At 65.9% G+C, this 57,671-nt stretch carries 49 protein-coding genes and 1 pseudogene (2 of these 50 running past the window's edge); 29 read left to right on the top strand and 21 right to left on the bottom strand.

All coding sequences use genetic code 11. The annotated features are described in order from the left end of the window. Both pnuC and DIE15_RS04990 read left to right on the top strand, forming a co-directional pair. Positions 1-325: the 3' portion of a nicotinamide riboside transporter PnuC gene (gene pnuC, locus DIE15_RS04995; RefSeq protein ID WP_124832535.1), read on the top strand. It extends 287 nt beyond the left edge of the window; only the last 325 of its 612 coding nucleotides appear in the window; its start codon lies beyond the left edge, outside the window; its stop codon occupies positions 323-325. Between the two features lie 35 nt (positions 326-360). Then, positions 361-1,569 (top strand): phosphotransferase enzyme family protein, encoded by a 1,209-nt coding sequence (locus DIE15_RS04990; protein ID WP_124832534.1) that lies wholly within the window; start codon positions 361-363, stop codon positions 1,567-1,569. 61 nt (positions 1,570-1,630) lie between these two features. Here the strand turns inward: DIE15_RS04990 and DIE15_RS04985 are convergent, their stop codons facing one another. Together DIE15_RS04985 and DIE15_RS04980 are read right to left on the bottom strand one after the other, a co-directional pair. After that, on the bottom strand, positions 1,631-2,026 hold the full coding sequence (locus DIE15_RS04985; protein WP_124832533.1) for a hypothetical protein: 396 nt from the start codon (positions 2,024-2,026) through the stop codon (positions 1,631-1,633). A 92-nt stretch (positions 2,027-2,118) separates the two neighbouring features. Then, complete coding sequence (locus DIE15_RS04980) at positions 2,119-2,793, bottom strand: M35 family metallo-endopeptidase (RefSeq protein ID WP_124832532.1); 675 nt, start codon at positions 2,791-2,793, stop codon at positions 2,119-2,121. 256 nt (positions 2,794-3,049) lie between these two features. Here DIE15_RS04980 and DIE15_RS04975 point away from each other — a divergent pair, with 256 nt between their 5' ends. The 5 genes from DIE15_RS04975 (at position 3,050) to DIE15_RS04955 (ending at position 11,340) form a co-directional block, all read left to right on the top strand. Then, positions 3,050-4,375: a TolC family protein gene (locus tag DIE15_RS04975; RefSeq protein ID WP_124832531.1), complete on the top strand. Its 1,326-nt coding sequence runs from the start codon at positions 3,050-3,052 to the stop codon at positions 4,373-4,375. A gap of 26 nt (positions 4,376-4,401) precedes the next feature. Continuing rightward, positions 4,402-5,871 (top strand): efflux RND transporter periplasmic adaptor subunit, encoded by a 1,470-nt coding sequence (locus DIE15_RS04970; RefSeq protein WP_124832530.1) that lies wholly within the window; start codon positions 4,402-4,404, stop codon positions 5,869-5,871. Positions 5,872-6,020: 149 nt separating this feature from the next. Continuing rightward, positions 6,021-9,233: an efflux RND transporter permease subunit gene (locus tag DIE15_RS04965; protein ID WP_124832529.1), complete on the top strand. Its 3,213-nt coding sequence runs from the start codon at positions 6,021-6,023 to the stop codon at positions 9,231-9,233. Beyond that, the gene (gene irlR, locus DIE15_RS04960; protein WP_057925785.1) at positions 9,233-9,916 is read left to right on the top strand and encodes a heavy metal response regulator transcription factor IrlR; all 684 of its coding nucleotides are present in this window, start codon (positions 9,233-9,235) and stop codon (positions 9,914-9,916) included. The genes DIE15_RS04965 and irlR overlap by 1 nt, the downstream gene beginning before the upstream one ends. Then, positions 9,913-11,340 carry a heavy metal sensor histidine kinase gene (locus tag DIE15_RS04955; RefSeq protein WP_124832528.1) on the top strand — a complete coding sequence of 476 codons (1,428 nt, stop codon included), beginning with the start codon at positions 9,913-9,915 and terminating at the stop codon, positions 11,338-11,340. Before irlR ends, DIE15_RS04955 begins: the two co-directional genes overlap by 4 nt. A 97-nt stretch (positions 11,341-11,437) precedes the next feature. On the opposite strand, the gene DIE15_RS04950 is transcribed toward DIE15_RS04955, so the two are convergent. After that, positions 11,438-11,716, bottom strand: a complete 279-nt coding sequence (locus tag DIE15_RS04950; protein ID WP_124832527.1) for a DUF4148 domain-containing protein — start codon at positions 11,714-11,716, stop codon at positions 11,438-11,440. A gap of 301 nt (positions 11,717-12,017) precedes the next feature. On the opposite strand from DIE15_RS04950, the gene DIE15_RS04945 reads away from it, so the two are divergent. Beyond that, on the top strand, positions 12,018-12,263 hold the full coding sequence (locus DIE15_RS04945) for a hypothetical protein (protein ID WP_124832526.1): 246 nt from the start codon (positions 12,018-12,020) through the stop codon (positions 12,261-12,263). Between the two features lie 276 nt (positions 12,264-12,539). On the opposite strand, the gene DIE15_RS04940 is transcribed toward DIE15_RS04945, so the two are convergent. Next, on the bottom strand, positions 12,540-13,694 hold the full coding sequence (locus DIE15_RS04940; RefSeq protein WP_124832525.1) for a DUF1176 domain-containing protein: 1,155 nt from the start codon (positions 13,692-13,694) through the stop codon (positions 12,540-12,542). A gap of 232 nt (positions 13,695-13,926) precedes the next feature. Further along, complete coding sequence (locus DIE15_RS04935) at positions 13,927-15,150, bottom strand: RtcB family protein (protein ID WP_057925969.1); 1,224 nt, start codon at positions 15,148-15,150, stop codon at positions 13,927-13,929. Positions 15,151-15,408: 258 nt separating this feature from the next. Here DIE15_RS04935 and DIE15_RS37480 point away from each other — a divergent pair. Next, positions 15,409-15,636 (top strand): annotated as a pseudogene (locus DIE15_RS37480) (sigma 54-dependent transcriptional regulator); the annotation flags it as partial. Between the two features lie 38 nt (positions 15,637-15,674). Here DIE15_RS37480 and DIE15_RS04925 read toward each other — a convergent pair. The 3 genes from DIE15_RS04925 to DIE15_RS04915 form a co-directional block, all read right to left on the bottom strand. Further along, entirely contained in the window at positions 15,675-15,836 is a 162-nt protein-coding gene (locus DIE15_RS04925) for a hypothetical protein (protein WP_409364290.1), read from the bottom strand. A 14-nt stretch (positions 15,837-15,850) separates the two neighbouring features. Beyond that, positions 15,851-16,477 (bottom strand): LysE family translocator, encoded by a 627-nt coding sequence (locus DIE15_RS04920; protein ID WP_057925779.1) that lies wholly within the window; start codon positions 16,475-16,477, stop codon positions 15,851-15,853. 299 nt (positions 16,478-16,776) lie between these two features. Then, positions 16,777-17,685, bottom strand: coding sequence for a LysR substrate-binding domain-containing protein (locus tag DIE15_RS04915; RefSeq protein WP_124832524.1), 909 nt, complete (start codon positions 17,683-17,685; stop codon positions 16,777-16,779). A gap of 108 nt (positions 17,686-17,793) precedes the next feature. On the opposite strand from DIE15_RS04915, the gene DIE15_RS04910 reads away from it, so the two are divergent. After that, positions 17,794-18,876, top strand: coding sequence for a tartrate dehydrogenase (locus tag DIE15_RS04910; RefSeq protein ID WP_057925778.1), 1,083 nt, complete (start codon positions 17,794-17,796; stop codon positions 18,874-18,876). A 195-nt stretch (positions 18,877-19,071) separates the two neighbouring features. Beyond that, positions 19,072-20,382, top strand: coding sequence for an MFS transporter (locus tag DIE15_RS04905; RefSeq protein WP_057925777.1), 1,311 nt, complete (start codon positions 19,072-19,074; stop codon positions 20,380-20,382). Between the two features lie 27 nt (positions 20,383-20,409). Here DIE15_RS04905 and DIE15_RS04900 read toward each other — a convergent pair whose 3' ends face one another. The 4 genes from DIE15_RS04900 to DIE15_RS04885 all read right to left on the bottom strand — a co-directional run bounded on the left by DIE15_RS04900 (position 20,410) and on the right by DIE15_RS04885 (position 25,530). Further along, the gene (locus DIE15_RS04900) at positions 20,410-20,907 is read right to left on the bottom strand and encodes a shikimate kinase (protein ID WP_124832523.1); all 498 of its coding nucleotides are present in this window, start codon (positions 20,905-20,907) and stop codon (positions 20,410-20,412) included. Between the two features lie 212 nt (positions 20,908-21,119). Then, positions 21,120-22,457 (bottom strand): argininosuccinate synthase, encoded by a 1,338-nt coding sequence (argG, locus tag DIE15_RS04895; protein WP_124832522.1) that lies wholly within the window; start codon positions 22,455-22,457, stop codon positions 21,120-21,122. A gap of 331 nt (positions 22,458-22,788) precedes the next feature. Then, entirely contained in the window at positions 22,789-23,856 is a 1,068-nt protein-coding gene (locus DIE15_RS04890; RefSeq protein WP_057925774.1) for an FUSC family protein, read from the bottom strand. Between the two features lie 141 nt (positions 23,857-23,997). After that, the gene (locus DIE15_RS04885; RefSeq protein ID WP_057925773.1) at positions 23,998-25,530 is read right to left on the bottom strand and encodes a diguanylate cyclase; all 1,533 of its coding nucleotides are present in this window, start codon (positions 25,528-25,530) and stop codon (positions 23,998-24,000) included. Positions 25,531-26,113: 583 nt separating this feature from the next. On the opposite strand from DIE15_RS04885, the gene DIE15_RS04880 reads away from it, so the two are divergent. From DIE15_RS04880 to DIE15_RS04865, 4 genes are all read left to right on the top strand, one after another. Then, on the top strand, positions 26,114-27,655 hold the full coding sequence (locus tag DIE15_RS04880) for an amino acid permease (protein ID WP_124832521.1): 1,542 nt from the start codon (positions 26,114-26,116) through the stop codon (positions 27,653-27,655). Positions 27,656-27,919: 264 nt separating this feature from the next. Further along, positions 27,920-28,165, top strand: a complete 246-nt coding sequence (locus tag DIE15_RS04875; RefSeq protein WP_044848083.1) for a DUF3717 domain-containing protein — start codon at positions 27,920-27,922, stop codon at positions 28,163-28,165. A 256-nt stretch (positions 28,166-28,421) separates the two neighbouring features. Then, positions 28,422-29,339 (top strand): LysR family transcriptional regulator, encoded by a 918-nt coding sequence (locus tag DIE15_RS04870; RefSeq protein ID WP_012365478.1) that lies wholly within the window; start codon positions 28,422-28,424, stop codon positions 29,337-29,339. Positions 29,340-29,453: 114 nt separating this feature from the next. Next, positions 29,454-30,296: an alpha/beta fold hydrolase gene (locus tag DIE15_RS04865; protein WP_124832520.1), complete on the top strand. Its 843-nt coding sequence runs from the start codon at positions 29,454-29,456 to the stop codon at positions 30,294-30,296. A gap of 51 nt (positions 30,297-30,347) precedes the next feature. On the opposite strand, the gene DIE15_RS04860 is transcribed toward DIE15_RS04865, so the two are convergent. The 3 genes from DIE15_RS04860 to DIE15_RS04850 all read right to left on the bottom strand — a co-directional run bounded on the left by DIE15_RS04860 (position 30,348) and on the right by DIE15_RS04850 (position 31,963). After that, a complete protein-coding gene (locus tag DIE15_RS04860) occupies positions 30,348-30,701 on the bottom strand; it encodes a hypothetical protein (protein WP_057925770.1) in 354 nt (117 codons plus the stop codon). After that, positions 30,701-31,195, bottom strand: a complete 495-nt coding sequence (locus tag DIE15_RS36865; RefSeq protein ID WP_185734369.1) for a hypothetical protein — start codon at positions 31,193-31,195, stop codon at positions 30,701-30,703. Before DIE15_RS36865 ends, DIE15_RS04860 begins: the two co-directional genes overlap by 1 nt. A gap of 147 nt (positions 31,196-31,342) precedes the next feature. Then, positions 31,343-31,963, bottom strand: coding sequence for a TetR/AcrR family transcriptional regulator (locus DIE15_RS04850; protein WP_124832518.1), 621 nt, complete (start codon positions 31,961-31,963; stop codon positions 31,343-31,345). A 95-nt stretch (positions 31,964-32,058) separates the two neighbouring features. Between DIE15_RS04850 and DIE15_RS04845 the strand changes: the two genes are divergently transcribed. Continuing rightward, complete coding sequence (locus DIE15_RS04845; RefSeq protein WP_124832517.1) at positions 32,059-33,300, top strand: glycosyltransferase; 1,242 nt, start codon at positions 32,059-32,061, stop codon at positions 33,298-33,300. Between the two features lie 24 nt (positions 33,301-33,324). Here DIE15_RS04845 and hutC read toward each other — a convergent pair whose 3' ends face one another. Further along, positions 33,325-34,020, bottom strand: coding sequence for a histidine utilization repressor (hutC, locus tag DIE15_RS04840; protein ID WP_057925766.1), 696 nt, complete (start codon positions 34,018-34,020; stop codon positions 33,325-33,327). 493 nt (positions 34,021-34,513) lie between these two features. Between hutC and DIE15_RS04835 the strand changes: the two genes are divergently transcribed. The 4 genes from DIE15_RS04835 to DIE15_RS04820 all read left to right on the top strand — a co-directional run bounded on the left by DIE15_RS04835 (position 34,514) and on the right by DIE15_RS04820 (position 37,653). Beyond that, positions 34,514-35,287 carry an ABC transporter substrate-binding protein gene (locus DIE15_RS04835; RefSeq protein WP_057925765.1) on the top strand — a complete coding sequence of 258 codons (774 nt, stop codon included), beginning with the start codon at positions 34,514-34,516 and terminating at the stop codon, positions 35,285-35,287. A 174-nt stretch (positions 35,288-35,461) separates the two neighbouring features. Beyond that, the gene (locus DIE15_RS04830) at positions 35,462-36,151 is read left to right on the top strand and encodes an ABC transporter permease (protein ID WP_057925764.1); all 690 of its coding nucleotides are present in this window, start codon (positions 35,462-35,464) and stop codon (positions 36,149-36,151) included. Further along, positions 36,148-36,861 (top strand): ABC transporter permease, encoded by a 714-nt coding sequence (locus DIE15_RS04825; RefSeq protein ID WP_057925763.1) that lies wholly within the window; start codon positions 36,148-36,150, stop codon positions 36,859-36,861. The genes DIE15_RS04830 and DIE15_RS04825 overlap by 4 nt, the downstream gene beginning before the upstream one ends. Before the next feature lie 24 nt (positions 36,862-36,885). Beyond that, the gene (locus tag DIE15_RS04820; RefSeq protein ID WP_057925762.1) at positions 36,886-37,653 is read left to right on the top strand and encodes an ABC transporter ATP-binding protein; all 768 of its coding nucleotides are present in this window, start codon (positions 36,886-36,888) and stop codon (positions 37,651-37,653) included. A 284-nt stretch (positions 37,654-37,937) separates the two neighbouring features. On the opposite strand, the gene DIE15_RS04815 is transcribed toward DIE15_RS04820, so the two are convergent. The 3 genes from DIE15_RS04815 to DIE15_RS04805 all read right to left on the bottom strand — a co-directional run bounded on the left by DIE15_RS04815 (position 37,938) and on the right by DIE15_RS04805 (position 40,976). Continuing rightward, positions 37,938-38,912, bottom strand: coding sequence for a hypothetical protein (locus tag DIE15_RS04815; protein ID WP_124832516.1), 975 nt, complete (start codon positions 38,910-38,912; stop codon positions 37,938-37,940). Between the two features lie 105 nt (positions 38,913-39,017). Beyond that, on the bottom strand, positions 39,018-40,661 hold the full coding sequence (locus tag DIE15_RS04810) for a DUF2334 domain-containing protein (RefSeq protein ID WP_057925760.1): 1,644 nt from the start codon (positions 40,659-40,661) through the stop codon (positions 39,018-39,020). A 12-nt stretch (positions 40,662-40,673) separates the two neighbouring features. Further along, a complete protein-coding gene (locus DIE15_RS04805; RefSeq protein WP_242431790.1) occupies positions 40,674-40,976 on the bottom strand; it encodes a hypothetical protein in 303 nt (100 codons plus the stop codon). A gap of 958 nt (positions 40,977-41,934) precedes the next feature. Here DIE15_RS04805 and DIE15_RS04800 point away from each other — a divergent pair. Beyond that, positions 41,935-43,893 carry a glycosyl transferase family protein gene (locus tag DIE15_RS04800; RefSeq protein ID WP_124832515.1) on the top strand — a complete coding sequence of 653 codons (1,959 nt, stop codon included), beginning with the start codon at positions 41,935-41,937 and terminating at the stop codon, positions 43,891-43,893. Further along, positions 43,890-45,584 (top strand): bacteriophage N4 adsorption protein A, encoded by a 1,695-nt coding sequence (locus DIE15_RS04795; protein WP_124832514.1) that lies wholly within the window; start codon positions 43,890-43,892, stop codon positions 45,582-45,584. The genes DIE15_RS04800 and DIE15_RS04795 overlap by 4 nt, the downstream gene beginning before the upstream one ends. 42 nt (positions 45,585-45,626) lie before the next feature. Here DIE15_RS04795 and DIE15_RS04790 read toward each other — a convergent pair whose 3' ends face one another. Continuing rightward, complete coding sequence (locus DIE15_RS04790) at positions 45,627-46,529, bottom strand: hypothetical protein (RefSeq protein ID WP_057925757.1); 903 nt, start codon at positions 46,527-46,529, stop codon at positions 45,627-45,629. 535 nt (positions 46,530-47,064) lie between these two features. Here DIE15_RS04790 and DIE15_RS04785 point away from each other — a divergent pair. From DIE15_RS04785 to DIE15_RS04765, 5 genes are all read left to right on the top strand, one after another. After that, a complete protein-coding gene (locus DIE15_RS04785) occupies positions 47,065-48,303 on the top strand; it encodes a Crp/Fnr family transcriptional regulator (protein WP_124832513.1) in 1,239 nt (412 codons plus the stop codon). Between the two features lie 23 nt (positions 48,304-48,326). Beyond that, entirely contained in the window at positions 48,327-49,091 is a 765-nt protein-coding gene (locus DIE15_RS04780) for a flagellar motor protein (protein ID WP_057925756.1), read from the top strand. Between the two features lie 18 nt (positions 49,092-49,109). After that, positions 49,110-49,790 carry an OmpA family protein gene (locus DIE15_RS04775; RefSeq protein WP_124832512.1) on the top strand — a complete coding sequence of 227 codons (681 nt, stop codon included), beginning with the start codon at positions 49,110-49,112 and terminating at the stop codon, positions 49,788-49,790. Positions 49,791-49,939: 149 nt separating this feature from the next. Next, positions 49,940-51,802 (top strand): methyl-accepting chemotaxis protein, encoded by a 1,863-nt coding sequence (locus DIE15_RS04770; RefSeq protein ID WP_124832511.1) that lies wholly within the window; start codon positions 49,940-49,942, stop codon positions 51,800-51,802. 100 nt (positions 51,803-51,902) lie between these two features. Continuing rightward, entirely contained in the window at positions 51,903-52,691 is a 789-nt protein-coding gene (locus DIE15_RS04765; RefSeq protein ID WP_124832510.1) for a hypothetical protein, read from the top strand. A 137-nt stretch (positions 52,692-52,828) separates the two neighbouring features. On the opposite strand, the gene wecB is transcribed toward DIE15_RS04765, so the two are convergent. Then, the gene (gene wecB / locus DIE15_RS04760; protein ID WP_057925752.1) at positions 52,829-54,046 is read right to left on the bottom strand and encodes a non-hydrolyzing UDP-N-acetylglucosamine 2-epimerase; all 1,218 of its coding nucleotides are present in this window, start codon (positions 54,044-54,046) and stop codon (positions 52,829-52,831) included. A gap of 1,474 nt (positions 54,047-55,520) precedes the next feature. Here wecB and DIE15_RS04755 point away from each other — a divergent pair. After that, positions 55,521-56,609 carry a hypothetical protein gene (locus DIE15_RS04755; protein WP_124832509.1) on the top strand — a complete coding sequence of 363 codons (1,089 nt, stop codon included), beginning with the start codon at positions 55,521-55,523 and terminating at the stop codon, positions 56,607-56,609. A gap of 47 nt (positions 56,610-56,656) precedes the next feature. Beyond that, positions 56,657-57,671 carry the 5' portion of a glutamine--fructose-6-phosphate transaminase (isomerizing) gene (glmS, locus tag DIE15_RS04750; protein WP_124832508.1) on the top strand. The gene runs 803 nt beyond the window's last position, so only the first 1,015 of its 1,818 coding nucleotides appear in the window; it begins with the start codon at positions 56,657-56,659; its stop codon lies off the right edge, out of view.

Raw genomic sequence — 57,671 nt, 5'->3', positions numbered from 1 at the left:
GCTGCCCGACCTGATCGCGGCAGTTATCAGCAGCGCGCTGCTCGGCGGGATGATGGCGCGCTGGACCGATGCGGCGCTGCCGTTCGTCGATGCGTCGCTGACCGCGTTCAGCCTCGTCGCGCAATACTGGACCGCACGGCGCTACATCGCGTCGTGGGGGCTGTGGATCGTCGTGAACGTCGTGTACGTCGGGATGTTCGTGTTCAAGGAACTGTATCTGACGGCCGGACTCTATGCGCTGTTCATCGCGCTCGCCGTCGTCGGCTGGCGCGACTGGAGCCGGACCGCCGACGCGCTGCGCGCGAGCGCGAGCCCGGCGGGCTGATTCGCGGCCGATTCAACTACGGAGCTACGTCGTTCATGTCATTTCCACTCGAGCCGGATGCGCCGGCATCGCGTGACGCCGCGCAGGCGCGCGAGGTCGCGCCGCCGCAGTTCGGCGTCGACGGCGAACAGGCCGAACGCGACTGGCCGCTGATGACGCACGACGAGGTCGCGGCCGTGCTCGCGCGGATCGACGGCGCCGGCGCGCCCGCGCGCCTCACGTGGCACAGCCCGCGGCCGTTCTCGGCGGCCGTGCTGGCGCGCACGACCGACGAGCGCGCGCTGTTCGTCAAGCGTCATCACGTGAGCCTGCGCGACGTCGCCGGGCTCGAGGAAGAGCATCGCTTCATTGCGCATCTGCGCGCGCACGGCGTGCCGGTGGCGGACGTGCTCGCCGGTCGCGACGGCGCAACCGCGTTCGCATCCGGCGACTGGACGTATGAAGTGCACGTGGTCGCGCCGGGTGTCGACGTGTATCGCGGCGTGATGTCGTGGAAGCCGTTCACGCATCCTTCGCATGCGTATGCGGCCGGCCGCGCGCTGGCCGAGCAGCATCGCGCGTCGGCCGGCTACGATGCGCCGGCGCGGCCGGTGCGCCCGCTGCTGTCGAGTTTTCGCGTGCTGTCGTCGAGCGATCTAGCCGGTGCGCTCGAACGCTGGGTCACGGCGCAACCGTTGCTCGTCAAGGCGCTCGGTGCGCGCGACTGGCGCGGCGACGTCGCGAACGTCATCGGCCCGCATCACGCGCGCCTCGTGCCGCTGTTGCCAGCGTTGCCGCCGCTGTGGACGCATGGCGACTGGCATGCGTCGAACCTGCTGTGGACCGACGCCGGGCCCGGTGCGCAGGTGCGGACCGTGCTCGACTTCGGTTTGTCGGATCGTACCTGCGCGGTGATGGATCTCGCGCTCGCGATCGAGCGCAACACGGTCGACTGGATGGCGCCGGCCGATGCGCGCCGTGTCGAGTACGAACAGATCGCGGCGCTGCTCGACGGCTACGAGTCGCTCGAACCGCTGAGCGACGATGCGTATGCGGCGCTGGTCGCGATGCTGCCGATCGCGCATACGGAGTTCGCGCTGTCAGAGGTCGCGTATTTCGGTTGTATCGTCAACGCGCCCGATATCGTCGACGTGGCGTACGACGGTTATCTGATCGGGCATGCTCAATGGTTCGGCGAACGCGACGGGCGGCAACTGCTCGACTGGCTCGAGTTGCGCATGCGGACCAAGCGCGGGACCAGTTGAGCCGCGAATCGCTTCATTGTATGAATGACCCGTAGCGACGCGATGCCGCTACGGGGCAGCGTTATCGGATTGCGTTCGAAGTAGGCATAACGCGAGGATCGTTGCAGAGGTATCCGCATCCCCGTTCGCAAAGCGGGACTAGCTGGATTGCAATCTGGCGCAGGTCCAGATCGCCGTTACCATTGCGTGCCATGTCCTCAGTGAACGTCAGCTTGTTGATCCAGATGGCATTCTCGTCGATACCTAACTGCTTCAAATAGCTTTTAACATCGTTCGCACGTGCGTCTATGAGACGATCGCGATTTCGCTCTCCGATGTAGGCTCCGGCAACGACATCCGCTCCGATCGTCGCGCCAGGCCACTTTCTTGCTTCGATCATCATATCTGCGACACGCAGCCGGTCCTGGTTTGAAAGTTCAGTCGCGTTGAACGGAAGTGATGTTTCCATAAACTGCATGACGGTACACGCGACCGATAGCGGCGAAATCATCATAAGTATAAGCGGAACAGCAAATCGAGCGACTGTGCCCTGCGAATGAATTGTCGAATTCACCATAATTTTCTGTCGAAATGGGCTACGTAAGCAGCCAGACTGTCAGCGTTCCGGATAGCGAATTCCGGATGACTTCTGACCCAGTATTGCAGACCGGTTCCTTGTCCGTACATCAAATCGTCAGAGTCGAACACGTCGGTGTAATGCGTGCATTCGTGAATGATCGTCTTGAGCTTGCATGCTGTCCATAAGTCCGCATCAGGAAGCGTGCAGAAATGCGGATAGATGGTGATGATTCGTCTTGCGGAATCGGGCTTGCAGACAGCAGCATCGGTGTTGTCATCGTCAGGGAATACCGTGCAGGTTATATTTATGCCGGTCTGTTCGTCCCAGCGAATCACGTTTTCGGGTTTCAACTCGCGAGTGGCGGTCAAGAGTCTTGGAAGACCGGTTTCCAGCGTTCCACGGACATTTTGATCTGCTCGACCGAACCACGTTGCCACGCGTTCTCTTTCGTTTCTGTCCCACCGTGACAATCCCTCAATGCGGTCTAGAATCAATTGCGCCGCAGCGTCCCTCAACCGAACAAATAGCGCCCTGAATTCCTTGTTCGACATAATTGGGCAGATGCGGGCAAGGTCAAGTTCGACTTCGTGTATGGATCCCGGAATCGTGTTCGTTCGCCCGGTTGTTACAAGGATCCATTCGTCTTCGTCGATATGATCGTTCATTGAATGTTTGATATTTAAAAAGGAATGCATAACGATCATGTTTTTGTTGAGTGAAGTCTATTAGACATGTTCGAAAATTTAATCATGAACAATTCATGACCGACACTCGATCGTGAGAGGCGCCGTGCGGCGATGGGTGTCGTGAAGACGCATCATGTCGATGCGCCGGTAGATGACGGAATTGTCATATTCGCCTCATGTTCACACTGCGCCCGATCCGTAGCATCGGTCGCGATCCGTTATCGCAGAACCGAACATGCTCAAGCTCACCTTCGCCGTGGCCGTCGTCTTCGCGACGGCCGCGACGGCCGCGACGGCCGCGACGGCCCATGCGCAGTCGCCGCAGGTCGCGACGCCTGCTGCGTCCGGTGGCGCGGCGCCGCGCGTTGCACCGCCATCCGACGTCCCATCGTTCCCGTCGCTGACGCTGTCCGACGCACTCGCGGCCGCCGCCCGCAACAACCCGGCGCTGCGCGGTGCACGCGCTGACCTCGACGCATCGGCCGGCGCGCTGATGCAGGCCGGCGCGCGTCCCAATCCTGAAGTGTCGTTCCAGCAGGAAGGCTTCAGCCGCGCGGAGCGCACGTCGACCGCGCTGATCAACCAGACCATCGAACTCGGCGGCAAGCGCCGCGCGCGGCTCGACGTCGCGTCGTACGGCCGCGAGGCCGCGAACGCGTCGCTCGACGAGCAGGGCGCCGCCGTGCGCGCGGACGTGATCGCCGCGTTCTACGGACTGCTCGCCGCGCAACGCCAGCTCCAGGTCACCGAGGAATCGGCCGCGATCGCCGCGCGCTCCGCGGATCTCGCGGGTCGCCGCGCGCAGGCCGGCAAGGTGTCGCCGGTCGAGGCGACCAAGGCGCAGGTCGCGGCGGCCGGCGTGCAGATCGAGGTGGTGACTGCGCGCGGCCGGGCCGACGTCGCGCGCGAAAAGCTGAACGCAGCGATGGGCGAAGCGGGCAGCGACCGGCGCGTCGCGCTCGGCGATCTGGAGACGGTGCCCGCGGTCGAGCCGCTGTCCACGCTCGCCGCGCAGCTCGACGACGCACCGCTCGCCCGCGCCGCGCGTGCGGAGATGCTGCGCGCGAACGCGGCCGTGTCGCTCGAACGCGCGCGGCGCATCCCCGACGTGACGGTCGGCGCGGGCGTGAAGCGGGTGACGACCGGCGGCGTGCCGGACAACCAGGCGGTGGTCGGCGTGTCGATCCCGATCCCGCTGTTCGACACCAACAAGGGCGCGCTGCTCGAAGCGGCGCACAAGGCCGAGCGCGCGAACGCCGATCTCGAGCGCGAGCGTACGCGGTTGCGGCTCGCGCTCACGCAGGCGTATGCGGATTTCGACGCGGCCGCGCAGGAAGCGCGGCGGCTGAAGACCGACATCCTGCCCGGCGCGCGGCTCGCGCTCGACGCGATGTCGCGCGGCTACGAGCTCGGCAAGTTCAGTTTCCTCGATGTGCTCGATGCGCAGCGCACGCTGTTCCAGGGGCAATCGCAATACGTGCGCGCGCTCGCCGACGCGCATGCGGCACGCGCCGACATCGGCCGGCTCGTCGGCACGCCGCTCGCGGCCGTCGCGCAATAGCCGCGCTTCTCACCTGAAGGATCGTCATGTCACGCAGCAGAATCTTCATCATTGCGGCGGCCGTGCTCGGCGGCGCCGGGATCGTGCTCGGCGCGCTCGCCGTCACGCGAGGCGGCCCGTCCGTGCCCGCGGCCGGAGAAGCCGAACGATCGGCCGACGGCGGCGGCACCGGCTCGCATGGCGGCGTCGTGCTCACGCGCGGCAAGCTGTCCGTCGAAATCGTGATGACGGAAAAGCCCGGCGATGCGCGGCTCGTCGTCTATCCGTTCGTCGACGGCAAGCCGGCCGACAAGGGCGTCGCCGTGTCCGGCACGCTGGTGCGGTACGACCGCTCGCATGAACCCTTGCGTTTCGACGCGGCCGGTCAGAAGTTCGTGTCCGCGCAGTCGATCGCCAAACCCCACGTGTTCGATGCGACGATCGACGTGAAGGCGGCCAATGAAGCCGTGTCGTTCCCGTTCGCCCGCGCGGACGGTGCGATCGCGCTGACCGACGCGCAGTTGCAGACGTCGAAGATCACGCTCGCGAAGGCCGGCCCCGCGCAGATCGCGACGCCGTTCCAGCTGCCGGGCGAGATCAGGTTCAACGAGGATCGCACCGCGCACGTCGTGCCGCGCGTGGCCGGCATCGTCGAGCAGGTGTCGGTGTCGCTCGGGCAGAACGTCGCGAAGGGGCAGGTGCTGGCCGTGATCGCGAGCACCGATCTCGCGGACCGGCGCAGCGAACTGCTGACGGCCGAACGCCGGCTGTCGGGTGCGCGCGCAACTTACGAACGCGAACGCACGCTGTGGCAGGAGCGCATCTCGGCGGAACAGGACTACCAGCAGGCGCAGGTGCAGCTGCGCGAGGCCGAGATCGCCGTGCAGAACGCGCGGCAGAAGCTGGCTGCGCTGAACGCGCCGGCCGGCGCGGGCGCGCTGAACCGCTACGAGCTGCGCGCGCCGTTCGCCGGAACGATCGTCGAGAAGCATGCGACGCCTGGCGAAGCGATCGCCGCCGACGCGAGCCTGTTCGTGATCTCCGACCTGTCGACGGTGTGGGCCGAGATGGCCGTACCCGCGCAGCGGCTGAACGGCGTGCGCGTCGGCCGCGATGCGACCGTCAGCGCGACCGCGTTCGAATCGCGCTCGAGCGGCCCGATCGCGTATGTCGGCTCTCTGCTCGGCGAACAGACGCGCACCGCGCCCGCCCGCGTCGTGCTGCCGAACCCCGACGGCGTGTGGCGGCCCGGGATGTTCGTGAACGTGTCGGTCGACGCGGGCAGGCAGGCCGTGCCGCTGGCGGTCGCGAGCGACGCGTTGCAGGAGGTTGACGGCGCGCCGTCGGTGTTCGTGCGCTCGCCGAAGGGTTTCGTTGCGCAGGCCGTCGAGACGGGGCGGCGCGACGAGCGCGCGACCGAAGTGCTGAAGGGGCTCAGGCCGGGCCAGGAATACGCGGCATCGAACAGCTTCGTGTTGAAGGCCGAGCTCGGCAAGGGGAGTGCGGAACATGAATGAGCATGACGTGTGCGCCGTTGCGCGATTTGCAGCCCGGTTCCCGGTCCGACCCGCAACGCGCCCGGCCGCCCGGTTTCCGGCCCGCCGCATCGTCGGCCAGGCTGCCCGTCCGGTGCGGTCGACCGTTCCCCGCTTCAAGGAATCCCGCCATGTTTGAGCGCCTGATCCGCTTTGCGATTGCGCACCGCTGGCTCGTGATGCTGGCGATCGCGGCCGTGGCCGCGCTGGGCGTGTTCAGCTACCAGAGGCTACCGATCGACGCGGTGCCCGACATCACGAACGTGCAGGTCCAGATCAACACGGCCGCGCCCGGCTATTCGCCGCTGGAGGCCGAGCAGCGCATCACCTATCCGGTCGAGACCGTGATGGCCGGGTTGCCCGGCCTCGAGCAGACGCGCTCGATTTCGCGCTACGGGCTGTCGCAGGTCACGGTGATCTTCAAGGACGGCACCGACATCTACTTCGCGCGGCAGCTCGTCAACGAGCGCATCCAGGAAGCGAAGGACAAGCTGCCGGCCGGCATCGCGCCGGCGATGGGCCCGACGTCGACAGGCCTCGGCGAGATCTACCTGTGGACCGTCGAGGCCGACGCGGCCGCGCGCAAGCCCGACGGCACGCGCTATACGGCGGCCGACCTGCGCGAACTGCAGGACTGGGTCGTGCGGCCGCAACTGAGAAACGTGCGCGGCGTGACCGAGGTGAACTCGATCGGCGGCTACGTGAAGGAATACCGCGTCGCGCCGAATCCGGCGAAGCTGATGTCGTACGGCTTGACGCTCGCCGACGTCGTGCGTGCGCTCGAACGCAACAATGACAACGTTGGCGCGGGCTACATCGAGAAGCGCGGCGAGCAGTACCTGGTGCGCGTGCCGGGCCAGGCACGCACCGTCGACGACATCGCGAACATCGTGCTGACCAACGTCGGCGGCGTGCCGGTGCGGATGAAGGAGGTCGGGCAGGTCGACATCGGCCGCGAGCTGCGCACTGGCGCCGCGACGTCGAACGGCGAGGAGGTCGTGCTCGGCACGGTGTTCATGCTGATGGGCGAGAACAGCCGCTCGGTCGCGAAGGCCGTCGCCGCGAAGATGGCCGACGTGAACCGCACGCTGCCGGCCGGCGTGAAGGCGATTCCCGTCTACGACCGCACCGTGCTCGTCGAGAAGGCCGTCGCGACGGTGAAGAAGAACCTGCTCGAAGGCGCGATCCTCGTGATCGCCGTGCTGTTCCTGTTCCTCGGCAACATCCGCGCGGCGCTGATCACCGCGCTCGTGATCCCGCTGTCGATGCTGATGACGTTCACCGGCATGGTCAACGCGAAGGTCAGCGCGAACCTGATGAGCCTCGGCGCGCTCGACTTCGGGATCATCGTCGACGGTGCGGTCGTGATCGTCGAGAACTGCGTGCGGCGGCTCGCGCATGCGCAGGCCGTCGCCGGCCGGCCGCTGACGCGCGACGAGCGCTTTGCGGAAGTGTTCGGCGCGTCGCAGGAGGCGCGCCGCGCGCTGATCTTCGGGCAACTGATCATCATGGTCGTGTACCTGCCGATCTTCGCGCTCACCGGCGTCGAAGGGAAGATGTTCCATCCGATGGCCGTGACCGTCGTGATGGCGCTCGCGGCCGCGATGGTGTTGACAGTCACGTTCATCCCGGCCGCGGTCGCGCTGTTCATCGGCGAGCGCGTCGAGGAGAAGGAAAACCGGCTGATGGGCTGGGCGCGGCGCGCGTACGAGCCGGTGCTCGCCACGTTCATGACGCGCCCCGCGCGCGTGATGCTTGGCGCCGGCGCGATCGTGCTGGTCACGCTCGGCCTCGCGACGCGGCTCGGCAGCGAGTTCATCCCGAGCCTGAACGAGGGCGATCTCGCGGTCGCCGCGCTGCGGATTCCGGGCACGAGCCTGTCGCAGTCGGTCGAGATGCAGAAGTCGATCGAGAAGACGCTGAAGGCGCGCTTCCCGGAAATCGAGCGTGTGTTCGCGCGCACCGGCACGGCCGAGATCGCGGCCGACCCGATGCCGCCGAACCTGTCGGACGGCTACATCATGCTGAAGCCGTCCGACCAGTGGCCCGACCCGAACAAGCCGCGCGACGAGCTCGTGCGCGAGATCGAGGCGGCGCTCGCGGAACTGCCGGGCAACGCGTACGAGTTCTCGCAGCCGATCCAGCTGCGCTTCAACGAGTTGATCTCGGGCGTGCGCAGCGATGTCGCGGTGAAGATCTTCGGCGACGACATGGCCGTGCTGAACCAGACCGGCGAGCAGATCGCGGCCGCGCTGCAGAAGGTGCCGGGCGCATCCGAAGTGAAGGTCGAGCAGACCACCGGCCTGCCGGTGCTGGCCGTCAACCTCGACCGCGACAAGCTCGCGCGCTACGGCGTGACGGTCGCCGACCTGCAGGACACGGTGGCCGCGGCCGTCGGCGGTCAGAAGGCCGGCACGCTGTTCCAGGGCGACCGCCGCTTCGACATCGTCGTGCGGTTGCCGGACGAGCTGCGCTCGGACATCGAGGCGATCAAGCGGCTGCCGATCGCGCTGCCCGCGCCGGCCGCCGGCGCCAGCGCGCCGCTCGCGCAGGCGCCGTACGTGCCGCTCGCGGAGCTCGCGACGATCGACGTCGCGCCGGGTCCGAACCAGATCAGCCGCGAGGACGGCAAGCGGCGCGTCGTCGTCAGCGCGAACGTGCGCGGCCGCGACGTCGGCTCGTTCGTCGCCGACGCACGCGAGCAGCTGCAGCAGGACGTGCGCGTGCCGGCCGGCTACTGGGTGTCGTGGGGCGGCCAGTTCGAGCAGCTGCAGAGCGCGAGCGAGCGTCTGAAGCTTGTCGTGCCGCTCGCGCTGTTCATGGTGTTCGTGCTGTTGTTCGTGATGTTCAACAACGTGAAGGACGGCTTGCTGGTCTTCACCGGTATTCCGTTCGCGCTGAGCGGCGGCGTGGTGTCGCTGTGGCTGCGCGGGATTCCGCTGTCGATCACCACGGCGGTCGGCTTCATCGCGCTGTCCGGCGTGGCCGTGCTCAACGGGCTCGTGATGATCTCGTTCATCCGCAACCTGCGCGACGACGGGATGCCGCTCGACGCGGCGGTGCGCGAAGGCGCGCTCACGCGGCTGCGGCCCGTGCTGATGACCGCGCTCGTCGCGTCGCTGGGCTTCCTGCCGATGGCGTTCGCGACCGGCACCGGCGCCGAGGTGCAGCGCCCGCTCGCGACGGTCGTGATCGGCGGTATCCTGTCGTCCACGGCGCTGACGCTGCTGGTGCTGCCGGTGCTGTACCGCGTGAGCCACTCGGTGTCGTGGCGCGCGGTGTTGCGCGGCGGGGGCGGCGCGAGTGTGTTGCGCCGGCTGGGTTTCTTCAAGGGTAATGCGTGATGCGAATTCTGATTGTCGAGGATGAACCGAAAACGGGCGCGTATCTGCGCAAGGGCTTGACCGAGGCCGGCTATGTCGTCGACTGGGTGGAGGACGGCATCACGGGGCAGCACCAGGCCGAGACCGAGGAGTACGACCTGCTCGTGCTCGACGTGATGCTGCCGGGGCAGGACGGCTGGACGCTGTTGCAGAACCTGCGGCGCAGCAAGTCGACACCCGTGCTGTTTCTCACCGCGCGCGACGACGTCGGCGATCGCGTGAAGGGGCTGGAGCTCGGCGCCGACGACTATCTTGCGAAGCCGTTCGATTTCGTCGAGCTGACCGCGCGCATCAAGTCGATCCTGCGGCGCGGCCAGCCGCGCGATTCGAACACGCTGCGCGTGGCCGATCTCGAACTCGACCTCACGCGGCGCAAGGCCACGCGGCAGCGCGACACGATCCTGTTGACCGCGAAGGAGTTCGCGCTGCTGTGGCTGCTGATGCGTCGCGAGGGCGAGATCCTGCCGCGCGCGACGATCGCGTCGCAGGTGTGGGACATGAACTTCAACAGCGACACGAACGTCGTCGATTCAGCGATCCGGAGGCTGCGCTCGAAGATCGACGACGCGTACGAACCGAAGCTGATCCACACCGTGCGCGGGATGGGCTACGTACTCGAAGCGCGCGACGGCGCGGCGAAGTGATCGCGCACCTGCTGCCGCGCACGCTGCGCGGACGCCTGACCGCGCTGATCGTCCTGTCGACGTCGGTGATCCTCGCATCGAGCGGCGTCGCGCTGTACGAGGCGCTGAGCAATCGCATCGGGACGACGGCGGCCGAGCAGATGGCCGGCATTTCCGCCGCGCTGGGTACGCACCTGTCCGAAGCGCGTTCGACGGCCGACGTCGCCCGCAACACCGATATCTGGATCGACCAGTTGCATGGGCATCCGAACATGGATCTCGCGATCTACGATGCGACCGGCACGCGCATCGTCGGCACGCCGGGGTTTCGCACCTATGCGCCGCTGCTGTCGACGGACGCCGGCCGCATTCCGGTGTTTGTCGCGCCGCCACGTGCGCGGCATCAGTATCGGGTGATGACCGTGCCGCTTGCCGGCGCAGGTGCGCCCGTCGTGCGCGTCGCGGTGCAGTACGACCGCAGCGCCGATGTGCTGCTGCTGCGCACGCATGCGTACACGATCGTCGTGATCGAGGTGTTCGGCGTCGTGCTCGCGGCCGTGATCGCATACGGCATCGCGGCGCTCGGGCTGAGCCCGCTGCGGCGTTTCGCGGCGCGGGCCGAGCAGATGTCGACGAGCCGGCTTGCCCATCCGCTGCCGGAACTCGATACGTCCGGCGAGCTGAAGGAGCTGGAGCACGCGTTCAACGGGATGCTCGCACGCCTGAACGAATCGTTTACGCGGCTGAGCCAGTTCTCGTCGAATCTCGCACACGACATGCGCACGCCGCTCACGAACCTGCAGGCGGCTGCGCAGGTCGTGCTGTCGCAGCCGCGCAGCGCGGATGAATACCGGTACGTGATCGAGTCGAGCATCGACGAGTATCAGCGCTTGTCGCGGATGATCGAGGACATGCTGTTTCTCGCGCGCTCGGAGCAGGCCGGCACGTCGATCGACGTGCGGCGTCTCGATGCGGCCGAGCAAGCGTCGCGTGTCGCGGGCTACTACGAGCCCCTTGCCGAGGATGCGGGCGTGTCCGTGAAGGTCGACGGCTATGCGTGGGTCGATGCGGACCTCATGCTGTACCAGCGCGCGTTGAGCAACCTGCTGTCCAATGCGCTGGCTTACGCACCGCGCGGCAGCGTCGTGACGATCGACTGTTCGGAGCAGGGCGGCGTGACGACGATCGCCGTATCGGATACGGGGCCGGGCATTGATGCACAGCATGTCGAGCGGATTTTCGAGCGCTTCTATCGCGTCGATCCGTCGCGGCACAATTCGGCATCGGGGACGGGGCTCGGCCTCGCGATCGTCCGGTCGATCATGGACAACCACGGCGGCGAATGCGGCGTCGACAGCGACCCTGGCCGGCGCACGACATTCTGGCTGCGCTTTCCGTCGCGTCCGCCGGGCGCGCCGAAGGCCGTGCCGGCAGCCCATGCGTGAGATCGCAGCAATCAGACACGGCGGCACGTTCGCTGCGGCAAGGCGGCGCGCGGCATGCTGCCCGCGATCGCGGGGCAGCGCACGCGCGTGACCGGCATCAGCGGGCCGCGAGGCTGTCGTGATTGTCGGCCTGCGGCGCCTTCTCGCCGGCATGCACCGACATCCCGTGAAGCGCCTTGTTGCGCGCGACGATGTCGCCGGTCGGCGGATACTGCGTCTTGCTCGTCGGCACCACGCCGTCGTGCTGCGCCTGCTTCAGTTCGTTGATGACTTCGGTGCGGGTCTTGCCCGGCGTTTGCGCGAAGGCGGCTTGCGCGGCGATGCCGAACGACAGCGTGGCGGTGACGAACAGGGCTGCGAGTTTTGCGGTTTTCATGGTGCTCTCCTTGTTGAGGCCGCCGGGTGGCGATCCATGGACCCAGTATGCGAAAACAGCCCGGCGTGACCGTGATCGGCAGATGACAAGTGCGTCAGATTGCGCGGCGACGCGCGTGACGCAATCGTCATGTTCGGGTCATGCATGCGACGGAGCCAGAACGGAACATGCAGTCAACCCGCAGCGGATGTGTCGGCCGTCATGCCGCTGATATCCGAGCCGGCTGCTGGCTTGTGCATCGTTCGCCGCGAGCGTCTCGACAGCGGACCGTCCCATCACGACTCTTTCATTCGTTCTCCAAGTGAATCGCCTGTCTGTTCGCTCGTCGCTCGTCGTCATGCTGTTCGTCCCGCTCGTTGCAGGCTGCGCGTCCATGCCCCCGGGCTGCGGACCGGTCGCATGGACCGATGCGGCGAAAGCACAGCCCGTTGCCGCCGCATTGATTCCCGGCGAGCAAATCGACTACGCTGGGCATCGCTGCGGCAATCCGAACCTGTACGTGAAGGCACATCCGTGCCTGTTCCCGCGGCGCAACGTCGCGCGCTGAATGCCGTGGGCGCAAAAAAAGGCCCGGCACTTCACGTGTCCGGGCCTAACGCGTGTTCGTGCCGTGCGGCAACGAATCGCTTGCGTGGGTGGTAACGGGCATTGCCCGTCACGTTGTCGATCGTATCGAAGTGACCCGTCGCGCAGCTGATTGAAACATGAAACTTTTGTCATGCAGCGGCGGGCCGGTCGCGAACGGTGTTTTGGGCACTTCGCGCGCTTCGATGCCGCCGGTGAAGTGCCGGATGACGCTCGAGGCTTTCGGGCCCGGCGCGCGTCAGCGCGGGTTGTCGGTCGAACCGGCCGTGCGATACAGCCTCGGCCATTGATCCTGGAACAGCCCGTTGCAGGCGCCGTGCATCGCGACGTCGTTCAGCACGAAGCGCCGGCCGTCGAACACCCACGACGCGCTCGACCCGCAATCGCCGGCGCCGCGCACGCGGTCGAGGCTCGACAGCATCGCATGCGCGGGATCGTAGCTTGCCTCGGTCAGCTGGTTCGCGAACGATGCCGGATCGAGCCCCGCGCTCGCGTGCTCGCCGAAATTCAGCGGCGTCGGCGCGTACGGCGCGGTGCGATGCACGCGATACCAGAGATCCGTATGGTTGTATGCGCTGCTCGTCTGGCACGGGATCGACACGATCGCGTCGGTGGCCGAGATCGCGATGGCCGACGCCGTCTTGCGGCGATCGTGTGCCGACATTTCGTCACCGGCATCGGCCGCGCAACGCTTCACGTTTCCTTCGAATCTGTCGAACACCGCGCCGACGAGCGGACGTTGTTCGGCGGGCGTGAGGTCGGCCACACGCGGTGCGGGAACGGGCGCGGGCGGCAACGCCGGCGCGGCGGGCACCGACGACGCGGGCCGCGTGCCCTTGCGCAGCAGCGCGGTGACCGTGCCGATGCGGCCCTGCGTATCGTCGATCAGCAGCAGCGCGGCATTGAGGCCCGACAACGAGACGCGCGGTGTCTGCGCGGCGGCCGGGTCGCCGAAGCTGACCATCCGCGCGTTGTGCGACAGGGTCAGCCACGTATCGACGGTCGTCGGGTCGGTGGTGCGGATGCGGAATGGATAGACGTCGTCGTCTTCGTCGCCGGCCCCGGCGACGGCGTGCCACTCGGCCGGCACCGCGTCGAACGGCTGGCCGTCCGCGCGTGCGGTGCGCAGGTCGAGCGGTGCCGATGCGAAGATTTCCAGCGACGGCCGCGCATCGGGGCCCGCGTCGCGCGTGAGCCGCACGATCATGCTGGTGCGCGTGTCGTCGATGTCGTCGTTGCCGCCTTCGGCGACGCAGCGGTTCGCGTTGTCGCAAACGACCGACCAGTTCTTGAAGTCGCGCGCGACCGAATGCTGCGCGGGATCGCGTGCGGCGGCGGAGAGCGACGTGGTGAGCAGGGTGAGGGCAACAGCAAGCGGGAGATGACGAAACATGACGGTTCGTATCGGCAATGACGGGGCGAAGGGCGGATGTCCGGCTGCAAGCGCATCGTAAGCGCGCGATGCGGATCGGGCGCGGCCGGACGGCATCGAGTATACCGCCGCTGCGGTGACGATTCGTGTGACGATGGTCGAATGCAGGCCGATACGGAAACGGCGCGATGCATGAGGGCATCGCGCCGTTGGCGTGTCGGCGGGTATCGATGATTCGACTGCGTGATGCCCGCTATCCTTTCACGCACACCACCTGACGCAGCGTGTGGACCACTTCGACGAGGCTGCGCTGTGCTGCCATCACCGCATCGATGTCCTTGTAGGCCATCGGGATTTCATCGACGACGCCCGCGTCTTTCCGGCATTCGATGCCGCGCGTCGCGCTCACCTGGTCGTCGACCGTGAAGCGGCGCTTCGCCTCGGTCCGGCTCATCGAGCGGCCGGCGCCGTGGCTGCACGAGCAGAAGCTCTCCGGATTGCCGAGCCCGCGCACGATGAAGCTCTTCGCGCCCATCGAGCCCGGAATGATCCCGAGCTGCCCCTTCTGCGCGGACACCGCGCCCTTGCGAGTCACGAGCACGTCCTCGCCGAAGTGGCGTTCGCGCTGCACGTAGTTGTGGTGGCAGTTCACCGCGTGCTCGTCGACCGAAAACGGCTTCGCGATCACGCCGCGCGCCGCGCCGATCACCGCGTCCATCATGGCCTGCCGGTTGCGGCGCGCGTAGTCCTGCGCCCAGCCGACCGCTTCGACGTAATCGTCGAAGTGCCGGCTGCCCTCGGTGAAGTACGCCAGGTTGCGATCCGGCAGGTTCGCGATGTGCTGCCGCATGTCGGCCTGCGCGAGTTCGATGAACAGGCTGCCGATCGCGTTGCCGACGCCGCGCGAGCCGCTGTGCAGCATGAACCACACGTGGCCCGCTTCGTCGATGCACACCTCGATGAAGTGGTTGCCCGTGCCGAGCGTGCCCAGATGCGCGTAGTGGTTCGTCTTTTCCAGCTTCGGATACTTGTCGACGATTCGCTGAAAACCCGGCAGCAGCGACTTCCACGACTCGGTTACGGCGGCCGGCGCGCGATCGCCCCATGCGCCCGGATCGCGGCGGCCCGGCACGCGGCCGTGCGGCACCGCGCGTTCGATCGCGCCGCGCAGCCCGCCGAGCGAGTCCGGCAGGTCCGCTGCCGTGAGCGTCGTGCGCGCGGCCATCATCCCGCAGCCGATGTCGACGCCGACCGCGGCCGGGATGATCGCGCCCTTCGTCGGGATCACGCTGCCGATCGTCGAGCCCTTGCCGAGGTGGACGTCCGGCATCACCGCGACGTGCCTGAAGATGAACGGCATCTGCGCGGTGTTGCGCAACTGCGTGCGCGCGTCGTCCTCGACCGCGACGCCCTGGGTCCACATCTTCACCGGCTTGCCGTTCGCCAGTTCCATTACCTGAAAATCATCGTTGCTCATTTGCTTCACCATTCGTTCATTCGTCCGGCGCGGCACGCGTGCGCCGCGCCGGGTCATGTCATGCATGCATCAGGCGCCCTTGATGCTGACGAGTCCGTTCAGCACCGGGTCGAGGCCACCGAACACCGAGATGCGGTCGATCCGTTCCGCGACGCGCTCGAATCAGCCGCGCGTGTTCGTTCTTTTTCACCACATGACGCTTCCACATATTCTTGTCCTTTTCTTCAAGGACCGCCGGGCGGCGAGGGTACGTCGGGCGGATGCGTCGACGCGGTGTTCGGTACGCGGGCGGCGGACCTCGACCTGTTCGACCGCGCGCAGCTCGAGCGCGTGCTCGACGTGTGCCGCGTGTCGGCGAGTGTGTCGGAGGCCGGCCGCACGCTGTTCGAGGTATCGCGGCAGAACAAGAAGCAGCCGAACGATGCGGACCGGCTACGCAAGTATCTGGCGCGCTTCGGGCTCGATTGGGAGGGGGCGGCAGGCGCTGCGGCGCGAGGTAGTCGCGCGGCACGGCATTCAACCGCTCACGCGCGGCGGATCGCGATGATCTCGGCACTGAATGCGTCGTCGAACGGCGCGACTCGCCGGTCGACGTACCAGTCGACCGACGGGAAACCGGCCGCCGCCACGCGCGCGTGCGGGTCGGCATGGAGGATTTTTCCAGCTGGCGCGGCGCCGGACGTCATGCGAAACGCGCGCGTCAGCGCTGTTGCACCGCGACGCGCAGCCCGAGCGCGATGAAGATCGAGCCGATGATCTTCCCCTGCCAGCGCGTGAGCCATGCAAGCCGCTTCACGAGGCGGCCGAGCGGGCGGATCGAGCATGCGATCAGCGTCGTGTAGAGCGAGCTGAGCACGACGAAGATCAGCCCGAGCACCGCGAACTGCACGAATGTCGAGCCGCGTTCCGGATGCACGAACTGCGGCATGAACGCGAGGAAGAACAGCGCGGTCTTCGGGTTCAGCACTTCGGCGGGAATCGCCTGCAGGTACGCCTTCAGCGGCGTGACGGCCGACACCTTCGGCAGCGACGGATCGGACGGCCTGTCGAGCAGCGCGCGCACGCCAAGGTAGATCAGATAGGCGGCGCCGACCAGCTTCACGACGTTGAACGCGAGCGCCGACGTCATCAGCAGCGCCGACAGCCCGACTGCTGCGAACAGCGTATGCACGAAATCGCCGCTCGCGACGCCGAGCCCGGTCAGGATGCCGGTCTTGCGACCGCCCTGCACGGTGCGGCTCAGCACGAGGAGCACGGCGGGGCCGGGGATCAGGAACAGGCCCAGAACGACGGCCGTGAAGGTGGTCAGCGTGGTCAGGTCGAACATGGCGGCTCCGGCAAGATTGGCGCGGCGGCGGGGGATCGACGCATTGTATTCGGTTCGGCGCGCGGGATCCGCGCAGCCGCGCCGGGGCCGTTCTGGTATAAGCACGAAAGGCCGCACGGGCACGCCGTCCGGCCCGTGGTACGGGAGAAAATGCAAATATTCTGGCGTTCTTTGTGAAAAATCGCCGAAATATTGGCATTGTGCCGATCGGCCGATTCAGTGCCGGACGCGGTTTGCACGGGACGCGCGGTGTCACTTCGCCCTGCAGTACGCATTGGGGCTCATCCGCCCACACCGCGTCACCCGCCCAGTTCCCCGGCGAGAAAATCCACGAACGCACGTATGCGCGCGGACATCTGATGCCGCTGCGCATACACCGCGTAGATATCCGCGCTCGGCGTCTCGTAGTCGGGCAGCACGACGACGAGGCGCCCGTCGGCCAGGTAGTCGCGGATATCCCACTCGGCACGCATCAGGATCCCGTGCCCGTCGAGCGCCCACTTCACCGCGATCTCGCCGTCGTTCGTCGTGAGATTGCCGTTGATCCGCACGGCTTCCGTGTTGCGCGTCGCGCCGCGTCCGCTCGTCAGCCGCCAGATCCCGTAGCCTTCGTCGCCCTGGCGAATGCCGATGCAGTTGTGCCGCGTCAGCTCGTGCGGCGTGCCGGGCGTCCCGTGCCGCGCGAGATAGGCGGGCGCCGCGCACAGCAGCCGGCGGTTCGCTGCGAGCCGCCGCGCGACCACGCGCGTGTCGGGCGGCTCGCCGAAGCGGACGCACACGTCGAACGCGTCGTCGGTGAGCGGCGGCGGCATCACCGACAGCTGCAACTGCACCGACACCTCCGGATAGCGCGCGACAAAGCGCGAGATCGCCGAGCCGACGTGGCTGCGCCCGAAGCCGAGCGTCGCGTTCACGCGCAGCAGTCCCTTCGGCCGCTGCTTGGCGCTGCCGAGCAGTTCGCCCAGCTCGTCCATCTGATCGAGGATCCGGCGCGCGTAGTCGAGATACACGTCGCCCTCGGGCGTCAGCATCATGCGCCGCGTCGTGCGGTTGACGAGCGTCACGCCCGCGCGGCGCTCCATCTGCGTGAGCCGCTTGCTGACGGCCGCCGCGGTCAGCCCGAGTTCGCGCGCGGCCGCGCTCAGGCTGCCGGATGCGGCCAGCGTCGAGAAGAAGCCGAGATCGGCCGGCTGGACGGGATCCGCCATGACGGGATTCATGAATTGAAGTTAAAGATGCTTTGAGTCTAGCACCGGTTCCCGCACTTCTGGTTCGGTAAAGTGCCTGCACGCTTACGATCAATCGAGGATGTGCGCATGAAGACCTACCGTATCGCAACGATTCCCGGCGACGGGATCGGCAAGGAAGTGGTGCCTGCGGCCAAGCAGGTGCTGGAAGCGCTGGCCCGCGGCAGCGACCGCTTCGCGTTCGAGTTCGAGGATTTCGACTGGGGCGCCGATTACTACCGCCGGCACGGTGCGATGATGCCGGCCGACGGCCTCGACGCGCTGCGCGGCAAGGACGCGATCCTGTTCGGCTCGGCGGGCGACCCCGACGTGCCCGACCACGTGACGCTGTGGGGCCTGCGCCTGAAGATCTGCCAGGGCTTCGACCAGTACGCTAACGTGCGCCCGACGCGCATCCTGCCCGGCATCGACGCGCCGCTGAAGCGCTGCGGGCCGGACGACCTGAACTGGGTGATCGTGCGCGAGAACTCGGAGGGCGAATACGCGGGCGTCGGCGGCCGCGTGCACCAGGGTCATCCGATCGAGGCCGCGACCGACGTGTCGATCCTCACGCGTGCCGGCGTCGAACGTATCATGCGCTTCGCGTTCCGGCTCGCGCAGTCGCGTCCGCGCAAGCTGCTGACCGTCATCACGAAGAGCAACGCGCAGCGTCACGCGATGGTGATGTGGGACGAGATCGCGAAGCAGGTCGCGCAGGAATTCCCCGACGTCACCTGGGACAAGGAACTCGTCGACGCCGCGACCGCGCGCATGGTGAACCGCCCGGCGTCGCTCGACACGATCGTCGCGACCAACCTGCATGCGGACATCCTCAGCGATCTCGCCGCCGCGCTCGCCGGCAGCCTCGGCATCGCGCCGACCGGCAACATCGATCCCGAGCGCCGCTATCCGTCGATGTTCGAGCCGATCCACGGCTCCGCGTTCGACATCATGGGCAAGGGCCTCGCGAATCCGGTCGGCACGTTCTGGTCGGTCGTGATGCTGCTCGAGCATCTCGGCGAGACGGACGCCGCCGCACGCGTGATGCAGGCGATCGAGGCCGTCACGGCCGACCCGTCGCTGCATACGCGCGACCTCGGCGGCAGCGCGACGACCGCGCAGGTGACGGCCGCCGTCTGCGAACGCGTCGCGAACGCGGCGGTCGCGGCCTGACGGCAACGAGGGCGGTGACGGCCGCGCGCGTGCGCAGTCGTTCACCGTCGATATACCGCACCTCGGCATTTCCCGCCCGCGACTCGCGCGTTCGACGCGAGCCGGGCGCCGGCACGCACGTTTCGTCGTGATGCCGGCCGACACCCACCGGGCACGCGCGGACAGCGCACGGCTCGACCTCGAAGGAGGAGACACATGCAAGTGGATCTGGAAACCCGCGTCGCGCGGAAACTGATGTGGCGCATCATTCCGTTTGTGATGCTGCTTTACTTCGTCAGCTTTCTCGATCGCGTCAACGTCGGCTTCGCGGCGATGACGATGAACAAGGCGATCGGCCTGTCGCCGACCGCGTTCGGGTTCGGCGGCGGCCTGTTCTTCATCGGCTACTTTCTGTTCGAAGTGCCGAGCAACCTGATTCTCCATCGTGTCGGCGCCCGCATCTGGATCGCGCGCGTGATGATCACGTGGGGCATCGTGTCGGCGGCGTCCGCGTTCGCGGCCGGGCCGACGAGCTTCTACGTGCTGCGCTTCCTGCTCGGCATGGCGGAAGCCGGATTCTTCCCCGGCATCATCCTGTACCTGAGCCTGTGGTTTCCCGCGAAGCAGCGCGCGGTGGCCGCCGCGTGGTTCATGGCCGCCGCGCCGATCTCGACGGCGATCGGCTCGCCGCTGTCGGGCGCGATCATGCAGATGCCGCCGATGTTCGGGCTTGCCGACTGGCAGATGCTGTATATCGTCGAGGCGCTGCCCGCGGTCCTGCTCGGCTTCGTCGTGCTGAAGTGCCTGACCGATGCGCCGTCGAAGGCCGCGTGGCTGAAGGCGGACGAGCGCGACTGGCTGATCGCGAAGCTGAAGTCCGAGGCCGACGCGCGGCACACGCATGCGGGGCATACGGCGGGCGCGTGGCAGGCGCTGCGCGACCCGCGCGTGCTGGCGCTCGCGCTGATCTACTTCGGCACGTCGGCAGGGCTCTATACGCTCGGCCTGTGGGCGCCGCTGATGGTCAGGCAGTTCGGATTCAGCGCGCTGCAGACGGGCCTGCTGACCGGCATCCCGAGCATCGCCGCGGTCGTCGCGATGATCGTCTGGGCGCGGCATTCGGATCGCACCGGCGAGCGCACGTGGCACGTCGTGATTCCGTGCGTGCTGGCCTGCATCGGCTTCGTGTTCGCGGGGCAGGCGAGCACCGCGCTCCTGACCGTGCTCGCGCTGGTCGTCGTCAACATCGGGATCAGTGCCGCGAAGGCGCCGCTATGGGCGATGCCGAGCGCATTCCTGTCGGGCGCCGGCGCGGCCGCGGGGATCGCGATGATCAATTCGATCGGCAACCTCGGCGGTTTCGTCGGGCCGTTCGCGATCGGCTGGCTCAAGCATGCGACGGGCGGGTATGCGGCCGGGCTGTACGTGGTGGCGGGCACGCTCGCGGTATCGGCGATCGTCACGCTGATGCTGAGCCGCAAGGGGGCGCGCGAGCAGGTCGTGTCGGGGGTGCGGCAGCATCATTGAAGGCGGCGCGCGGCCAAGGCCGCGGTGTCAACGTGAGGGAAGCGCCGCGCGGCGTACGATTTCCGCCGCGCACGCATCGGCCGACGCCTTCGACGTATCGACGAAGCAATCGCTGAACGCGCGCGCCGCATACCCTTCCCGGTACATCTCGGCGACACGTTGCCGCTCCCAGTCCATCAGCGCGCGCGTGCCGCGATCCGACGCCGCGACCGCTTCGGGCGGCGCGAGCGTTGCGACGAACAGCCGCGCGTCGCGCGCATCGCAGGCCGCGCGCAGCCGGTCGAATTCCGCTGCGCCGATCGGATAGGCGATCACCAGATAACGCTCGCTCGCGTTCGCGATCTGCATGACGAGGCGCTCCAGCGCGATCGTCCATTGCACGTCGAACGGGGCGTCTTCGGGCGCGTCGTGATCGTCGCCGTCGATGAAGCGGGCATCGGGCAGCACGCGGGCGAGTGCGCGACCGATCGTCGTCTTGCCGCTGTTGATTGGGCCGTTCACGTGAATGACGGTGACGGAAGTCATGAGCCGGGTCGGACGTCGAGCGACTCGCAGCTTGCCATGATTGCCGCAGCGTTGCAGCGCCGTTTGCGCGCGACGCGGCGTGATGCGATAGCGGGGGAAAGCAGGAAGGGGGAAGCGCAGGGGGAACGGCAGGCCGTGCACGCAACGTCGCATACACGGCCTGCCCGGCCGGGGCGCGTATCGGCTACGCGCCCCGGCTCGAACGAAACGGCTTACTGCTCGCCGTCGCCCTTGATCTGCGGCAGCGCCGACGATTCACCCGGCGTCAGCAGGCCGACTTGCGAATACACGCGCAGCTTGTCGCGCGTATCGGTGATGTCGAGGTTGCGCATCGTCAGCTGGCCGATCCGGTCGCGCGGCGAGAACGTCGAAGCCACCTTCTCCATCGACAGGCGTTCCGGCTGGTACGTGAGGTTCGGCGACTTCGTGCTCAGGATCGAGTAGTCGTTGCCGCGGCGCAGTTCGATCTTCACTTCGCCGGTGATCGCGCGTGCGACCCAGCGCTGCGCCGTTTCGCGCAGCATGATCGCCTGCGGGTCGAACCAGCGGCCCTGGTACAGCAGGCGGCCGAGACGGCGGCCGTTCTCGCGGTATTGCTCGATCGTGTCTTCGTTGTGGATGCCGGTGACGAGACGCTCGTACGCGATGTACAGCAGCGCGAGGCCCGGGGCTTCATAGATGCCGCGGCTCTTCGCCTCGATGATGCGGTTCTCGATCTGGTCGCTCATGCCGAGGCCGTGGCGGCCGCCGATGCGGTTCGCTTCGAGCAGCAATTCGACCGGGTCCTTGAACTCGACGCCGTTCAGCGCGACCGGCTGGCCGGCTTCGAAGCGCACCGTCACTTCCTCGGCGGCGATCTTCACGTCGTCGCGCCAGAACGCGACGCCCATGATCGGGTTCACGATCTTGATGCCGCTTTCGAGGCTTTCGAGATCCTTTGCTTCGTGCGTCGCGCCGAGCAGGTTCGAGTCGGTCGAATACGCCTTCTCGGCCGACATCTTGTACGCGAAACCGGCCTGGTTCATGAATTCCGACATTTCGGCACGGCCGCCGAGTTCGTCGATGAACGTCTGGTCGAGCCACGGCTTGTAGATCTTCAGATCCGGGTTCACGAGCAGGCCGTAGCGGTAGAAACGCTCGATGTCGTTGCCCTTGTACGTGCTGCCGTCGCCCCAGATGTTGACGCCGTCTTCCTTCATCGCGGCGACGAGCATCGTGCCCGTCACGGCGCGGCCGATCGGCGTCGTGTTGAAGTACGTGACGCCGGCCGTCGTGATGTGGAACGCGCCGCTTTGCAGCGCGGCGATGCCTTCGGCGACGAGCTGCGCGCGGCAGTCGATCAGGCGGGCGCCGGCTGCGCCGTATTCGATCGCGCGTTTCGGGATCGCGTCGTAATCGTCTTCGTCGGGCTGGCCGAGGTTCGCCGTGTATGCGTACGGGACGGCGCCCTTCAGTTTCATCCAGTGCAGCGCGGCGCTGGTGTCCAGGCCGCCGGAGAAGGCGATACCGACCTTCTGGCCGGTCGGGAGGCTTTCGAGAATCGTGCTCATAGGAAGAATTACCGTGGATTGAAGCCGGTGAGATCGTATTTCGCGGAATATGCGAGTATCGGCTGTCCGGGAAGTTGGGGCAAGACCTGATTTTCGTGCCAATGCGTCGTCGGGCCTGTCGCGGCGGGCCTGGCGGGCGGTTAACCGGCCGGAGAATCCGCCGCGAACCGGCCCCGAAAGGCGGTCGAAACCGGCGGGAACGCGCCGGCAAGCCACCCCTGTTTCCAGGGCCGGATCGGCCGCGAGGCGCGGCCGACCTCGTCAGAATGCCGGCTGGCCTATTCGAAAGGAATATGAAATATTTCCCGGCCTCTTCCGGAATCGCAGACTTTCAGATATTCCACGCCTGCGCGGTATCGAGCAGTTTCTCGCGCAACTGATCCACTTCGCCGGCCAGCTTGGCCGTGATCGACACGTAGCCCGACCACTGCGGCGGCGCGTCGTGCGGCGGCTCGGCCGGCCGGCGGCGCGGCGCGAGCCGGCTCGGCGTGCCGAACTTGAGCGCGCGGCTCGCACCGACGAGCGTGTCGCGGATGCGACGGTTCACGGCCTTCATCCCGGTTCGCATGTATTCGCGGGCGGCGAGGTCGTCACGGGCGGGCACCGTGCTCGACAGGATCTCCAGGTAGCCGATGCACAGGCGCAGGCTGCGCTGGATCGCCTCGAGATGGGTGACCGAGATCTCGCATTCCTTCGACACCGACGGCATCAGCGAACGCAGCTGCACCAGCAGCGCGCTCAGCGCGGCCATTTCCTTCAGGTGCGCGTCGTCGCTCACGTGGCGGTCGCCCGCGAGCCGCGCGTGCACGGCCGCGCACGCGCGCAGCGCGTCGGCGAGCTTGTAGCGCCACGAGTAGGTCGCATAGAGCGGCAGCGCGAACGAGAACGCCAGCGCGATCGCAATCCCGGTCAGCACGTTCACCGCGCGCCACAGGCCATCGACGATCTCGTTGTCGCCGTGTCCGGCGACGATCACCATCGTGATCGCCGACAGCAGCGCGATGTAGCCGGCCTTGCCGATCGCGTGATACGCGCAGAACCCGCACGCGACTGCCATCAGCAGATAGATCGCGAGCGGCGCGTGCAGGACGGAATACAGCAGGATCAGCCCGAGCCCCGCGAGCGCGCCGATCGACGTGCCGAGCGCGCGCTCGGCCGCCTTCTTGCGGATGTTGCCGTGGTGCTGCAGCCCGCCGACGACGATCAGCACGGTGATCGTCGACCATTCGCCGTGCGGCACGCGCAGGCCGGTGGACAAGCCGATCGACACGAGGATCGCGAGCGCGACGCGCGCCGCATGGATCAGCTTCGCGTGCCGGTAGCGGCGGTACGGGTCCAGCAGTGGACGGAGCGCGTGGCGCAGGAGCGGTGGCAGTCGGGCAGGGAGCTGGGCGGTCATGACGAAGCGGGGATGGCCGGAATTCGCGCGGGCGGCCTGCGCGGGCCGGCGCCGCGCCGCACGCGCAGCTGACGTAACGCTAGCCGAACGCGCGCGGGCTGTCCACGCCGAGGCGAGGCGGCGCGGCCGCCTGCCGCCGCGTCACGCGTCGGCCGGGCTCGCCTCGGCGTTCGACACGCGATTGCGGCCGCCCGACTTCGCGCGGTACAGCGCCTCGTCGGCCAGCCGCAGCAGCGTCGCGGCGTTCACGCGCCCGCCGGCGGCGGTCGCGGTGCCGATGCTCGCCGTCACGTGCCCGTACGGGCTGCGGTCGTGCGCGATGGCGAGCCCGGCGATCGCGCGGCGGATCGCTTCGGCGACGGTCGCCGCACCGCGCGCATCGGTATCGGGCAGCGTGACGACGAATTCCTCGCCGCCGTAGCGCGCGACGTGGTCGCTGTCGCGGCGCAGGCAGCGCGACGCGGCTTGCGCGACGCGGCGCAGCACGTCGTCGCCGGCGAGGTGGCCGTAGTAGTCGTTGAACGCCTTGAAATGATCGACGTCGACGAACAGCACCGACAGCGGGCGGCCGCTGCGCGACGCGCGCTGAGCTTCCTTCGCGAGCACCGCGTCGAACGTACCGCGGTTGTCGAGGCCGGTCAGCGAATCGGTGTACGCGAGCTGGTACAGCTTCGACTCGGCGACTTGCCGGCGCTTGAGTTCGCGCGACAGCGCGAGCGACCCTCCGGCGACGAATGCGGTAAACAGGCCCATCAGCACGACGGTCCAGATCGTGCGATTGCGCCACGACGCGTAGATGTCGATCTCGGCGGGTGCGACGTCGACGACGAGCGGCAGATTCGCGAGATGCTTGTAAACATAGATGCGGCGCACGCCGTCGATCGCGCCGACGCCCGTCAGCACGCCTTCGCTGCGGCGCTGCGCCTCGATGAAGAGCGGGGCGTCGTGAAGGTCGAGGCCGACCACGCGCGCATCGTACGGCAGGCGGGACACGAGCGTGCCGTTGTCCTCGACGACCGCCGCGCTGCCGTGCTTGCCGACCGCGAGGCCGTCGAGCAGCGCGCGGAAGTAGTCGATGCTGAGCGTCCCCACGACGATTCCGCCGAAGCGGCCGTCGGCCAGCGTGATCCGGCGGCTGAGCGCGATCGTCAGCGCACCGCCGCGCAGCCGGGACGCATAGGGCCGGCTGATATAGAGACCCTGCACGAGCCGGTTGCGATGCACGGTGAAATACTCGCGATCGGCGAAATTGCCTTGCCGCGGTGGCGATTCGGCCGAATCGATCACGATATTGCCGTGCGGATCCATCACGAAAATGGCGCCGAGATACGCGCCGGTCGCGGCGCGGTCGAACAGCAGCCGGTGACGCTGGCGCGGCGGCAATGCCATCAGTTCAGGATCGGCGAGACCGTCGACGACGTTTTGCAGCGACAGATCATACAGTTCGATATTGCGGGAAATATCGCGCTCGATCAGCAGCATCAGGTTGCGTGCATTTTCGACCGCGTGGTCATGCGCGTCGTGGCGTGCCTCGATCAAAAGCGACGTGGAGAGCCCCCAACTGAACAGAAGCAGCACGATACCCGCGACGAGCACGCCGCGGGGCGACAGAATGCGTGCCACGGCCGATGCCGTATGGCGGCGCAACGCAGCGAGCAGCGGGTGTGGCTTCATCCTCGGGGGTGGCGGGGCGGCGGATATTCGCGTCGTCGGCGGTTCCGACGCGCTGATTATTTCGAATTAATCGGCATTATCTCGCGAATTCCCGAATTTGGCCGCGAGATGCAAAACATGCATGCACACGTGGCGATTCGGAACGATTACGCCTCGTTACCATATATGCTCGATTTGATTTGAATCAATTATGGGGCTGCTTTTGTCTGATCATTACCGTATATGGCGATCGATCTGTGGTTTTAATGCGGCATTGCCGGAACGATTGCGTATCGGCTGACCGGGTATCGCGGAATGGCCGTGCTGCGTTCATGTCTTTTTGACGCGGTGCCCGGCTGTGCCGGCATGTCGCTGCCCCATGCCGCATCCAACTCGTTGATTCTGCGGGGTCCGTCCGCGTTGGCGCGGGCGTTCGGACCGGCGCTGCCCCCATGGCGAATCAGGTAGAATCCGCGCTTCGCCGCTGGCGCCCGGCGCGCAACGCGTATCGGGGCCGCATCGAATGCATCGCAGGTGGCGCACCGCGCCCCGATTCCGCATGCGCCGGCTCCGGATGCCGGCCCGCTCAACGTTCGTCTCGTTTATGTCCGCAATTCCGAATTCCGACCCACCCGGTTCGTCCGCGAACCCACCCAAGCTTCATCGCGCGCTCAAGGCGCGCCACCTGACGATGATCGCCATCGGCGGCTCGATCGGCACGGGCCTGTTCGTCGCGTCCGGCGCGTCGATTTCCCAGGCCGGCCCCGGCGGCGCGATGGTCGCGTACATGCTGATCGGCCTGATGGTCTACTTCCTGATGACGAGCCTCGGCGAAATGGCCGCGTTCATGCCGGTATCGGGCTCGTTCGCGACCTACGGCGCGAAATACGTCGACGAAGGCTTCGGCTTCGCGCTCGGCTGGAACTACTGGTACAACTGGGCCGTGACGATCGCGGTCGAGCTCGTCGCCGCGCAGCTCGTGATGCACTACTGGTTCCCGAACGTGCCGGGCGTGTGGTGGAGCGCCGCGTTCCTCGGCGTGATGTTCCTGCTCAACGCGCTGACCGTGCGCGGCTTTGGCGAGGCCGAATACTGGTTCGCGCTGATCAAGGTCGTTACCGTGCTCGCATTCATCGGCGTTGGCCTGCTGATGATCTTCGGCATTCTGAAGGGCGCGCCGGGCAACGGCTGGGGCAACCTGACGATCGGCGACGCGCCGTTCGCGGGCGGCCTGCCGGCGCTGATGGGCGTCGCGATGATCGCGGGCTTCTCGTTCCAGGGCACCGAGCTGATCGGCGTCGCGGCCGGCGAGTCGGAGAACCCGCGCACGACGATCCCGCGCGCGGTGCGTCAGGTGTTCTGGCGCATTCTGCTGTTCTACGTGCTGGCGATCTTCGTGATCGGCGTGCTGATTCCCTATACCGACCCGAGCCTGTTGAAGAGCGATGTGACCGACATCGGCGTGAGCCCGTTTACGCTCGTGTTCCGCCACGCGGGCCTCGCGTTCGCGGCCGGCGTGATGAACGCGGTGATCCTGACGGCCGTGCTGTCGGCCGGCAATTCGGGCATGTACGCGTCGACACGGATGCTCTACAACCTCGCGACGGAAGGCCGCGCGCCGAAGCTGTTCGCGAAGCTCTCGCCGGGCGGCGTGCCGCGCAACGCGCTGTACGCGACGACGGCTGTCGGCGCGCTGTGCTTCTTCACGTCGCTGTATGGCGACAAGACGGTGTACCTGTGGCTGCTGAACACGTCGGGCATGACCGGCTTCATCGCGTGGCTCGGCATCGCGATCAGCCACTACCGGTTCCGCAAGGGCTACGTGACGCAGGGCTACGCGATCGACCAGTTGCCGTACCAGTCGAAGTGGTTCCCGTTCGGCCCGATCTTCGCGTTCGTGCTGTGCCTCGTGATCGCGCTGGGGCAGGACTATCAGGCGTTCCTCGCGAACCGGATCGACTGGGCGGGCGTGGCCGCGACCTACGTCGGCATTCCGCTGTTCCTCGTCGTGTGGCTCGGCTACCGGTTCCTGAACAAGAGCCGCTTCGTGCGCTACGAGGACATGGAAATCAAGCCGTGGGTCGCCGCGAACCGCGGCGCGCAGACGCAGATGCAGCGCGTGGCGAACCGCGAAACCGCGGGCTGATACCGGTGCGGCCGGCCGCCGCGTGATGCGCAGCGAAAACGGGAAGCCCGCGGGCTTCCCGTTTTTTTTGTCGGCTTTGCCCTGCACGGGGTCAAAGCCGGTTATATTTCCCGACCCTACCGGGCCACGGCCCGGCCGGCGCGACGAGCGCGGCGCGGATCGGGCATCCGGCGCGCGCCTGTTGCGGCGGCCGGCGGCGCCCGGCGTTTCCATCGTTCCGCCGCGGCCGGCACGGCCCGCGGCGCGCGCAACCCAGAGGAATCCATGAGCGCATCACCCGCCGAGCGGAAGGCCGGACCCGTTTCCATCGTGCGAATCGAAGCCGCGATCAACGCGTGGCGCGAAGTGTATCCGCCGGCGCCGGACGGCGAGGACGGCTATGCGCTCGACGCCGGCAGCAACTGCCTGGCCGAGCTGTACGGCACGATGATCTGCTATCGGCTGCCGGACGTGCCGCTCGATTCGCTGAGCGACGCGCAGCGCGATGCGCTGTACGCAACCGAGGCATGACGCGCGGTCGAGGCGATGCCGCGATGCGGCGTCGATGAAGAAACGGGAAGCCTGTCGGCTTCCCGTTTTGCTTTGCGCGGTACCGGACGCGGACCCGGACGCGCGACGCTGCTCGCGCCGGTATCGGCGCCGGCTGAGGTATCGTCATGGGAGCGGGGCAGGCGATCACGGGGCGACCACAGCGTGGGCGACCGGCGCGGGACGTGTCCGCGCAGGGCCGAATGAACGTCCGCTGCCTGTCCGGGAGGGTTCGAAAATGGAGTTGAGACACCTCCGCTACTTCGTCGCGGTTGCCGAGGAGCGGAATTTCACGCGCGCGGCCGAGCGCCTGCACATTGCGCAGCCGCCGCTCAGCCGGCAGATCCAGCAGCTCGAGGAGGCGCTCGGCGTGCCGCTGTTCGAGCGCAACGCGCGGCCGTTGAAGCTGACCGACGCGGGGCGGTTCTTCTATTCGCACGCGGTGCAGTTGCTCGCGCAGACGACCGAGCTCGAATCGATGACGAAGCGGGTCGGCAAGATCGAGCGCAGCATGTCGGTCGGTTTCGTCGGCTCGACGCTGTACGGGATGCTGCCGAAGATCATCCGGCGCTTTCGCAGCGAGTATCCGGCTGTCGAGCTGAGCCTGCACGAGATGTCGACGATGGACCAGATCAAGGCGCTGAAGGAAGGGCGCATCGACGTCGGGTTCGGGCGCATCCGTCACGAGGATCCGAGCGTGCGGCGCGTCGTGCTGCGCGAGGAACGGATGATCGTCGCGCTGCCGGTCGGTCATGTGCTCGACGGCGCGAAGCCCGTGCTGTCGTTGCACGATCTCGTCAACGATACGCTGATCATCTTCCCGAAGGCGCCGCGGCCGAGCTATGCGGACCAGGTGCTCGCGGCATTCCACGACCGCGCGCTGCAGCCGCGACGCATCTACGAGACGCGCGAGTTGCAGATCGCGCTCGGGCTCGTCGCGATGGGCGAGGGTGTGTCGGTCGTGCCGCACAGCGTGTACGGCCTGAAGCGCGATGACATCAGCTACAAGCCGCTCGACGACCCGAACCTCGTGTCGCCGATCATCATGAGCATGCGGATGCTCGACGAATCGGAGGACATCCGTGCGATGCAGGCGCTGATCTACCGGCTCTACGACGAGTCGCAGATGGAGTATCTGCCGCCACAGCCCGAATGAATGCGAGGGCGGTGGGGGCTTGCTTGACGCCGTGCGCGTCGCCGGGCCACCATCGTCGGCATTCGATGCGGCATGCCCCCGTGCGGCCGCCTTCATGCAGACGACGACACACACATGACTGAAATCGTGACCGAGGAGACCTGGGTCGAGACGCCGCAAGGGCGTCTCTTCGCGACGCGCTGGCGCGGTGCGCCGGCACTGCAAACGGCCGTGCCTGAGCCGACCGCGCCTGAGCTGGCCGCGCCTGAGCCGGCCGCGCCCATCGTGCTGCTGCACGATTCGCTCGGCTGCGTCGAACTATGGCGCGACTTCCCCGCGCAACTCGCGCGCACCACCCGACGCGACGTGATCGCGTACGACCGGCTAGGCTTCGGCCGCTCCGATCGCCATCCGGGGCACCTCGCCACGACGTTCGTGCGCGACGAGGCCGATCACGGATTTCATGCGCTGCTCGAACGGTTCGGCATCGATGCATTCGTCGCGTTCGGGCACAGCGTCGGCGGCGGCATGGCGGTCGGATGCGCGGCCGCGTATCCGGCGCGTTGCCGCGCGCTGGTGACGGTCGCCGCGCAGGCGTTCGTCGAGGATCGCACGCGCGATGGCATTCGCGACGCGGCGCAGCAGTTCGATGCACCCGGCCAGCTCGACCGGCTCGCACGCTATCACGGTGACAAAGCCGAATGGGTGCTGCGTGCGTGGGTCGATACGTGGCTGTCGCCGGCGTTTCGCGACTGGAGCCTCGACGACGAACTGCCGCGCGTGCGCTGCGCGACGCTTGCGATTCACGGCGAGCAGGACGAATACGGGTCGGACGTGCATCCGAAGCGGATCGCCGCGCGTGTCGCGGGGCCGTCGTCGTTCCTGCTGCTCGATGGATGCGGGCACATGCCGCATCGCGAGCGGACCAACGACGTACTCGGGGCCGTCGCGACGTTGCTGCGCGACGCGCTCGCCTGAGCGCCCGAACTTGATGCGACCGGCGGGCCGAGCCCGCCGGCGCTCGGAACCTCAGAACGACAGCTGGATCGCGAGATCGATCGCGAGCAGCGCGATCGAGCAGCCGATGCCGAGGACCACGTTCGGCAGGCGGTGCTCGAAATCGCGATGGTCGCGGCGCATCGCGGCGCCGAGCAGGAAGATCGCCTCGACGACGATCTGCAGCCCGACGAACAGCAGCATCAGCAGATACTCGTAACCCATCTGCTTGAACGCGGCGAATTGCATCCCGTGATCGCGGATCCATTGGCCGACGCGCAGCAGTTCGTAAACGAACAGCAAGGCGGGAAACAGGTAGCTGATGAAATACGTCGGCGCGGTGGCGTGCCGTAGTTCGAGGTGGAAGTGCTGATGCGTGGTAGCCATCACGAAGCCCTCCTTGCAACGCATGATTGCGGTCGCGACGGCGGCGCAACGACGTGCGGACTAGGGGATTGCCCGATGCATCGTGCGCGGCCGTACGACACCAGCATACTGCTGCGCAGGAAATTTGGCATCCCGTCCGTGCGTGCGTTGTAAAAATCCCGCGCATCGCGCGACGCAATCGGCGGTCCGCGCGCGCCACGCGATGCGTCGGCAGACCGCGTGTCGCCCGTCGTGCCGGGCGGCAGCCATTCCAGATGGCGTTCCAGATCGCCGGCCAGCGCGCGCAGCGCGCTCGACGTGCTCGACGTGCGTATGAATTGCGTCAGCGCACGGGGCACGTTCGATGCGGACGCACCTTCGTGCCCGAGCGTCGCCTGCGCGGCCGTGAACGCCTGCCGCGCGGCAGCCAGCGTGCCGCGCGCATGCGGCGCGAGTTCGGTATCGAGCGGCGCGAACAGCGCGGCGGTGTTCGCGAGCGCCGCGTTTGCGCGCATGCCCGCGCGATCGAGCGGCGATCGGAGCGTATTGCGGCGATGTCGGCAATTTGTACGCGAAGCACGTCGAGCGTAGCGGGCACGGTCGGCCGAGCGATCGGTCATCGCTCGGGCGGCTCCGAGTACCTGACGGGCCGCAGTGGCCGCTCACGGCTTTGCCTGCGCGCCTTCGACGAACAGCTTCGCGACTGCTTGGAATTCCCGCTTCAGCGACAACCCCGGCACGCTCAGCCAGCGCAGCATCGCCGCGAGATACAGGTGATGAAACCAGGTCGCGAGCTGATCGGCGGCCAGCGCCGGATTCAGTTCGCCCGCCTGCTGGCCGGCCGCGATCAACTGCTGCCACACGAGTGCGACGTCGCCGCCGTTCTCCTTTCCGCTTTCCGTTTGCGCCGCACCGATGCTGAGGAGTCGATGCCGCAGGTACGCGAGCAGGTACACCGGATGCTGTTCGCACCATGCGGCCGACGCATCGAGCACGCAGGCGATTCGCGATGCGAAGGTTTTCCGTCTCGCGACGTCGCGCTGCAGATGTGCGAGGTCGCGCGCGAGTTCGCGTTCGAGCCAGTGCGCGAGCACGGCTTCCTTCGTCGGGAAGTGGTTGTACAGCGTGCGTTTCGCGACGTCGGCCTGCGCGGCGATTTGCTCCATCGTGACGGCGTCGTAGCCGTGCGCATCGAACAGGTGTGCGCCGGTGTCGGCGAGATGCGCGAGCATCTGGATGCGCTTGCGTGCGCGGCGGCCCGGATCGTCGGTCGTTGTCGGCATGGCTCGGGGATTGACGGAAAGTGCACGAATTACATTAGTATACGACGTGCACTTTTATGAATCCACTCGTTTGCAGCGTGCACGAGGAGTCATGCATGAAGCTCGTCATCGCCACTTACGGCACCGAAGGCGACACGCGCCCGCTCGCTGCGCTCGGCCGCGCGCTGCTGGATGCCGGTCACGAAGTCCGGCTGCTGGCCGATGTCGCGACGCTCGGTTCGGCCGCCGCGCTCGGCGTGCCGTCCGAGCCGTTGTCCGGCGATATCCGCGCGGCGATCGCGCCGGATGGCCCATTGTCCGATGCGGTGCGCGGGCGCGGTGGCTTCAACGACACGTCGAGAGCGCTCGCGGCGATCGCGAATGCGAACACCGCTGCATGGATGCGCGAAGTCGCGCGCGCATCGGCCGGTTGCGATGCGATCCTCGTGTCGGGGCTGGCGTTGTTCGTCGGGCTGTCGGTCGCCGAGTATCGCGGCGTGCCGGCGATCGGCACGGGGATGATCCCGATCACGCCGACCGCGGCGTTCGCGTCGCCGTTCCTGCCGCCCGGCAAGGTGCCGCGCTGGCTCAATCGCGCCAGCCACCGGTTCGTGAGTGCGCTGCTGTGGCAGGCGTTCAGGAAGGCGACCAATGCGGCGCGCGCCGGCGTGTGCGGCCTGCCGCCGCGTCGGCGCGTGTGGACCGATCATCCGATGCTGTACGGCGTGTCTCCCGTGCTGCTGTCCGAGCCGGCCGACTGGCCGTCGAACGCGCTGGCATGCGGTCAGTGGCGCATCGATGCGCGGGCGTGGACGCCGCCGCCCGCGCTCTCGGCCTTTCTCGAAGCGGGCGATCCGCCCGTGTATATCGGTTTCGGCAGCATGGCCGGATTCGACCGGGCCGCGATGGCCGACGCGCTGGCGCGGGCGCTCGACGGCCGGCGCGCGTTGTTCCAGCCGGGCTGGAGCGGCATCGATGCGTCGATGCTGCCGGCGCATGTGCACGCGATCGGCGAGACGCCGCACGACTGGTTGTTTCCGCGTGTATCGGTGGCGATCCACCACGGCGGATCGGGCACCACGCATTCGGCCGCGCGGGCGGGTATTCCGTCGGTCGTCGTGCCGTTCGCGGGCGACCAGTTCTTCTGGGCGAACCGGCTGCAGCGGCTCGGCGTCGCGGATGCGCGGGTGGCGGGACGGCGGATGGATGCCGCCGCGCTCGCCGGCGCGATGGCATTCGCGGCGCGTGCCGACACGAAAGCGCGTGCCGCCGAACTCGGTGCGCGGATCGCGCGGGAGGACGGGTTGCGTGTCGCAGTCGATGCGATCGAGCGTTGGGGCCGGCCCGGCGCGCGCTGATCGTGCCGCGGGCCGGTGTCGGCGTCAGAAATGCCCGGTGAACCGGTAGCGGCTGCCCGGGTGCCACAGATTCGCGACCGACGCGACCATCCCCTGCGACCACGTACGCCGATGCAGCAGCAGGCAGGGCTCGCGTTCATCCATCGACAGGTGGCGGCGCGTTTGCGCATCGGGCATCGCGGCCTCGATCCGGTATTCGACCCGCTGCAGCGGCGCGACGCGCGTCAGGTACTGGTTCGGCGTCGTCGTCGTGAAGTCCTGCAGCGCGTATTCGGGCGCGCAGGCCGGATTGACCCAGCGTTCCTCGAGCTGCACGGGCGTGTCGTTCTCGAAGTGCAGCACGCGCGAATGGAAGATCGGGCTGCCCGTGTCGAGCTGCAGCTCGTCGGCGAGCTTCGCGTCGGCGATCGCCGCGCCGACCTCCAGCACCTGCGCACGGTATCCATGGCCGCGCGCGGCGACTTCATCCGAGATGCTGCGGATCGCGACCAGTGTCGATTCGTATTTCGGCGAAGCGACGTAGGTGCCGGAGCCGCGCGTGCGCGTGAGCACCTGCTCGGCCGTCAGCTCGCGCAGCGCGCGGTTGACGGTCATTCGCGCGACGTTGAATTCACGCGCGAGCTCGTTCTCCGACGGCACCTGGTCGCCTTCCGCCCACTCGCCCGCATGGATGCGCGCGAGGATGAAGTCCTTGATTTCCTGATAGATCGGTGTGGTCATTGCGTTGCTGTTCAAGAGGCAGCGGCCGCGTGCCGTCGCAGACCGGCCTTGGTGCGGTGTCCCGGCGCAGTGTACCGGGTTCGACGCCGCGCGGGCCCGACCGGGGGCCGTTGATTGGGGTTATTCCGGCGTGCGTACGGCCGAAGGGGCGCGGGCTCGCATGGCCGGATCGGCGGCGGCCGTCGCGCCGGAGAGGGCGGCAAGCGAAAAAGTATAGACAAATAATGGTGCGCCGGCGGTGCGCTGAACTCCCGATGAAAGCAATACTTTATCTGCATGTAATGTGTAGCGAATTGAAATATAAGGGAAATTCGCTCATGGAAACAATCCGCCGACAATTAGAGATAAACACGGATTGCCGACGGTGGCATGGAAAAGGCAAAGTTGTATGTACAACTTGGAGCGTCGTCGGACGGACGGCTTCCGGGTTGGAAGGGTTCGCGGCGGCGTCGCCCGACGGGACCCGTGCCAGTTCGCCTATTACAGGAACGCCATGAAGAAACTCGCGCTCAGTATTGCCCTTGCCTGCATCGCGGTCGGTGCCCACGCCAAGGATTGGACGACGATCCGGTTCGGCGTCGACGCCAGCTATCCGCCGTTCGAATCGAAGGACACAAGCGGCAAGGTCGTCGGCTTCGACGTCGATCTCGGCAACGAGATCTGCGCCCGCCTGAAGGCGAAATGCGTGTGGATCGAGAACGACTTCGACGGGATGATCCCGGCCCTGAAGGCGAAGAAGTTCGACGGCGTGCTGTCGTCGATGTCGATGACGCCGGCGCGCGCCGAGCAGATCGCGTTCTCCGACAAGCTGTTCAACACGCCGACGCGCCTCGTCGCGAAGAAGGGTTCGAACCTGCTGCCGACGGCCGAATCGCTGAAGGGCAAGTCGGTCGGCGTCGAGCAGGGCACGATCCAGGAAACCTACGCGAAGACCTACTGGGCGCCGAAGGGCGTGCAGGTCGTGCCGTACCAGAACCAGGACGGCGTGTACCAGGACCTGATGTCCGGCCGCCTCGACGCCGCGCTGCAGGATGCGGTGCAGGCCGATATCGGCTTCCTGAAGACGCCGCGCGGCGCGAACTTCGACTTCGCCGGCAAGGATATCGACGATCCGAAGACGCTCGGCAACGGCGCCGGCATCGGGCTGCGCAAGGACGATGCCGACCTGAAGGCGAAGATCGACCACGCGATCGCCGACATCATCAAGGACGGCACGTACAAGAAGATCGAGAAGAAGTACTTCGCGTTCGACGTCTACGGCGGCTGACCCTCCATGCGGCGCGCATCGGCTGTGGCGCGCGCCGCGTCCGTTATGGGTGCAACCCGCTGCGCGTGATGCGTTCGACTTGATGAGCAGGTTGCATCAGGTAGTGCGCAGATATCGTTTGATGCGCGGCTAATGGCTATTGACAATCCAGCCACCTCGTTCTGGATCCCTCATATGATCTTCCAAGGATTTGGCCCGCTGTTGTGGGCCGGCACGGTCGAGACCGTGAAGCTTGCGGTGCTGTCGCTCGCCGCGTCGCTCATACTGGGCCTCGCGGGCGCGGCCGCGAAACTGTCGACCAACCGCGTGCTCAAGTCGATCGGCACGTTCTATACGACGCTGATCCGCGCGGTGCCCGATCTCGTGCTGATGCTGCTGCTGTTCTACGGGATCCAGATCCTGCTGAACAACGTGACCGACATGCTCGGCTGGGACCAGATCGACATCGACCCGTTCGTGGCCGGCGTGATCACGCTCGGCTTCATCTACGGCGCGTATTTCACCGAGACGTTCCGCGGCGCGTTCCTCGCGGTGCCGCGTGGCCAGCTCGAAGCAGGCTTCGCGTACGGGATGAGCGGCTGGCGCGTGTTCCACCGGATCCTGTTCCCGCAGATGATGCGTTTCGCGCTGCCGGGCATCGGCAACAACTGGCAGGTGCTCGTGAAGGCCACCGCGCTCGTGTCGATCATCGGCCTCGCCGATGTCGTGAAGGCGTCGCAGGACGCCGGCAAGAGCACGCTCGATTTCTTCTTCTTCACGCTCGCGGCAGGCGCGATCTACCTCGCGATCACGACGGTGTCGAACGTCGTGCTGCACCACCTCGAGAAGCGTTATTCCGTCGGCGTCCGGAGGCTTGCACTGTGATCGAACTCGTCAGCCAGTACTGGCAAAGCTATCTCTACACCGACGGCTACCGTTTCAGCGGCCTCGCGATCACGCTCTGGCTGCTGGTCGTGTCGATCGCGCTCGGCTTCGCGCTGGCCGTGCCGCTCGCGATCGCGCGCGCATCGTCGAACCGCTGGATCTCCGGCCCGGTGTGGCTCTATACGTACGTGTTCCGCGGCACGCCGCTCTACGTGCAGCTGCTGATGTGCTACACCGGCATCTACAGCCTGCAGGTCGTGCACAACCACGTGCTGCTCGACACGTTCTTCCGCAACGCGATGAACTGCACGCTGCTCGCGTTCGTGCTGAACGAATGCGCGTATGCGACCGAGATCTTCGCGGGCGCGATCAAGGCGACGTCGGCCGGCGAGATCGAGGCCGGCATGGCGTACGGGATGTCGCGCTTCAAGCTCTATACGCGCATCATCCTGCCGTCCGCGCTGCGTCGTTCGCTGCCGAGCTACAGCAACGAAGTGATCCTGATGCTGCACGCGACGACGCTCGCGTTCACGGCAACCGTGCCCGACATCCTGAAGGTCACGCGCGACGTCAATTCCGCGACGTACATGTCGTTCCAGGCCTACGGCATCGCGGCCGCGCTGTACGCCATCGTCGTGTTCACGCTCATCTGGGCGTTCCGCAAGCTCGAGACGCGCTGGCTCGCGTATCTCGCACCGCGCGGCCATTAATGCATTCGCAACGAAGGACCAAGCATGTACAAGCTCACCGTTGAAAATCTCCACAAGAAGTTCGGCGACAACGAGGTGTTGAAGGGCGTGTCGATGAAGGCGAAGGCCGGCGACGTGATCAGCATCATCGGCTCGAGCGGCTCCGGCAAGAGCACGTTCCTGCGCTGCATCAACTTCCTCGAGCAGCCGTGCTCGGGGCAGATCACGATCGGCAGCGAGCCGATCCAGACCACACGCGATCGCAACGGCGCGCTGCGCGTGGCCGACCAGAAGCAGCTGCAGCGGATGCGCACGAAGCTGTCGATGGTGTTCCAGCACTTCAACCTGTGGGCGCACATGACGGTGCTCGAGAACGTGATCGAGGCGCCGATGGCCGTGCTCGGGATCGGCAAGGAAGAGGCCGTCGCGCGGGCGCGCAAGTATCTGGAGAAAGTCGGCCTCGCGCCGCGTGTCGAAGGCATGTACCCGTCGCACCTGTCGGGCGGCCAGCAGCAGCGCGTCGCGATCGCGCGTGCGCTCGCGATGGAACCCGAGGTGATGCTGTTCGACGAGCCGACGTCGGCGCTCGACCCGGAACTCGTCGGTGAAGTGCTGAAGGTGATGCAGAAGCTCGCCGAGGAAGGCCGCACGATGGTCGTCGTCACGCACGAGATGGGCTTCGCGCGCAACGTGTCGAATCACGTGATCTTCCTGCATCAGGGGAAGATCGAGGAAGAAGGCGATCCGCAGGAGATTCTCGTCAATCCGAAGAGCGAGCGGCTCGGGCAATTCCTGTCGGGGCGATTGAAGTAAGTCGCAAGACCGCGTGCGGCGAACGGGCGGTCTCGATGCGCACGTCCGGCACGCGGTGGCTCGTCCGGTTCTTCCTGGTTGTCTCCCGGCGCGATCGGTCATCGCGCCGTTTCTCTTCCTGATCTCTCCTCGCGCGCGTTCGCCCGTGCCGGCGACGCCGCTTCATTCGAATTCCAGACTGTTGCGTTGCTGAAAGCATCGCAAGCATCTGCGTGTGCAACCGTCAGCTTCGCCGCCGTTGCGCGGGGCTTGCCGTCTGCATGGGAACCCGGATGCGGACAGGATCAGGGGCTCGTCCTGGCCGGCTCGACCGCGGGCGGTTTGGTCGTCCTGTTGATGATGAGTTCGCGCGTGAGGTTGTCCGACACATAGTGCGGGCCATCGAACAGATAGACTGGATAGCCCCGATAAGTCGCCAGCTGCTTGCCCAGTTCCTCGGCGCTGGCCGCACGAAATCCACCATGCTCGGCAGGCCGGAAGGCTTCGGCGATCATCCGCACACGTCGTTTTCCGAGGCGCGCGGCCAGCTCGTCGAGGTAGGTGCGCGCGACGTAGGGCTCGCGCGCATAGACGCCGCAGCCATCCTGGAAGAACACACCGACGTCCGCGGGCAGCCACGATGCGAGCCAGTCGGCCAGTGCCTTTCCGCCGATATTGGTCTGATCGTAGACGCTGACCCAAAGCGGATGCGGCAAGCGCTTCAGAATCTCGGCAAGTTTCGGCGCATCCTGCCAGGTCGGATCGATTTCGACCGGGAAGTAGTAACCGGTCACGTGCAGCGGGACGTGCACGCGCGCCACCTCCGCGGACTGGTCCGCAAGCGTCGACAGATGGCTGCGTGCGCGCCTTTCGTCCTGGTAGCCGGCCAGGCCCAGGATGACGTTCCTGGCCCACGGCTCGCGACCGATGCGCTCCCAGTCGGGAAGGTGTGCCGCGGAACGGATGCTGGTGTTCGGCACGTACGCGGTATCGTCGACGACGCTCCACTGGATCAGCAGATCGTGCACGCCGAGCATCTGCCAGTTTCCGACGGGATTCGTCGTCGTGTTGTCCACCTGCCAGACGATTCCGTCGGCATGCACGTCGTGCGCCGTCCAGCTACACGCGGCCATGATGAGCGATGCGCCGATGGCCGCGAGCGTCGTCGCGCGGGACGAGCGCGGCGGCGCCTGCGCGTGCCGGCGTAGCCGACCTGCGAGCCGAAGCCAGCCCATACGCCGTCGAATTCCGCGCAAGGCCAGGATGGCGTACGTGATCATCGCTGCCTCCCCGGAAGCACTCATGCGCATCATCGTAGCCGATCGGATGCAGGCGTGCGACCCGCCTTGCTGCTGCGGGTCGCACGAGGCTTTCTCCGGCGCATGTCACTTGGCGGTCGTGCCGTCCGCCCACGTATAGCCGAGGTTCGTAATGGCGGTCACGAGACTCTGGAAGTCCTTGAACGCCGGCAATTTGAGGTCGGGTTCGAGCCAGTACGGATGGAAGAAGAACGACGCGAAGCCATCCCGTACCGCCAGGCCATACTGCGCATTGGTGACGAGTTGCTGCCACGTGTACGCGATGCACGAGAACGGGTCGATATTGCAGATGTTGTACTGGATGCTGCCCAGGTTCTCCGGAATGATCCGCTCACCGTAGTAATCGGAGTTGATGATGTACGGGAAGAACTGCCCGGCCGAAAAGTCCTGGTTGGCCGCGCCCGTTCCGATTTGCGGATTGGTCGACGTGTAGTAGACGGCCCGCTGGAACGTGGTCGGGAACGTCAGCGCCGTGGCCGCCGCTGCGTTCGGCGACATCTGGTACTGCGGCGCGGCCCAGCCGACGACCTTGTAGCCGTTGTTCGTGAACTCGAGGAGGCCATTGGCCATTCTGCCTTCCGCCCATTGAACGGAGTCCTCATCGACAGGACGATTCTGCACCGCGAACCAGAACTCGTAGTCGCTGCCGCTGACCGCGTTCTGCAGGTTAGGTGTCGAGTCGTACTGGTGCGTATAGCCGTGCATGATGATCGAGCCGCCGCGCGCGATCGCATAGTTCAGCGCACTCTTGAGGCCCGTCGCCTGCGCGAGGTGGATCGTTTCCGGGACGCCGCCGTTGTAATACCCGTTCGGATCGGTATACAGCGGGATGGTCGCCATCGTGAACTTGATCTTCTTCGTGGACAGGTAATCCGTCAGCTGTTTCATCGAGCTCGTCGTCGTGTATGCGTCGAGATCCTCGAGACGAACGAGCGCGCGGTGATTCACCGGTGCATTGGTCTGCAGGATGTCGTGCAGGATGTCGCAGATCACCAGGTAGCGATCCGTCGGGCCGATGTACGAGAACGGCATGTCCGCGAAATACCAGAACTTGCCCGAGCGAACGATGTACGGCGTGGTGGCGCCGCTCTTGCTGTTCTTCATGGTGACGAGCACTTGCGCCTTGGTGGTGTCGACGACCTGGGTCAGTCCGACATCGGGGTCCGCATTGATGACGCCCGTCGATGCGTCATACGCGTAGTACTTGACCATCGACAGGTTCTTGTACGTGACCGTGTCGTAGAAGCCGGGATTCGGATTGCTCGACGAAGGCGGCGCGTTCATCCCGGCAAGGCCCAGGAAGTTGATCCCGTAGGTCTGGTTGAACGTGTAGGCCGTGTTCCATGCGAGCTGCCACAGGTTGTACTTGAACCAGACCACGGTCTTCGTGGCGGTCATCACGTCGCTCATGAACGCCGTCGGAATGGGATTGTTGTAGTAGTCGCCGACATAGAACGTGGCGTCGTGGCTGCCGATCATGCCCGCCGTGTAGTTCTGTATCGGTACCAGATCGACGGTCGTATTGAAGTGACCGAGCAGGTTCCTCAGCATGATGCTGTACATGAGGCCGAGCTTCGAATACGGGTCGTTGGCCGGGTTGTCGTACAGCACGAGCGTGTGTGCGGTGGTGGCCTGCGCGTGCGCCGTGCCCGGCAATGTCATTTGCGCGAGTCCGGCAAGCAGGGCTATGACGATCAAGATCTTTTTCATGGCCGTTTCTCCCTAGTCACGTTCCACGTTGCCGCCGCTTCTCTTGACGAGGCTCCGGTTGAACTTGGGGCGCCCCGTCTCCTTGTATGCCTTGTCCCAATCCTCTTCGGACATGCCGGGTTTCACGTTAGCGTGGGCCGAGCCGTTCGGTAATGGAGGGGGCTTGATCTTGCCGGGAGGCGCCATGTTCGTCTGCTGCGCACTCGCCTCCGGGGCCGTGCCGACGACAAGTGCAGGGATCAATGCGACGAGTAGCCCGACGGCGCTCAACCCGTTTCGAAAAGATTGATTGCGATGCGAAGGCATGATTTTCATCCTTTGATATGCAAATTGAGTTCATCTCGTTCACGAAACGAGCATGGCGAAGTGCCATTCAGTATTCAGAATCGGGGCGTTATGTCGTGTTTTTTCCGCTCTTGATACCGGATAAAAAACGCAGCCGGATAGTCGTGTTTTCAAGCTAGATCCGTACCATCGGCCGCAAATGAGCACCGGGCCGACACGCCGAAATCGGCACGTCACGGCGGTCTGAAATTTGTTTCGATAAACGTTTCACGCATGCAACGCAGCCGTTTTTTTCGCGAATTCACTCCGAAAAACGCGTCACGCTTGTTCGGACGATTCAGGGGAAACCGGTTGCGCGCTGTGCGCCGCGGCAATCGATCCGGTTGGCTTGAACATGAAATATCGATTCGGACACCAGATTTTTTGCGTTCGAAATTGATCCTTCCCGCCACTGGGAGCCAAGCCACGTAACGCCGCCCCGATCGCGGCAACCGGGGCGCGCCGGCCGACCGGTGTCAAGCCGCTTTCGGCGGATCGATCGACCGTGTTTCAGCGCTGAAACATTTGGACTGAATTTGATTCGGAAATTACGCGACGCCCGCGCCGGGGCGCCGAAGGCCAAAGGGTGGCGCGACGATGGCGCACGACTTGCTAGAAGAGCTGTGCGTGGAGAAGACGGTGCACGGGGCGCACTGCGCGGCGCCGGATCGGAAACGGCTGCAAGCGTTGGCGAATGCAGGGGCGAAGGCAAGCAAGCGGGGGAAACCGGCTGTCAAAAGTCATCCACTGAACACGTTGCATTCCTGGTGATGTTACGTGGTCGTATCAATAGCGCTCGATGTGTCACCGAGTCTTTTGAGAGCGACAGATGCCGATGCGGCGCTGGCAACGGAGTGGACGTGACGGGGTCGACGGGGACGGGAAGGGTTTCGTCTTACGTTGGTGCGCGGGAGAAGAAGCCGAACAACAGAAGAAAGCGGAAAAAGTGATGGATAATATGATATGGAGTGCATATTTATATGCGCTCAACATTGTCGCCATTGTGACCGCCATCGTCATCCTGGTCAGTACGCTGGATGACCTCACGCTGGACGCCTGTTACTGGTCATTCGAACTCGGGCGAATCTTGCGTCGCGAGAAATCGCAGACCGTCGATATCGGCATGCTGCGCGCGCTGGACGAGCGCCATCTGGCACTCATGGTGCCGGCGTGGAAAGAGTATGACGTGATCGCCAAGATGATCGAAAACACCCTGGCGACCCTAGAGTACGAGCGCTATGTCATCTTCGTCGGCACCTATCACAACGACGCCGAAACCACGGCGGAAGTCGAACGGATGGTCCGCCGGTATCCCGGCAGGGTGACGCGCGCAACGGTCATGAACGACGGGCCGACCTGCAAGGCCGACTGCCTGAACTGGATCATCGAAGCCATTCTTCGCTACGAAGAAGTCCATCATATCCAGTTTGCAGGCGTCGTCATGCACGACTGTGAAGACGTCATTCATCCGGTCGAACTCAAGTACCTCAATCATGCGGTAGCGGATAGCGACCTGGTCCAGCTCCCGGTTCTGTCATTGCCGCGAAAATGGAACGAGTTCGTCGCCGGCTGCTATCTCGACGATTTCAGCGAGACGCACCAGAAGGACGTACCGGTGCGAGCCCGCCTGACCGGCGTCGTGCCGGGCGCGGGCGTTGCATCGTGCTACAGCCGGCGTTCGATCGAGGCGGCGATGAAGGAGCGCGACGGCAGCCCGTTCAACACGAGTTCACTGACCGAAGACTATGACTTCAGCTTCCGGCTGAGAGACCTCGGCATGAAGGAAGTGTTTGCCCGCTTTCCGCTTTCGGATGTCGAGCGCGATGCCGGCGGGGAGCATGCGGAAGCTGGCGCCGACAATCGAAACCTGCTGGCCACGCGCGAATATTTCCCGAAGACGTTTCGCACCGCCTACCGGCAGCGCGCGCGCTGGATCCTCGGCATTGCCTTCCAGGGCTGGGAACAGCTCGGCTGGAAGGGCGACCTCCTCACCCGCTACATGTTCTTCCACGATCGCAAGGGCATCGTGACGTCGCTGTTTTCGGTGGTGGCCTATGCCGTGCTGCTCAACTTCGTGTTGCTTGCCGTCCTTCAGAAAACCGGCCACGTCATCCCCGCCGGCGCTCAGATCATGATGGCCAGTGCATGGGTGACGCCGCTGCTTTGGGTGAACACCGTCATGCTGTTTGCCCGCGCCGGACAGCGCTTCCACTTCGTCAGCAGGCTGAACGGCCCGCTCCAGGGAGTGCTGTCGATCCCCAGGATGTTCGTGAACAACATGATCAATTTCTGCGCGGTGAGTCGCGCGTGGCGAATCTATGTCGGCCACCTCGTGAGCGGCAGGCCGATCGCGTGGGACAAGACCAGTCACACCTATCTGTCGAACGAAGAACTCGGGAAGGCGCGGCTCAAGATCGGCGAGATCCTGGTCGGCTGGGGCGTGCTCTCTCTGGAACAGTTGCAGGCCGGGCTCGAGAAACAACTGACATGCGGCAGGCGGCTGGGCGAACTGTTGCTCGAATGCAGCGCGCTGTCCACCGAATCGCTGGCCGACGCGATCGCCGAGCAGGCGGAGCTGCCGCGCGTGAGCCTGGGCAACGTCGCGGTAGGCCACTTCGCGGATTCGCTGGCCTTCGAGCTGCAGTATGCGTATCGCGCCGTCCCGTTTTCGACCGCGGACGACGGGACGCTCAATATCGCGGTCGGGCGCCCGCTCTCGCAGGACGAACAGGACGTCGTGCGGCGCGGCGCCAGATCGAACGTCGCTTATTTCATCGCCTGCGATGCCGAGATTGCCGCCGAACTGGCGCGGCACTCGCGCTTCGTCGACATCGCCCGGCTGCGCGACGGCGATGACGCGACGCCGCAGGCATCTCCGGCAAAAAGGCCGTCGGGAGAACAGGCATGAAACGCTCGACACGTCCGATCGCGGCCGGCCTCACGCGCTGCGCACGGTTGAGCGCCCTGGCCATCGCCATGTCGCTCGCCTGGCAGGCGCCGGCATCCGCCGCCCAGCAGCTTTCAGCCAAGGCCTATCGGCTCGCCGACGGCGCATACAAGGCGATCAATGCCGGCGACCTGCCGCGCGCGGAAGTGTACGCGTCGCGTGCCGTCAAGATGCAGCCGGGGAGCGAGCAGCTCGGGCTGCTGCTCGCGGATGTGTACCGGCGCGAAGGGAAGGTCGACGAAGCGGACGCGATGCTGGAATCGCTGAGCGTTCGTTTTCCGAAGAGCGCGGCGGTGCTGGCGCAGCATGGCTACCTGGCGCAGCGGCAGATGCGCTACGACGTTGCGTGCCGCGATTTCTCGGCCGCCGTCACCACCGGAAAATGGAGCAACGAGCAGCAGCGCAACCTGCGTCTCGCATGGTCGGACAGCGCGCTCGCGGCGAATCTCCCGCATGAAGCCGGCATTGCACTGGCGCCGCTGGCCGATGAAAAGTCGGCCGTGGTCCAGGTGCGTATCGCGCAACTGAGCCTGCAGGCCGGTGATCGCGAAAGCGCCATCCGCATGGCGGATCTGGCGGTGAGCGACGCATCGACGGATGCGGAGCGCAACATGGCTGCGTCGATCGCGGCGCAGGCACGGCAAGTCGACCCGCCGCCGCAGACGCCGGTCGACGACAGCGCGCAGCAAAAGCTGCAGCAAGCCTATGACCTCTTGCGCGAACACAAGGATCGCGAGGCGCTCGACGCATTTCAGGAGGGTTTCGCCGGTGGCGCCGGCAACGCGATGAACTACGCGGATGCCGGCTATACCGCCAAGCGGATCGGATTGAACGAGGAGTCCGTCCAGATGTTCGAACACAGTCTCGACGCCGATGAAAACGAACATGCATTCGACACGCAGCGCAAGTTCGGCTATCGACGGGAAGTCGAACAGCTGGAGCGTACCTGGGGTTTCGTGCTGAGTGCGCCATACCAGTCGGCCGCATTCGGCCCGCAAGGCACCATCAGCGTGCTCCAGCCGGGTATCGAGGCGTACTGGCAGCCCCCGAAGATCGGCTATCAGAACGGCCGTATTCTCCAGTTCTTCGTGCGCGGATATGGCACGGCCTACGATGGCAACGGCAACGTGACCGGCATGCCGACGGTACAAGGGTCGGTGGGCATGCGCTACAAGCCGATACCCGATCAGAACGTAGTGGTGACCGCCGAGCGGCTGTTTCATGTCGGCAGCCTGTCGATGACGGACTGGCTGATGCGCCTGGGCTATTCGTCGGAGGCAGGCACCGATCTGCGGGTTACCGAACCGAGCTGGCGGAGCTGGCAGGCTTATGTCGAGGGTGCGTATTTCATCAAGGCGGGCCGCTACATCATCTATTCGGAGCTGCGCTACGGGCACACGTGGCGTTTGCCGATGCTGAGCAACCGGCTGACCGTCTACCCGCACGTCGCGGTGGCAGGCGATCACGATAATCGTCAGCCGGACAGGACGGCAATCGGTGCGGGGCCTGGCGTTCAGTTCAGATACTGGTTTCGCGAAGGCAGGTATACCGCGCCGGCAAGCTATCTCGACGTGACGGTGCAGTACCGTTTTCCATTGACGTCAGCGGCACGCGCACGTGGTCTCGTGGTACGCGCGACATTGTGGTTCTGAGTGACTACGCTGACGCTGGAACGACTCGCGGATGGGGCCCGATCAGTTGGGCGACTTCAGCGGAATGATGGTTTGACGCAACAACTGGAAGTAGGAGCTCGTCGAATACGGGAGCATCTGTTCGGCGTAGTTCCACCAGAAGAATCCGCCGATGAAACGCGGATCGTTCATGCTGTTGACCATCGGGTAATAGGTTTTGATCAGGTTCTGCTGTACCGACGTCGGCGCGGAGAGTTCCGACGTGCCGATTTCGCCGAAGCCGACCTTCGCGTTCGGGAAGATGCTTTCGAGCGCCGCGAAGTCGCTATTCCACGACGGATTCAGTCCCGGGCAATCCTGATACGGGTAGTAGCTGAACAACGCGTAGTCGGCCTGCTGGCGCACCGTTGCCGGCAGGAACGCCGTCGGCCAGGTCTTCCAGTAATCCTGCGGCTTCTCCCAGCAGTTGTTGCCCTTGCTGTCGTCGTTGTAGTACAGCGTGATCGCGGTCTTGCCGCCGTTCGATTTGACGATCGTGTTGGCCGCGGCGACCATCTGGCCGATCTGCTGCTCTTGCGAGTTGACCACGGTGTTCGTGCCGTTCGGATTGGGACGCAACCATTCGCCGTTGATTTCGTTGGCGATTTCCCACACGTCGACCGTGTTCTTCAGCTGCGACACGAGTTCCTGCGTTCGCGCCTTGTAGGTCGTGAGATTCGTCGGGAAATAGTAAGAATCGTAGACCTCGCCCATCACGTACGCGACGGCGTGCAGGCGCAGCAGCGGCGCGTAGTAGTCGGCGGCGGACGTGTCCGGATCGAACACGACACGCACGGTCGGTCGGTAAGGCAGGTTCTGCAGCGACGCGATGATCGCATCCAGCTTCGTCAGGTCGTCGAGCGTGACGCCGTAGACCGGATTCTTCAGCGGTTCGACCTGGGCGCTGGCGGATTGGGACAGGGGCATGAGCCCGGCATAGGCAACGCATGCGGCAATTGCCGTTCGTGAGATAGATTTCGTCAGTTTAATCAAAACTTCATTCCATCCTAAGGTAAGAAGAAGCGCGATTTTAGACGAAAATAAAAGGTAATTATCGGATGATATTGAAAGTAAAGGGGCCGGATAACGCGCTGGGGGAAGTTGCGCCGGCAGGTGGCGGCAAGATAAAGACAGCATCCCGAAACAAATGCCGGTGACATCGGTCAGGCTGGCAGGCCGACCGAACGAGCAGGGAAAACCCTGTCGCCGCGCTGTTTTGCTTCCCGCGCATCGTCGTGCTGCCGGTCGGGTGGCGCGCGGTTGCGGATGCAACGCATGGAATCCTCAGGCGATGCGCGTTCGGCCGCAAACGTTTCACTTTGATTTTCGCTGAAAGCGAGTGTGAATTCCCTAAAGGATGCCGGTGCCGATGACGTTATACGGGTACGGGGATGACTGTCGATCGCATGCATGCGACATGCGACGCGCAGTCCGCAACAACCAGCGCAGCAGGGGAACCAACTTGAATCGTCAGCAATCGTGGACGCGCACGGCCGCGCCCGGCGAGATCATCTACTCGGAGGGCTTCGCCGGCGAGCCCGTCATCTTTCTGATCGCCGACGGCAAGGTCGAGCTGTCGACGCGCTGCGAAGACAAGCGCGTCGTCGTCGCGACGCTCGGGCGCGGCGAGTTTTTCGGCGAGTCGGCGCTGCTCGCGTCCGAGCCGCGCGCGCATACGGCGAAGGCGCTGTCGTTTTGTCAGCTCACGGTCGTGCCGGCCACGCTGCTCGACGAGGAAATCGAGCATGTGTCCGCTCTGCTTCGGCATATCGTGCGCACGATGATCCGGCGCGTAAAGCGCAAGGACGACCAGCTCGCGACCTATACGCACGCGGATTTCATGCCGGGCGTGCTGTCGTATGCGCATGTGCTGTCGCTGATGGCGGGCGCCGACACGCGCGGCGCGGACGACGCGTGGTCGCGCCGGCCAATGCAGGCACACGCGGCGGAGGTGTCGGTGCCGCTCGCGGACGTGATTCGCCGCTGCCGCGCGATCGCCGGCCATTCGCGCCCGCACGTGCTCGCGATGCTGCGCCGCATGGAGAAGCTCAATCTCGTCACGATCGAAGCCGCACCGGCCGACCATGCCGGCGGCACGGCCGATTACGCGGTTTCGTCGGATGCGCGCCAGGTCGTCACCTTCGACGCCGCGCGCGTGATCGATCGCGCGCAGCAGGTCGCCGATCACGATCTCGACCTGTCGATCAACAGCGAGCTGGAGCTGATCGAGCTGGCCGATCTCGAGGCGCTGATCGGCGTCGACCGGACGCTGCTGCTCAACAAGCTGTCGCACGGCGAGATCGCCGACGAGGTGTTCGCGTTCCGCAAGTCGAAGGTGCTGGGCTACGTCGAGCAGAAAGGCGTCGCGTATTTCTCGCGGCGCAACCCGCGCGACGGCGGTGCTGTGCATGCGCTCGAGGACATCGTGTGGATCGACCAGCGCACGCTGTTCGACGTGATCAGCGCATTCGATACGTACGATCTCGCGAAGCTGATCGGGAGCCTCGACGATCGCGCGGTGGCCGACAAGCTGTTTTCCGTGATGACGGAAGCGCGGCGCAACGAGGTGTCGTGGGTGATGCGCCGCGAGCTGAAGCTCGATCCGATCGAGATCGAGGAGATCGGGCGGCGCGTGCTCGATGCCATTCGCGTTGCCAAGGCGCCGGCGGCATCCGCGCCGTTGACTTCATCCGACGCTTAACGCGCGACCCGACGGAGACGCATATGGACCTGTTGACCCTGGCCGGCGTGGTGCTCGGCGGCGCGGCCATCGTGTTCGGCTTCGCACTGGAAGGCGGACATTTCCCGATGCTGTTCCAGTTCGAGGCGCTCGTCATCGTGCTCGGCGGTACGCTCGGCGCGGTGATGATCCAGAACACGTGGGCGCGGTTCTTCGATGCGGTGAAGCAGTTGCGGCTCGCGTTCGTGCGGGCGCAGGAAGTCGACCGCAAGCACCTGACCGACCTGCTCGAGTGGGGCGATCGCGCGAAGCTCGACGGGTTGCTCGCGTTCGAATCGATGGACGTGAGCGGCATTCATCCGTTCGCGCGGCGCGGGCTGGAACTGCTCGCCAACGGCGTGTCGACCGCCGTGCTCGAGGACGCGCTGCAGCGCGAGCTCGACGCATACGAGCGCAGCCGGCTCGCGGCCGCGCGCGTGTGGCAGCAGGCCGGCGGCTATGCGCCGACGTTCGGCATTCTCGGCTCGGTGCTCGGGCTGGTCCAGGTGACGAGCCATATTCTCGAACCGGCGCAACTCGGGCCAGGCATCGCGGTCGCGTTCATTGCGACGCTCTACGGCCTCGCGTTCGCGAATCTCGTGTTTCTGCCGCTCTATGGCAAGCTGCGCGCGCAGATCGACAGCGAACTGCGCTTTCGTAAGCTGTATCTCGACGGCCTGCTCGCGATCTCGCGCAAGGAATCGCCGCATACGATCGAAACGCGGCTGACCGGCGACGTGCGCGGCCGCGCGGCGGAGTCGCTCGCATGACGCACCGGGAGTGTCGACATGACGGCTCGAACTGACGGCGCGCGGGCGGGCTCGGCCGCAGCCGGGCGCGACGACGATGAAGCCGAAGGCACGCAGTCCGGGCGCTGGCTGATTTCCTATGCGGATCTCATCACGACGCTGATGGTGCTGTTTCTCGCGCTGTACGTGCTGCAGCTCGCGAAATACAACGCGCTCGATGCCCGCTACCAGACGCTCGCGCGGCACGACGGCGGCGCGGCGAGCGCGACCGATTCCGCGACGCCCGCGGGCGCGCCGGCATGGCTGGCATCGCTCGATGCGCTGAAGACGAACGGCCGCATCTCGCTGGTGCGGGCGCCGCACGGCATCGAGATCGGCATCGACGCGAAGATCCTGTTCAACGTCGGCGATGCGCGCCTGCTGCCCGACGCGACGCCGGTGCTGAGCCAGATCGGGCGGGCGCTGAGCGAGCATGCGACCGGGGACATTCTCGTCGAAGGGCATACCGACAGCGTGCCGATCGCGAGCGCGAAATACGAATCGAACTGGGAGCTGTCGTCGGCGCGGGCGGGCAGCGTCGTGCGCTATCTGGCCGATCGCGGCGTCGCGCCGCACCGGCTCGCGGCGATCGGGCGGGCCGATACGCAGCCGCTCGTCGCGGGCGACGATGTGGCCGCGCGGGCGCGCAACCGGCGGGTGACGATCTTCGTCGCGTATTGAGCGTGCGTTCGTTCGCAGGCGAGCAAGCCGGGTTCGTCGTCGATATATTGGATCCGGTATGACTGGCATGTGAACTCGGCGATGCGATTCCGCGCGCGCCTGCCGATAACCCGAACTGGCTCGGGTCGAGCGGTTATCGGGGGTTTCCCATGCATTTCTGGCGCAAGCTGTCCATTCAGAACAAGCTGATTTTCAGCATGACGAGTTGCCTGCTCGTGTTCGTCGCGATTTCGAGCGGGTTGAGCATTCGTCTGATCGGCGACGCCGTGCGCGATCGCGTCGTCCGCGACGAGCTGCCGACCGCCGTGAACGGCATCCGCGCCGACGTGCAGCGGCAGATGGCCGGGCCGATCGCAGCCTCCCGCCTCCTCGCGCGCGATGCGTTCCTGCTGCAATGGGAAGCCGACGGCGAGCCCGACGCCGGCACGCGCAATTGGGTCCAGCTAGCGAAGAGCGTGAAGGACGAGCAGAAGGCTGCGTCCGTGCAGTGGGTGTCGGTGAAGAGCGGCAACTACTACAACGAAGCCGGCCTGCAGCGAAAAGTCGGCGACAAGGATCAGTGGCTGACGAACTTCCTCGCGTCGGGCAAGACCTACGACGTGAACATGGATCGCGAGGTCACGCTCGGCGGCTACATGATGTTCATCAACAGCCGCGTGGAGCTCGACGGCACGCCGATCGGCGCGGCCGGCATGAGCCTGTCCGTCGATGCGCTCGCGAAGGGGATCGCCGCGTACCGGATCGGCGAGACCGGGTTCGCGTATCTCGTGCGGCCGGACGGCGCGATCATGATGCATCGCGATACGTCGCTGATCGACGGCAAGCATTTCCTGAAGGACGAGCCGGGCCTGCCGGACGACGCATCGTCGACGCTGCTCGCCGGCAAGCCGTATGCGTACCTGAGCTACAACGGCGACGGCGGTGCGCGCTTCATCGCGACGTCGTTCATTCCGGAGCTGAATGCGTACGTGGTCGTCGAAGTGCCGCAGGCCGAACTGCTCGGCCCCGTGACGCGCGCGATTCGCAGCGCGGCGCTGGTCGCCGCGGTGGCGGGCCTCGGCGTCGCGCTGGTCGTGATCTGGCTGGTCGGGCGCGCGATTGCCGCGCCGATCCGCCGCGCGGCGACGCTCTTGTCGGAGATCGCGAGCGGCCAGGGCGACCTGACGCGCCGGATGACGGTCGAGGGCCAGGACGAGATCGGTCAATTGTCGGACGCGTTCAATCGCTTCGTGTCGTCGTTGTCGACGCTCGTGCACCGGATCCGCGCGGCGTCCGCGTCGATCGCGACCGGGTCCGCGCAGATCGCGTCGGGCAATGCGGATCTCAGCGAGCGCACCGAAGGGCAGTCGAGCAACCTCGAGCGGACGGCTTCGTCGATGGAGGAAATCACGGCGGTCGTGCGCAACAACACCGAAACCGCGACGACGGCCGCGAAGCTGATCACCGGCGCATCCGATACCGCGACGCGCGGCGGGCAGGTCGTCGGCGAAGTCGTGACCACGATGGAGCAGATCAGCGACGCGTCGCAACGGATCTCCGAGATCATCGTGATGATCGACAGCATCTCGTTCCAGACCAACATCCTCGCGCTGAATGCCGCGGTCGAAGCGGCACGGGCCGGCGAGCAGGGGCGCGGGTTTGCGGTCGTCGCGTCGGAGGTACGGAACCTCGCGCAGCGCAGCGCGCAGGCGGCGAAGGAGATCAAGGCGCTGATCGAGCACAGCGCGGGCACGGTGAACACCGGGTCGCGACTCGTCAGCGAGGCCGGGAAGGTGATGCGCGATGTCGTGTCGCAGGTGCAGGGCGTCAGCGCGATGATGAGCGAGATCGCCGAGGCGAGCCTGGAGCAGAGCGCGGGCATCGACCAGATCGGCGACGCGGTGCAGTCGCTGGACCAGATGACGCAGCAGAATGCGGCGCTGGTCGAGGAAAGCGCGGCGGCCGCGGAAAGCCTCAAGCAGCAGGCGGCGGAACTGACGCTATTGGTATCGGCGTTCAAGGTAGACGAATGAAGCGCGCGCGACGTTAAAATGACGCGTTTCTGAGGGACGGCTGCCGCGGGTGACGGCAGCCGTTTTCGCTGTCGGCGCGGGATTCGGTAACGTCATAAAAATGAAGCGCATATCAAGACTGAAGGTCGGGGTGGGGGCAGTGGTGGTCGCGGCGGTGCTCGCCGCGGTCGGGGCAAAGGTGATCGCATCGCCGGCGGATTCGTATCTGGCCTATCGGAAGAAGGCCGCGGCAGCCGTCGCGGCGGCGCGGACGGAGGATCAGGCGGGCCTCGACAAGCAGTACACGGCCGACGTGAATGCCCGGCTCGCGAAGCTGATCGGCACGGTCCGGGCGAGAGGGTTTGTCGCGAAGGCGGAGGGCACCGTGCAGAGCGTCGGCCCCGTCGACGGGATGCCGCCGGGGCCGGACGGGTTGGCCTTCAAGTCGGTCGACGGGAAGATGAACCTCGTCGTGACGACGGTTCCGCTGCTGAAGGCCTGGGCGAGTACGGCGGATGCGGGTATCAAACCGACCGACGACGTCGCCGCGATGTTCGACAACGAAACGCTTTATACGAACGTATTCAGCGATGACGCCGCGGCGTTTCGCTTCGCCGAGTTGCCCGTCAAGCGGCAGCCGGCCGACGGCGTCGTGAAGGCGTTGCTGCTGGGCGAAAGCCAGGACGGCGTGCCGGACGGGCCGAATACGCTGGCCGTGTCGGTCCGGCAGGGCGAACGGGTTTATATCCTGTGGAAAAGCGTGACACTGCGCCCGATCGCGGCGTGCGGCGCGCCGCGCGTGCCCGAGGATGCGCGGCAGGCGTGTTTCGCCAAACAGGTGGTGTCCCAGCGGATCTACCCGCGGCTGATCGCGCAGGCGCAATCGATGGCAGATGCCGTGGTCCGGTAGCGGACGGGTAGTGGATGGCGGCGGGCGTCGATCGCACGGCGCGATTCGACGGTGATGGATGGCGGTTCGCGTCGGACGAATGACGGACGGCGACATCGCGCGTCGCCGTCCGTCGGGATGCCGTCAGACGATAGTCTTCAAGGCGAACGCAACGCCTGCAATCCCAGCGTGAGCGCATTGCACGGTATCTCCGCGGCGCCCAGCGAAAAGCTCGTCATGTTTGCGCTCGCGCCTGGCGTGTGCATCAGTGCGTGAACGATCCGCTCGCTTGCATGGCCGTCGCCATATGGATTGCTCGCGCGCGACATTTCGTCATACGCGCTGTCGCTCTCGAACAGCCGCGACGCCTCCCAGACGATCCGCTCCGGGTCCGTGCCGACGAGCCGCGCGGTGCCGGCCTGGATCGCCTCGGGCCGCTCGGTCGTCTCGCGCGTGACGAGCACCGGCTTGCCGAGCGCCGGCCCTTCTTCCTGGATGCCACCCGAGTCGGTGATGATGAAGTGCGCGCGCGACATCAGGAATACGAACGAAAGATATTCCTGGGGTTCGATCAGGTAGATGTTCGGCACGCTGCCGAGCAGCGCGCGCGCCGGCTCGCGCACGTTCGGATTCAGGTGCAGCGGATAGACGAACTGCACATCGCGATAGCGGTTCGCGAGCGTGCAGAGCGCCTCGCAGAAGTGGCGGAACGGCTCGCCGAAGCTCTCGCGACGATGGCCCGTGATCAGCACCACGCGGCGCGACGGATCGAGAAACGGAAAGTGCGCGGCGACCTTGTCGTTGAGCGCGGTATCGTGATCGAGCATCCGTTTGACGTCGTGCAGCGCATCGATCACGGTGTTGCCCGTCATCACGACTGCGCCCACCGGCACGCCTTCGCTGAACAGGTTGTCGCGCGCCTGGCCGGTCGGCGCGAAATGCCATGACGACACCGCGTCGGTCACGCGGCGATTCAATTCCTCGGGCCACGGCGACCAGATGTCGCCGCTGCGCAGGCCCGCTTCCACGTGCCCGACCGGCAGATAGCGATAGAACGCCGCGAGACTGACGGCCAGCGTCGTCGTCGTGTCACCGTGCACCAGGACAACATCCGGATGCAAATCTTCGAAGACTATCCCGATCGCCTGAAGAATGCCGGTTGTCACGTCGGTCAGCGTCTGGCTCTGGCGCATCAGATTGAGATCGTAGTCGGGCTTGATGTCGAACAGCGTGAGGACCTGATCCAGCATTTCCCGATGCTGGGCGGTGACACATACCCGGGCGTCGACATCCCTGCGCGCCTTCAGCGCGCGGACGAGCGGCGCCATCTTGATGGCTTCCGGCCGAGTCCCAAACACAAGCAAGATCTTTTTCATCGTTGTCCTCGTTGAGCTTCTTCGCGCCGGCAAGCCCGGCACCTGGCGCCAACCATGGTTGCAGGCGACACGTCCCGCCCCTGCATGCGGGTCATGCCGGCCGGCGCCGGCCGCGCGACATGCAGCGGTGTTGCGGGGCGGGCGCACCGTTTTTGTCCGCGCGGTCTCCGCCACGCAATCGTCGGACTACGGACGTAGCCTCGAATCTCGTCAATCACGTCATGAGCGTTCCTCGTTGTGTCGATCGCCACGTCGGTCGGGTTGCATACGTCACCGCCTCGCGACGCACCCGCACTTGTTCCTGCTACCGGTAGAGCAATATTCAAACCAGCGGCCCTGTGAGCGGGCCCGAGTGCCGGCCCGGGTCGCTTCGCACATGCGGATTGCCGAGGAACGTTTCACAATTGCTACGAGCACGAGAGCGGCGCTCTGCCGCGACGCGGATAAACATCTGACCGTTCGCGCCGTCGATCCGGTCACGTCATTCGAAGCACGGAGAATTGCATCGCGCGCCGGCTATCGATCGAATTGCATGAGCCGTTCCAGGCACTTTGAATCGTTTCGGCATGCGAATTTTGTATGGACAATGCGTGGGACGTCGTCGATTTTCCTGCACTGCTTCGACACGAATGATTGTCCTGATGCATCGCGTCGCGCGCAGCGTCCGGATCGGCCGGCGCGAAACGTTGCGCATCTGTAACGCAAGCCTGGAATGGACCGTCCATATCCGCACGACCGCTGGTCGACGTGCGCCGCGAAGCGCACAGGTATGTGCCGAACCGGGGGCCATGCAGCGACTTTCCGCAGCGATTGGCTTTCCGAAATGATGTTGCGCGTGTGTTGCGCGAGGTCCTCGTATTTTGTAGGCAGAAGATCCCCGCTGGAGGGCGAACGCTGATTCGCCGGTGAATCAAAAAACGCGATCCGTGTGTGGAGTGTGTCGATCGGGTACTCACCGGCCCTTGCACCACGGGGCGGGGCGATCCATGGCTCACCCCTTGCTTGTTTCCGGAGGGACACGCGTGTCTCCACGCGTTTGAGCGACGACGGAAGGACGGGAGTACCAATCCAGGCGAATCCGGAAGGCGACGCGAAACGTGCCGGTCTGGCTGGTGCGCAGACCGTGCCTGATTGCATGTCGCGGCCGGTTGCCGACGCTGTGCAGTGTGTTGGTCATGACGCCGATGTCGATCCGCTCGGGGTCGCCAAATGCGGGTTCACGATGGCGGAGATCGCGGTGACCGGATCGCGCCGACACGACGGCGCCGGTCCATGAATGGAAAAAGGGAGGGAGACGTGTCATGTGTGGCATCGTCGGCGCGGCCGCACAACAGGACATCGTTCCGATTCCGACTCCGGTTCACCCGAACCAAGGTGAACCGAGCCACACCGTCGATACGTTCGCCGGGCGCGACGCGGCCAACGCCGCGTCCGGCGATGATTGCGCAGGACTGCCGCGCAGGAGCCCCCGATCATGAAACGGCCCGCGCTTTTCCCGGCCGCACGCGCGTGCGTGGCGGCTACCGTCAGGCGGTGCCACGCGTGGCGCGTTGCCTGTTGCGTCGCCGCGTGTTGCTCCGTGCTGCACGCGGGCGCCGCCGAACTCCAGCTAAACGGGCTGTATCAACGCACGGACGGCGCGATCACCGTGCGCCTGAACGGTGTCGGCATCGATCCTTATTTCGCCGCGAAGGCCCTGCTGGCTGCCGCCGACACGCAGATGGACGCCCGTCAGGCGGCACTCGCGTGGGTCGCATGGATGTTGCCGCGCCAGCGTCCGGACGGCGGCTTCAACCGCTACTGCGTAAAGGCCGGAATGATCAGCCCGTGCGCGGAAGCCGACGCGGACGACGCGATGATGGCGACCTGGATCGAGCTGCTGTCGCGCTTCGCGCCGCCCGACGGAATGCCGGCAGCGTGGGAACTCAGCCTGAGACGCGCAGGCGAGCGCCTGGATTCGCTGCTCGACAAGGCGACCGGCGTCTACCAGATTTCGTCGTCGCTGCATGTCGCGCTGCTGATGGACAACGTCGAGGTACATAGCGCGTTCCAGGCGCTCGCCGCGTATTACGTACGTCGCGCCGAATACGCGCGCGCGGCTCCGTGGAGCCAGCGCGCCGACCGGCTCTCGGCGGCGATCCTCAAGGTGTTCTGGCGCGGCGCGCAATCGGGTTTTCGTGCCAGCACGCAACGGATCAGCGATGCGAGCTTCTATCCGGCGAAAGTCGCGCAGATCTTCCCGATCCTGTCCGGCATCCAGGTGCCCGACCAGTCGAACGAGACGATCTACGCGCAGTGGATGCAGAAGTACGGCAAGACCTGGATGCAGCTCGCCGGCTCCGATTTTCCATGGGGGCTGATCGCGCTGGTCGCATTCAAGATGAACGACTGGAGCACCGTCGCCTGCTGGTATGCACGATCGGGCCCGTATCGACACGGCACGCACTGGAACGTAATGGAGGAGGCGCTTTACCTGGCATTTGAAAGCCGGACGGTCGATCCGCTCGCACCCGCCAAATGCGGGTTCACGACGGCGTCGGCAACGGTGACCGGATCGCGCTGACGCAACGGCGCACGGTTCATGATTCAACAAAGGGAAGGAGACGTGTCATGTGTGGCATCGTCGGCGCAGTCGCGCAACGGAACATCGTTCCGATTCTGATTGAAGGTTTGCGTCGCCTCGAATATCGCGGCTACGATTCATGCGGCGTGGCGACCGTCGTCGACGGCCAGGCGCGCCGCGAACGCAGTGTGTCGCGCGTCGCCGATCTCGACGCGCACGTGCGCAGCGCCGGGTTGTCCGGCAGCACCGGCATCGCGCATACCCGCTGGGCGACGCATGGCGCGCCCGCAACCTGCAACGCCCATCCGATCTTCTCGCGCGACGAAATCGCGCTCGTGCACAACGGCATCATCGAGAATCACGAAACGTTGCGCAAGCAACTGTCTGACGAACACTACGAATTCGACGGGCAGACCGACACCGAGGTCGTCGCTCACCTCATCCACAGCAAGTATCGCGGCGACCTGCTCGCCGCCGTGCGCGATGCGACGTCGCAACTGCACGGCGCGTACGCGATCGCGGTGTTCAGCAAGCACGAGCCGCAGCGGCTGATCGGCGCGCGCGCCGGCTCGCCGCTGGTGGTCGGGCTGAAGGACGACGAGTGCTTTCTTGCGTCCGACGCGCTCGCCCTGGCCGGCATCACCGACCGCTTCATCTTTCTCGAGGAAGGCGACATCGTCGAACTGACGCCGGGCGGCGTGCGGGTCCTCACGCGCGGCGGCACGCCGGTCGACCGCCCGATCCAGACCGTTGCATCGACGCAAGGTGTGGTCGAGCTCGGGCCGTACCGGCATTTCATGCAGAAGGAAATCTTCGAGCAACCGCAGGCCGTGGCCGCGACCATCCCCGATGCGGGGCTGTTCGATCCGGCTGCATTCGGACCGGATGCGGCGCGGGCGTTCGAGCAGATCGACAACGTGCTGATCCTCGCCTGCGGCACGAGCCACTATTCCGGCCTGACTGCCCGCCGCTGGCTCGAGACGATCGCGCGCCTGCCCGCGCAGGTCGAGATCGCGAGCGAATACCGTTACAGCGACGCGCTCGCGCTGCCGAATACGCTAG

Origin of the sequence: Burkholderia sp. Bp9031 (genome assembly GCF_003857965.1) — a bacterium.
In the GTDB taxonomy this organism is placed as follows: domain Bacteria; phylum Pseudomonadota; class Gammaproteobacteria; order Burkholderiales; family Burkholderiaceae; genus Burkholderia; species Burkholderia ambifaria_A.
Note: the sequence above shows the minus strand (reverse complement) of the source record. Positions and strands in the feature narration are given on the sequence as shown.

Coding starts and splice junctions, on each gene's coding strand:
- DIE15_RS04990 (WP_124832534.1), top strand. CDS start 361: ATGTCATTTCCACTCGAGCCGGATGCGCCGGCATCGCGTGACGCCGCG.
- DIE15_RS04985 (WP_124832533.1), bottom strand. CDS start 2,026: ATGCAGTTTATGGAAACATCACTTCCGTTCAACGCGACTGAACTTTCA.
- DIE15_RS04980 (WP_124832532.1), bottom strand. CDS start 2,793: ATGAACGATCATATCGACGAAGACGAATGGATCCTTGTAACAACCGGG.
- DIE15_RS04975 (WP_124832531.1), top strand. CDS start 3,050: ATGCTCAAGCTCACCTTCGCCGTGGCCGTCGTCTTCGCGACGGCCGCG.
- DIE15_RS04970 (WP_124832530.1), top strand. CDS start 4,402: ATGTCACGCAGCAGAATCTTCATCATTGCGGCGGCCGTGCTCGGCGGC.
- DIE15_RS04965 (WP_124832529.1), top strand. CDS start 6,021: ATGTTTGAGCGCCTGATCCGCTTTGCGATTGCGCACCGCTGGCTCGTG.
- irlR (WP_057925785.1), top strand. CDS start 9,233: ATGCGAATTCTGATTGTCGAGGATGAACCGAAAACGGGCGCGTATCTG.
- DIE15_RS04950 (WP_124832527.1), bottom strand. CDS start 11,716: ATGAAAACCGCAAAACTCGCAGCCCTGTTCGTCACCGCCACGCTGTCG.
- DIE15_RS04940 (WP_124832525.1), bottom strand. CDS start 13,694: ATGTTTCGTCATCTCCCGCTTGCTGTTGCCCTCACCCTGCTCACCACG.
- DIE15_RS04935 (WP_057925969.1), bottom strand. CDS start 15,150: ATGAGCAACGATGATTTTCAGGTAATGGAACTGGCGAACGGCAAGCCG.
- DIE15_RS04925 (WP_409364290.1), bottom strand. CDS start 15,836: ATGACGTCCGGCGCCGCGCCAGCTGGAAAAATCCTCCATGCCGACCCG.
- DIE15_RS04920 (WP_057925779.1), bottom strand. CDS start 16,477: ATGTTCGACCTGACCACGCTGACCACCTTCACGGCCGTCGTTCTGGGC.
- DIE15_RS04915 (WP_124832524.1), bottom strand. CDS start 17,685: ATGGCGGATCCCGTCCAGCCGGCCGATCTCGGCTTCTTCTCGACGCTG.
- DIE15_RS04910 (WP_057925778.1), top strand. CDS start 17,794: ATGAAGACCTACCGTATCGCAACGATTCCCGGCGACGGGATCGGCAAG.
- DIE15_RS04905 (WP_057925777.1), top strand. CDS start 19,072: ATGCAAGTGGATCTGGAAACCCGCGTCGCGCGGAAACTGATGTGGCGC.
- DIE15_RS04900 (WP_124832523.1), bottom strand. CDS start 20,907: ATGACTTCCGTCACCGTCATTCACGTGAACGGCCCAATCAACAGCGGC.
- argG (WP_124832522.1), bottom strand. CDS start 22,457: ATGAGCACGATTCTCGAAAGCCTCCCGACCGGCCAGAAGGTCGGTATC.
- DIE15_RS04890 (WP_057925774.1), bottom strand. CDS start 23,856: ATGACCGCCCAGCTCCCTGCCCGACTGCCACCGCTCCTGCGCCACGCG.
- DIE15_RS04885 (WP_057925773.1), bottom strand. CDS start 25,530: ATGAAGCCACACCCGCTGCTCGCTGCGTTGCGCCGCCATACGGCATCG.
- DIE15_RS04880 (WP_124832521.1), top strand. CDS start 26,114: ATGTCCGCAATTCCGAATTCCGACCCACCCGGTTCGTCCGCGAACCCA.
- DIE15_RS04875 (WP_044848083.1), top strand. CDS start 27,920: ATGAGCGCATCACCCGCCGAGCGGAAGGCCGGACCCGTTTCCATCGTG.
- DIE15_RS04870 (WP_012365478.1), top strand. CDS start 28,422: ATGGAGTTGAGACACCTCCGCTACTTCGTCGCGGTTGCCGAGGAGCGG.
- DIE15_RS04865 (WP_124832520.1), top strand. CDS start 29,454: ATGACTGAAATCGTGACCGAGGAGACCTGGGTCGAGACGCCGCAAGGG.
- DIE15_RS04860 (WP_057925770.1), bottom strand. CDS start 30,701: ATGGCTACCACGCATCAGCACTTCCACCTCGAACTACGGCACGCCACC.
- DIE15_RS36865 (WP_185734369.1), bottom strand. CDS start 31,195: ATGCGCGCAAACGCGGCGCTCGCGAACACCGCCGCGCTGTTCGCGCCG.
- DIE15_RS04850 (WP_124832518.1), bottom strand. CDS start 31,963: ATGCCGACAACGACCGACGATCCGGGCCGCCGCGCACGCAAGCGCATC.
- DIE15_RS04845 (WP_124832517.1), top strand. CDS start 32,059: ATGAAGCTCGTCATCGCCACTTACGGCACCGAAGGCGACACGCGCCCG.
- hutC (WP_057925766.1), bottom strand. CDS start 34,020: ATGACCACACCGATCTATCAGGAAATCAAGGACTTCATCCTCGCGCGC.
- DIE15_RS04835 (WP_057925765.1), top strand. CDS start 34,514: ATGAAGAAACTCGCGCTCAGTATTGCCCTTGCCTGCATCGCGGTCGGT.
- DIE15_RS04830 (WP_057925764.1), top strand. CDS start 35,462: ATGATCTTCCAAGGATTTGGCCCGCTGTTGTGGGCCGGCACGGTCGAG.
- DIE15_RS04820 (WP_057925762.1), top strand. CDS start 36,886: ATGTACAAGCTCACCGTTGAAAATCTCCACAAGAAGTTCGGCGACAAC.
- DIE15_RS04815 (WP_124832516.1), bottom strand. CDS start 38,912: ATGATCACGTACGCCATCCTGGCCTTGCGCGGAATTCGACGGCGTATG.
- DIE15_RS04810 (WP_057925760.1), bottom strand. CDS start 40,661: ATGAAAAAGATCTTGATCGTCATAGCCCTGCTTGCCGGACTCGCGCAA.
- DIE15_RS04805 (WP_242431790.1), bottom strand. CDS start 40,976: ATGAAAATCATGCCTTCGCATCGCAATCAATCTTTTCGAAACGGGTTG.
- DIE15_RS04800 (WP_124832515.1), top strand. CDS start 41,935: ATGGATAATATGATATGGAGTGCATATTTATATGCGCTCAACATTGTC.
- DIE15_RS04795 (WP_124832514.1), top strand. CDS start 43,890: ATGAAACGCTCGACACGTCCGATCGCGGCCGGCCTCACGCGCTGCGCA.
- DIE15_RS04790 (WP_057925757.1), bottom strand. CDS start 46,529: ATGCCCCTGTCCCAATCCGCCAGCGCCCAGGTCGAACCGCTGAAGAAT.
- DIE15_RS04780 (WP_057925756.1), top strand. CDS start 48,327: ATGGACCTGTTGACCCTGGCCGGCGTGGTGCTCGGCGGCGCGGCCATC.
- DIE15_RS04775 (WP_124832512.1), top strand. CDS start 49,110: ATGACGGCTCGAACTGACGGCGCGCGGGCGGGCTCGGCCGCAGCCGGG.
- DIE15_RS04770 (WP_124832511.1), top strand. CDS start 49,940: ATGCATTTCTGGCGCAAGCTGTCCATTCAGAACAAGCTGATTTTCAGC.
- DIE15_RS04765 (WP_124832510.1), top strand. CDS start 51,903: ATGAAGCGCATATCAAGACTGAAGGTCGGGGTGGGGGCAGTGGTGGTC.
- wecB (WP_057925752.1), bottom strand. CDS start 54,046: ATGAAAAAGATCTTGCTTGTGTTTGGGACTCGGCCGGAAGCCATCAAG.
- DIE15_RS04755 (WP_124832509.1), top strand. CDS start 55,521: ATGAAACGGCCCGCGCTTTTCCCGGCCGCACGCGCGTGCGTGGCGGCT.